The 53,978-nt window shown below is 68.2% G+C and carries 55 protein-coding genes, 2 tRNA genes and 3 pseudogenes (2 of these 60 running past the window's edge); 35 read left to right on the top strand and 25 right to left on the bottom strand.

What is annotated here, in order from left to right; all coding sequences use genetic code 11:
* The 5 genes from ACSC1W_RS06575 to ACSC1W_RS06595 all read left to right on the top strand — a co-directional run.
* Positions 1-203 carry the 3' portion of an MTH1187 family thiamine-binding protein gene (locus ACSC1W_RS06575; RefSeq protein WP_435346138.1) on the top strand. It extends 112 nt beyond the left edge of the window, so 203 of the gene's 315 nt are visible here — the last part of the coding sequence; the start codon falls outside the window, past its left edge; it ends in the stop codon at positions 201-203.
* 40 nt (positions 204-243) lie between these two features.
* Positions 244-702, top strand: coding sequence for a hypothetical protein (locus tag ACSC1W_RS06580; RefSeq protein ID WP_435346139.1), 459 nt, complete (start codon positions 244-246; stop codon positions 700-702).
* 33 nt (positions 703-735) lie between these two features.
* Entirely contained in the window at positions 736-1,668 is a 933-nt protein-coding gene (gene mch, locus ACSC1W_RS06585; RefSeq protein WP_435346140.1) for a methenyltetrahydromethanopterin cyclohydrolase, read from the top strand.
* Positions 1,665-2,159 (top strand): double winged helix-containing putative transcriptional regulator, encoded by a 495-nt coding sequence (locus tag ACSC1W_RS06590; RefSeq protein WP_435346141.1) that lies wholly within the window; start codon positions 1,665-1,667, stop codon positions 2,157-2,159. The genes mch and ACSC1W_RS06590 overlap by 4 nt, the downstream gene beginning before the upstream one ends.
* Positions 2,160-2,241: 82 nt before the next feature.
* Positions 2,242-2,913: an HAD family hydrolase gene (locus ACSC1W_RS06595; protein WP_435346142.1), complete on the top strand. Its 672-nt coding sequence runs from the start codon at positions 2,242-2,244 to the stop codon at positions 2,911-2,913.
* A gap of 26 nt (positions 2,914-2,939) precedes the next feature.
* Here the strand turns inward: ACSC1W_RS06595 and ACSC1W_RS06600 are convergent, their stop codons facing one another.
* The 3 genes from ACSC1W_RS06600 to ACSC1W_RS06610 all read right to left on the bottom strand — a co-directional run bounded on the left by ACSC1W_RS06600 (position 2,940) and on the right by ACSC1W_RS06610 (position 6,344).
* Positions 2,940-3,890, bottom strand: a complete 951-nt coding sequence (locus ACSC1W_RS06600) for a M48 family metallopeptidase (RefSeq protein WP_435346143.1) — start codon at positions 3,888-3,890, stop codon at positions 2,940-2,942.
* 67 nt (positions 3,891-3,957) lie between these two features.
* The gene (locus ACSC1W_RS06605) at positions 3,958-5,583 is read right to left on the bottom strand and encodes a GTPBP1 family GTP-binding protein (protein WP_435346144.1); all 1,626 of its coding nucleotides are present in this window, start codon (positions 5,581-5,583) and stop codon (positions 3,958-3,960) included.
* Between the two features lie 191 nt (positions 5,584-5,774).
* Positions 5,775-6,344, bottom strand: a complete 570-nt coding sequence (locus tag ACSC1W_RS06610) for a J domain-containing protein (protein ID WP_435346145.1) — start codon at positions 6,342-6,344, stop codon at positions 5,775-5,777.
* Positions 6,345-6,445: 101 nt separating this feature from the next.
* On the opposite strand from ACSC1W_RS06610, the gene ACSC1W_RS06615 reads away from it, so the two are divergent.
* Complete coding sequence (locus ACSC1W_RS06615; RefSeq protein ID WP_435346146.1) at positions 6,446-6,619, top strand: hypothetical protein; 174 nt, start codon at positions 6,446-6,448, stop codon at positions 6,617-6,619.
* Positions 6,620-6,644: 25 nt separating this feature from the next.
* Here the strand turns inward: ACSC1W_RS06615 and pyrF are convergent, their stop codons facing one another.
* Positions 6,645-7,487: an orotidine-5'-phosphate decarboxylase gene (gene pyrF / locus ACSC1W_RS06620; RefSeq protein WP_435346147.1), complete on the bottom strand. Its 843-nt coding sequence runs from the start codon at positions 7,485-7,487 to the stop codon at positions 6,645-6,647.
* Positions 7,488-7,624: 137 nt separating this feature from the next.
* On the opposite strand from pyrF, the gene ACSC1W_RS06625 reads away from it, so the two are divergent.
* Both ACSC1W_RS06625 and ACSC1W_RS06630 read left to right on the top strand, forming a co-directional pair.
* Positions 7,625-8,104 carry a cation:proton antiporter regulatory subunit gene (locus ACSC1W_RS06625; RefSeq protein WP_435346148.1) on the top strand — a complete coding sequence of 160 codons (480 nt, stop codon included), beginning with the start codon at positions 7,625-7,627 and terminating at the stop codon, positions 8,102-8,104.
* The gene (locus tag ACSC1W_RS06630; protein WP_435346149.1) at positions 8,105-9,286 is read left to right on the top strand and encodes a cation:proton antiporter; all 1,182 of its coding nucleotides are present in this window, start codon (positions 8,105-8,107) and stop codon (positions 9,284-9,286) included.
* A 9-nt stretch (positions 9,287-9,295) separates the two neighbouring features.
* On the opposite strand, the gene ACSC1W_RS06635 is transcribed toward ACSC1W_RS06630, so the two are convergent.
* Together ACSC1W_RS06635 and ACSC1W_RS06640 are read right to left on the bottom strand one after the other, a co-directional pair.
* Entirely contained in the window at positions 9,296-9,673 is a 378-nt protein-coding gene (locus ACSC1W_RS06635; RefSeq protein ID WP_435346150.1) for a DUF7993 family protein, read from the bottom strand.
* A gap of 1 nt (position 9,674) precedes the next feature.
* The gene (locus tag ACSC1W_RS06640; protein ID WP_435346151.1) at positions 9,675-10,124 is read right to left on the bottom strand and encodes a DUF2240 family protein; all 450 of its coding nucleotides are present in this window, start codon (positions 10,122-10,124) and stop codon (positions 9,675-9,677) included.
* Positions 10,125-10,217: 93 nt separating this feature from the next.
* Here ACSC1W_RS06640 and ACSC1W_RS06645 point away from each other — a divergent pair, with 93 nt between their 5' ends.
* Positions 10,218-10,589: a 30S ribosomal protein S8e gene (locus ACSC1W_RS06645; protein ID WP_435346152.1), complete on the top strand. Its 372-nt coding sequence runs from the start codon at positions 10,218-10,220 to the stop codon at positions 10,587-10,589.
* A 40-nt stretch (positions 10,590-10,629) separates the two neighbouring features.
* On the opposite strand, the gene ACSC1W_RS06650 is transcribed toward ACSC1W_RS06645, so the two are convergent.
* Positions 10,630-11,625, bottom strand: a complete 996-nt coding sequence (locus tag ACSC1W_RS06650) for a PhoU domain-containing protein (protein ID WP_435346153.1) — start codon at positions 11,623-11,625, stop codon at positions 10,630-10,632.
* Positions 11,626-11,951: 326 nt separating this feature from the next.
* Here ACSC1W_RS06650 and ACSC1W_RS06655 point away from each other — a divergent pair, with 326 nt between their 5' ends.
* The 6 genes from ACSC1W_RS06655 (at position 11,952) to ACSC1W_RS06680 (ending at position 18,410) form a co-directional block, all read left to right on the top strand.
* Entirely contained in the window at positions 11,952-13,004 is a 1,053-nt protein-coding gene (locus ACSC1W_RS06655) for a PstS family phosphate ABC transporter substrate-binding protein (RefSeq protein ID WP_435346154.1), read from the top strand.
* A gap of 63 nt (positions 13,005-13,067) precedes the next feature.
* Positions 13,068-14,027 (top strand): phosphate ABC transporter permease subunit PstC, encoded by a 960-nt coding sequence (gene pstC / locus ACSC1W_RS06660; RefSeq protein WP_435346155.1) that lies wholly within the window; start codon positions 13,068-13,070, stop codon positions 14,025-14,027.
* Position 14,028: 1 nt separating this feature from the next.
* Positions 14,029-15,684 (top strand): phosphate ABC transporter permease PstA, encoded by a 1,656-nt coding sequence (gene pstA, locus ACSC1W_RS06665; RefSeq protein WP_435346156.1) that lies wholly within the window; start codon positions 14,029-14,031, stop codon positions 15,682-15,684.
* A 3-nt stretch (positions 15,685-15,687) separates the two neighbouring features.
* The gene (gene pstB, locus ACSC1W_RS06670; protein ID WP_435346157.1) at positions 15,688-16,572 is read left to right on the top strand and encodes a phosphate ABC transporter ATP-binding protein PstB; all 885 of its coding nucleotides are present in this window, start codon (positions 15,688-15,690) and stop codon (positions 16,570-16,572) included.
* Positions 16,573-16,614: 42 nt separating this feature from the next.
* Positions 16,615-17,286, top strand: coding sequence for a phosphate signaling complex protein PhoU (gene phoU, locus ACSC1W_RS06675; protein ID WP_435346158.1), 672 nt, complete (start codon positions 16,615-16,617; stop codon positions 17,284-17,286).
* Positions 17,287-17,510: 224 nt separating this feature from the next.
* Positions 17,511-18,410 carry a hypothetical protein gene (locus tag ACSC1W_RS06680; RefSeq protein ID WP_435346159.1) on the top strand — a complete coding sequence of 300 codons (900 nt, stop codon included), beginning with the start codon at positions 17,511-17,513 and terminating at the stop codon, positions 18,408-18,410.
* A 146-nt stretch (positions 18,411-18,556) separates the two neighbouring features.
* Here ACSC1W_RS06680 and ACSC1W_RS06685 read toward each other — a convergent pair.
* A tRNA-Met gene (locus ACSC1W_RS06685) sits at positions 18,557-18,713 on the bottom strand.
* Positions 18,714-18,846: 133 nt separating this feature from the next.
* Here ACSC1W_RS06685 and ACSC1W_RS06690 point away from each other — a divergent pair.
* Entirely contained in the window at positions 18,847-20,049 is a 1,203-nt protein-coding gene (locus tag ACSC1W_RS06690; protein ID WP_435346160.1) for a DUF7115 domain-containing protein, read from the top strand.
* On the opposite strand, the gene ACSC1W_RS06695 is transcribed toward ACSC1W_RS06690, so the two are convergent.
* The gene (locus ACSC1W_RS06695) at positions 20,033-20,389 is read right to left on the bottom strand and encodes a DUF5830 family protein (RefSeq protein ID WP_435346161.1); all 357 of its coding nucleotides are present in this window, start codon (positions 20,387-20,389) and stop codon (positions 20,033-20,035) included. The two genes, ACSC1W_RS06690 and ACSC1W_RS06695, sit on opposite strands and share 17 nt — an antisense overlap.
* Before the next feature lie 88 nt (positions 20,390-20,477).
* Between ACSC1W_RS06695 and ACSC1W_RS06700 the strand changes: the two genes are divergently transcribed.
* The gene (locus tag ACSC1W_RS06700; RefSeq protein WP_435346162.1) at positions 20,478-21,149 is read left to right on the top strand and encodes a TVP38/TMEM64 family protein; all 672 of its coding nucleotides are present in this window, start codon (positions 20,478-20,480) and stop codon (positions 21,147-21,149) included.
* Between the two features lie 15 nt (positions 21,150-21,164).
* Here ACSC1W_RS06700 and ACSC1W_RS06705 read toward each other — a convergent pair whose 3' ends face one another.
* From ACSC1W_RS06705 to ACSC1W_RS06720, 4 genes and pseudogenes are all read right to left on the bottom strand, one after another.
* Entirely contained in the window at positions 21,165-21,302 is a 138-nt protein-coding gene (locus ACSC1W_RS06705) for an HVO_2523 family zinc finger protein (RefSeq protein ID WP_435346163.1), read from the bottom strand.
* A 44-nt stretch (positions 21,303-21,346) separates the two neighbouring features.
* A pseudogene (locus ACSC1W_RS06710) lies at positions 21,347-23,851 on the bottom strand (adenosylcobalamin-dependent ribonucleoside-diphosphate reductase); the annotation flags it as partial.
* Positions 23,852-23,875: 24 nt separating this feature from the next.
* Positions 23,876-25,249: pseudogene (locus ACSC1W_RS06715) on the bottom strand (LAGLIDADG family homing endonuclease); the annotation flags it as partial.
* Positions 25,241-25,843, bottom strand: a pseudogene (locus ACSC1W_RS06720) (ribonucleotide reductase N-terminal alpha domain-containing protein); the annotation flags it as partial. The pseudogenes ACSC1W_RS06720 and ACSC1W_RS06715, both read right to left, overlap by 9 nt.
* A gap of 359 nt (positions 25,844-26,202) precedes the next feature.
* Here ACSC1W_RS06720 and ACSC1W_RS06725 point away from each other — a divergent pair.
* Positions 26,203-26,421: a hypothetical protein gene (locus tag ACSC1W_RS06725; protein ID WP_435346164.1), complete on the top strand. Its 219-nt coding sequence runs from the start codon at positions 26,203-26,205 to the stop codon at positions 26,419-26,421.
* Here the strand turns inward: ACSC1W_RS06725 and trpG are convergent.
* Genes trpG through trpD form a run of 4 tightly spaced genes read right to left on the bottom strand, consistent with a single transcriptional unit; the run spans position 26,418 to position 30,347 of the window.
* Positions 26,418-27,083 carry an anthranilate synthase component II gene (trpG, locus tag ACSC1W_RS06730; RefSeq protein ID WP_435346165.1) on the bottom strand — a complete coding sequence of 222 codons (666 nt, stop codon included), beginning with the start codon at positions 27,081-27,083 and terminating at the stop codon, positions 26,418-26,420. The genes ACSC1W_RS06725 and trpG overlap by 4 nt on opposite strands.
* The gene (gene trpE, locus ACSC1W_RS06735; protein ID WP_435346166.1) at positions 27,080-28,696 is read right to left on the bottom strand and encodes an anthranilate synthase component I; all 1,617 of its coding nucleotides are present in this window, start codon (positions 28,694-28,696) and stop codon (positions 27,080-27,082) included. Before trpE ends, trpG begins: the two co-directional genes overlap by 4 nt.
* On the bottom strand, positions 28,693-29,346 hold the full coding sequence (locus tag ACSC1W_RS06740) for a phosphoribosylanthranilate isomerase (RefSeq protein ID WP_435346167.1): 654 nt from the start codon (positions 29,344-29,346) through the stop codon (positions 28,693-28,695). Before ACSC1W_RS06740 ends, trpE begins: the two co-directional genes overlap by 4 nt.
* Positions 29,343-30,347 carry an anthranilate phosphoribosyltransferase gene (trpD, locus tag ACSC1W_RS06745; protein ID WP_435347667.1) on the bottom strand — a complete coding sequence of 335 codons (1,005 nt, stop codon included), beginning with the start codon at positions 30,345-30,347 and terminating at the stop codon, positions 29,343-29,345. Before trpD ends, ACSC1W_RS06740 begins: the two co-directional genes overlap by 4 nt.
* Before the next feature lie 288 nt (positions 30,348-30,635).
* Between trpD and ACSC1W_RS06750 the strand changes: the two genes are divergently transcribed.
* Together ACSC1W_RS06750 and ACSC1W_RS06755 are read left to right on the top strand one after the other, a co-directional pair.
* Positions 30,636-30,710, top strand: a tRNA-Val gene (locus tag ACSC1W_RS06750).
* A gap of 291 nt (positions 30,711-31,001) precedes the next feature.
* Positions 31,002-31,721, top strand: a complete 720-nt coding sequence (locus ACSC1W_RS06755) for a profilin-fold protein (RefSeq protein ID WP_435346168.1) — start codon at positions 31,002-31,004, stop codon at positions 31,719-31,721.
* 9 nt (positions 31,722-31,730) lie between these two features.
* Here ACSC1W_RS06755 and ACSC1W_RS06760 read toward each other — a convergent pair whose 3' ends face one another.
* On the bottom strand, positions 31,731-31,988 hold the full coding sequence (locus ACSC1W_RS06760) for a hypothetical protein (RefSeq protein WP_435346169.1): 258 nt from the start codon (positions 31,986-31,988) through the stop codon (positions 31,731-31,733).
* Positions 31,989-32,091: 103 nt separating this feature from the next.
* Here ACSC1W_RS06760 and ACSC1W_RS06765 point away from each other — a divergent pair, with 103 nt between their 5' ends.
* Positions 32,092-33,348, top strand: a complete 1,257-nt coding sequence (locus ACSC1W_RS06765) for a DNA double-strand break repair nuclease NurA (RefSeq protein WP_435346170.1) — start codon at positions 32,092-32,094, stop codon at positions 33,346-33,348.
* 12 nt (positions 33,349-33,360) lie between these two features.
* Here ACSC1W_RS06765 and ACSC1W_RS06770 read toward each other — a convergent pair whose 3' ends face one another.
* Positions 33,361-33,696 (bottom strand): DUF7113 family protein, encoded by a 336-nt coding sequence (locus ACSC1W_RS06770; protein ID WP_435346171.1) that lies wholly within the window; start codon positions 33,694-33,696, stop codon positions 33,361-33,363.
* 108 nt (positions 33,697-33,804) lie between these two features.
* Here ACSC1W_RS06770 and ACSC1W_RS06775 point away from each other — a divergent pair, with 108 nt between their 5' ends.
* The 5 genes from ACSC1W_RS06775 (at position 33,805) to hmgA (ending at position 39,291) form a co-directional block, all read left to right on the top strand.
* Entirely contained in the window at positions 33,805-35,616 is a 1,812-nt protein-coding gene (locus tag ACSC1W_RS06775) for an ATP-binding protein (protein WP_435346172.1), read from the top strand.
* A 46-nt stretch (positions 35,617-35,662) separates the two neighbouring features.
* Positions 35,663-36,091, top strand: a complete 429-nt coding sequence (locus ACSC1W_RS06780) for a universal stress protein (protein WP_435346173.1) — start codon at positions 35,663-35,665, stop codon at positions 36,089-36,091.
* A gap of 97 nt (positions 36,092-36,188) precedes the next feature.
* Positions 36,189-37,013 (top strand): NAD(+)/NADH kinase, encoded by an 825-nt coding sequence (locus ACSC1W_RS06785; RefSeq protein WP_435346174.1) that lies wholly within the window; start codon positions 36,189-36,191, stop codon positions 37,011-37,013.
* 68 nt (positions 37,014-37,081) lie between these two features.
* On the top strand, positions 37,082-38,014 hold the full coding sequence (gene mptA / locus ACSC1W_RS06790; RefSeq protein ID WP_435346175.1) for a GTP cyclohydrolase MptA: 933 nt from the start codon (positions 37,082-37,084) through the stop codon (positions 38,012-38,014).
* Between the two features lie 65 nt (positions 38,015-38,079).
* On the top strand, positions 38,080-39,291 hold the full coding sequence (hmgA, locus tag ACSC1W_RS06795; RefSeq protein WP_435346176.1) for a hydroxymethylglutaryl-CoA reductase (NADPH): 1,212 nt from the start codon (positions 38,080-38,082) through the stop codon (positions 39,289-39,291).
* Positions 39,292-39,348: 57 nt separating this feature from the next.
* On the opposite strand, the gene ACSC1W_RS06800 is transcribed toward hmgA, so the two are convergent.
* Positions 39,349-39,870, bottom strand: a complete 522-nt coding sequence (locus ACSC1W_RS06800; protein WP_435346177.1) for a DUF5817 family protein — start codon at positions 39,868-39,870, stop codon at positions 39,349-39,351.
* A 148-nt stretch (positions 39,871-40,018) separates the two neighbouring features.
* Positions 40,019-41,293 carry an isocitrate dehydrogenase (NADP(+)) gene (icd, locus tag ACSC1W_RS06805; RefSeq protein WP_435346178.1) on the bottom strand — a complete coding sequence of 425 codons (1,275 nt, stop codon included), beginning with the start codon at positions 41,291-41,293 and terminating at the stop codon, positions 40,019-40,021.
* Between the two features lie 176 nt (positions 41,294-41,469).
* Here icd and ACSC1W_RS06810 point away from each other — a divergent pair, with 176 nt between their 5' ends.
* Together ACSC1W_RS06810 and map are read left to right on the top strand one after the other, a co-directional pair.
* Complete coding sequence (locus ACSC1W_RS06810) at positions 41,470-42,351, top strand: isoaspartyl peptidase/L-asparaginase (RefSeq protein WP_435346179.1); 882 nt, start codon at positions 41,470-41,472, stop codon at positions 42,349-42,351.
* Between the two features lie 463 nt (positions 42,352-42,814).
* Complete coding sequence (gene map / locus ACSC1W_RS06815) at positions 42,815-43,717, top strand: type II methionyl aminopeptidase (RefSeq protein ID WP_435346180.1); 903 nt, start codon at positions 42,815-42,817, stop codon at positions 43,715-43,717.
* A 49-nt stretch (positions 43,718-43,766) separates the two neighbouring features.
* Here map and ACSC1W_RS06820 read toward each other — a convergent pair whose 3' ends face one another.
* Complete coding sequence (locus tag ACSC1W_RS06820; RefSeq protein ID WP_435346181.1) at positions 43,767-43,967, bottom strand: DUF7835 family putative zinc beta-ribbon protein; 201 nt, start codon at positions 43,965-43,967, stop codon at positions 43,767-43,769.
* A 253-nt stretch (positions 43,968-44,220) separates the two neighbouring features.
* Here ACSC1W_RS06820 and ACSC1W_RS06825 point away from each other — a divergent pair, with 253 nt between their 5' ends.
* Both ACSC1W_RS06825 and ACSC1W_RS06830 read left to right on the top strand, forming a co-directional pair.
* Positions 44,221-44,757 (top strand): HIT family protein, encoded by a 537-nt coding sequence (locus ACSC1W_RS06825; RefSeq protein WP_435346182.1) that lies wholly within the window; start codon positions 44,221-44,223, stop codon positions 44,755-44,757.
* A 70-nt stretch (positions 44,758-44,827) separates the two neighbouring features.
* On the top strand, positions 44,828-45,745 hold the full coding sequence (locus ACSC1W_RS06830; protein WP_435346183.1) for a cation diffusion facilitator family transporter: 918 nt from the start codon (positions 44,828-44,830) through the stop codon (positions 45,743-45,745).
* A 51-nt stretch (positions 45,746-45,796) separates the two neighbouring features.
* Here ACSC1W_RS06830 and ACSC1W_RS06835 read toward each other — a convergent pair whose 3' ends face one another.
* Complete coding sequence (locus ACSC1W_RS06835; RefSeq protein WP_435346184.1) at positions 45,797-47,050, bottom strand: tRNA (N(6)-L-threonylcarbamoyladenosine(37)-C(2))-methylthiotransferase; 1,254 nt, start codon at positions 47,048-47,050, stop codon at positions 45,797-45,799.
* 146 nt (positions 47,051-47,196) lie between these two features.
* On the opposite strand from ACSC1W_RS06835, the gene ACSC1W_RS06840 reads away from it, so the two are divergent.
* Entirely contained in the window at positions 47,197-49,125 is a 1,929-nt protein-coding gene (locus tag ACSC1W_RS06840; RefSeq protein WP_435346185.1) for a PGF-CTERM sorting domain-containing protein, read from the top strand.
* Positions 49,126-49,164: 39 nt separating this feature from the next.
* On the opposite strand, the gene deoC is transcribed toward ACSC1W_RS06840, so the two are convergent.
* Positions 49,165-49,806, bottom strand: a complete 642-nt coding sequence (gene deoC / locus ACSC1W_RS06845) for a deoxyribose-phosphate aldolase (RefSeq protein ID WP_435346186.1) — start codon at positions 49,804-49,806, stop codon at positions 49,165-49,167.
* 113 nt (positions 49,807-49,919) lie between these two features.
* Between deoC and ACSC1W_RS06850 the strand changes: the two genes are divergently transcribed.
* The 4 genes from ACSC1W_RS06850 (at position 49,920) to ACSC1W_RS06865 (ending at position 53,616) form a co-directional block, all read left to right on the top strand.
* Complete coding sequence (locus ACSC1W_RS06850; RefSeq protein ID WP_435346187.1) at positions 49,920-50,885, top strand: ribose 1,5-bisphosphate isomerase; 966 nt, start codon at positions 49,920-49,922, stop codon at positions 50,883-50,885.
* A gap of 76 nt (positions 50,886-50,961) precedes the next feature.
* Complete coding sequence (locus tag ACSC1W_RS06855) at positions 50,962-51,837, top strand: DUF63 family protein (RefSeq protein ID WP_435346188.1); 876 nt, start codon at positions 50,962-50,964, stop codon at positions 51,835-51,837.
* Positions 51,837-52,718: an ATP-dependent ribose-1-phosphate kinase gene (locus ACSC1W_RS06860; protein WP_435346189.1), complete on the top strand. Its 882-nt coding sequence runs from the start codon at positions 51,837-51,839 to the stop codon at positions 52,716-52,718. The genes ACSC1W_RS06855 and ACSC1W_RS06860 overlap by 1 nt, the downstream gene beginning before the upstream one ends.
* Positions 52,719-52,884: 166 nt before the next feature.
* Positions 52,885-53,616: a guanosine phosphorylase gene (locus tag ACSC1W_RS06865; RefSeq protein WP_435346190.1), complete on the top strand. Its 732-nt coding sequence runs from the start codon at positions 52,885-52,887 to the stop codon at positions 53,614-53,616.
* 53 nt (positions 53,617-53,669) lie between these two features.
* Here the strand turns inward: ACSC1W_RS06865 and ACSC1W_RS06870 are convergent, their stop codons facing one another.
* Positions 53,670-53,978: the 3' portion of an SH3 domain-containing protein gene (locus tag ACSC1W_RS06870; RefSeq protein WP_435346191.1), read on the bottom strand. 60 nt of this gene lie beyond the right edge of the window; only the last 309 of its 369 coding nucleotides appear in the window; the start codon falls outside the window, past its right edge — the gene reads right to left on this strand; the stop codon is at positions 53,670-53,672.

Genomic DNA, 53,978 nt, shown 5'->3' on the forward strand with positions numbered 1-53,978 from the left:
CGCCGATGGGGACGACCATCGAGGCCGAGGACGCCGCGACGGTGTTCGCAGCGGCGCAGGCGGCCCACGAGGCCGTCGACGGCGACCGCGTCTCGACGTTCCTCAAGATCGACGACAAGCGTACCGTCGATACGACGGCGGACGCGAAGGTCGACGCCGTCGAGGAGCACCTCGGGCGCGAGGCCCGGTCGGACGAAGAGTGAACACTCTGGTTTTATTTCCAGTCGACCTCTTCCGTCCGGTATGCGACGACGCCGCCTGCTCGCTCTCCTCGGTACCGCCTCGACCATCGGAGCGACGTCGCTCTCCGGGTGTCTCGGTAGCGGTGCGAGCACCGACGACGGCGCGACGTTCTGTTCGACCAGTCCGACCGCCCAGGGTACCGGTGACGTGCTCGACGTCGGCGCGGGGACCGACGTCGAGGACGGCGGTATCGACCTGCTCGTGCCGCTCCCGCGCGACGCGCTCGACACGGTCGCGTACCTGACGGTGGACACGGAGTCGGGGGTGACCGCCACCCTCCCGGTCGACGCGGGCGACGAATCGGCGGCCGACCCCGACCGGTTCCTCGGGGACGTCACCGTCTACCGACAGCGCGTCGCGGACGGCCTCGGTACCGGTCGCGTCTCGATCACCGCCTTCGGACCGGACGACGAGGAACTGGACTCGGTATCGCTCCGGTACGACTGCCACGAGAACTGAAACCCTTTACCCCGGGCCGAACAACCCAGTTCCATGGAGAGTCTCAACCGGATGGCCATCGAACTGGTGGACGAGGCCATCGACTTCGCGGAACTGCTCGACGTCGGCGCGTACGAGCTGGAGAACGAGGCGACGGTCCTCGACTTCGGCGTCGACTTCGACGGCGGCATCGAGGCCGGGACGTTGCTCGCCGAGATACAGACCGCCGGGATGGCGACGGTCCAGACCCGGATGGACGAGGTCGGCGGTGCGCCGATGCGTTACGTCGACGTGGTGACCGACCACCCGGACCTCGCGTTGCTCTGCTCGCAGAAGGCCGGGTGGGAGGTCGGCGTCGAGGACTTCCAGGGACTCGGGAGCGGTCCCGCCCGGGCACTCGTCGGGACCGAGGACGTGTTCCGGCAGGTCGGCTACCACGACGCCTTCGACCTGACTGTCCTCACCGTCGAGTCCGACGCGCTCCCCGGTGAGGCCGTCGCCGAGCACGTCGCGGAGATGACCGAGACTGCGCCGTCGAGCGTCTTCCTCGTCGGGTTCCGGACCGCCAGCCTCGCCGGGAGCGTGAGCATCGCGGCACGGGCCGCCGAACTGGCGGTGTTCCGTCTGACCGAACTCGGCTACGACCCCCGGGACGTCGTCTCGGCGTCGGGGACCGCCCCAGTCGCCCCCGTCGCCGAGTCCGAGGAGGCGGCGATGGCACGGACGAACGACGCACTGGCCTACGGCGGCCAGGTCCACCTGACCGTCCGGGAGGACTTCGACCGGTTCGACGAGGTGCCCTCGACCGCCGCCGACTCCTACGGCAAGCCCTTCGACGAACTGTTCGACGAGGTCGACTGGGACTTCTACGACGTGGACGAGGGGGTGTTCGCGCCGGCGAAGGTCACCGTCGACGTCGTCGGCGGCCCGACCGAGGTGTACGGCGAGACGAGCGAGGCGCTTCTCACCTCCGCGTTCGGACTGTGAAGGTCAAACACGTCCCGGCCGCACCCGACTCGCTCGACTTCGTCGCGGTCGCACAGCGCGCCGTCCCGCTCGTCCCCGGCAGTCAGGACGACTGCTGTGCACGCCTGCTCGACAGGACCGACCTCGTGTCCCGCGACCAGGCGGCGACGTGGCTCACGTTCCTCAGGGGCCTCGGTCTGGTCGAGCGTGGCGAACTCGGCTACACGCGCGTTCGCCGTGACCCCGACCCGGCGTACCTCCGGACGGCGTTCCTCGACGGCGTCTTCGGGGCCGACGACGTCCTCGACCTGCTCCGGTCTGCCGACGAACCCCTGCCCGTCGACGCGGTGTTCGAACGCTACCGCGACAACGTCCCCCAGTGGGAGCGCCACAAGAACCCGAACACCTGGGTCGACGTCTGGGCCGAGACGGTCGAACACGAACTCGACTGGCTGGTCCGCCTCGGACTGGCCGAGGAGACGGACGGCGGCTACCGGGCCGTCTCCCGGTGAGGGCCCACGTCGACCCGTCCGCCTGCCTCTCCCGACGTATCTCGTCGCCTGATTTATACTCGACGCCGACCGAAGTCAGCGTATGACCGGTTCCATCGACGCGGTGCTGTTCGACCTCGACGACACGCTGTGTCGCTACCGACAGAGCATCGGCGAGGTGCTGTCGGTCGCCTTCGAGCGGACCGGGGTCGACCCGGTCTTCGATGCAGCAGACTACGTCTCGCGGTACGACGACTACTCGGAGGCGGCCGACGGCATCGACGACCTTCGTCGCGCCTGCTTCGCCGACCTCGTCTCCGAGCGTGGACTCGACCCGGCCCACGGTCACGCGCTCGCCGACGCCTACGCCGAGGAGCGCGACCCGACCGGCGTCGACCCGTTACCGGGTGCAGTCGACGCCGTCGAGGCGCTCGCGACGGACCATCGTCTCGCCATCGTGACCAACGGCGCACTGGGGATGCAGGCCGACAAACTGAGCGCGCTCCCGTTCGAGGACCACTTCGAGCACGTCGTCCACGCGGGCTACGACGCGCCGGCGAAGCCCGACCCCGAACCGTTCCACGACGTGCTGGACCACCTGGATACGACGCCGGACCGGGCGGTCCACGTCGGGAACTCGCTGGAGACGGACGTCCGGGGTGCCCACGCCGCCGGGGTCCGGTCCGTCTGGCTCGCAGACGGGTCGACGCCTGACCCCACGCCGACGTACACCGTCGAGGAACTGTCGGAACTGACCGCACCGCCGTGGCGGTGACCCCGGCGTCTCCGAAGGGGTCGCGGCTACTGCACCTCGATGCGCGTCCAGGCGTCGTCGGCGCGTTCGAGCAGGCGGTCGATGCGGTCGCTCATCGGGGGGTGCGTCGCGAGCAGTCTCGTGAGCGTGCCCTCCTCCTCGCCGTGGATGTAGAGGGACGAGAGCAACCCGGAGGCCGGGTCCGACGCGCGCTCGATGTGTGCGAGCGCCCGTGCGAGGTCGGCGGGACGGCCGGTCACGTCGGCCGCCCGGTCGTCGGCCGCGAACTCGCGTCGCCGGGAGTGCGCACGGAGCAGGAGCGTGGCCGCGAAGGTCACGACGACCACCGTGCCGGCCACCGCGACGTAGGTCTGGCGCAGGTGCGTGGTGAACGGGTCGGGGCGCTCCCCCCGGAGCCACGTGAACGCGCGCCTGAGGCCGGCGACGAGCAGGCCGACCGGGAGGAGGAGGACGAACAGCAGGCCGCTCAGGGTCTGAGCCACGCTGAAGCCGAGCGTCTGTATCAGGCTGTCGCGGCTCTCGAGGTGGGCGAGTTCGTGGGCCACGATGGTCTCCAGCTGGTCGAGCGTGAGCAGACGGAACAGCGAGGCGTCGAGGACGACCACGCCGCCGTCGCGCCCGCCGAGCGCCAGCGCGTTCGGCGCGGCCATCCGGGCGACGAGCAGTCGCGGGGCCCTGATGCCCATCTCCTCGCCGATGCGGTCCACCCGGGCGTACAGCTGCGGGGCGCGCTCCTGCGGGAGTTCGCTCGCGTGGAGCGAGGCGAGGATGCGGGCGGTGGCGCCGCGGTAGCTCAGGTAGCCGAACACGAGCGAGGAGGCCAGGAGCGCCCCCGAGAACAGGACCGGACTCGGCCGGCGCTCCCAGAGCAGGGCGAGCGCACCGGTGACCAGCCCACCGAGTGCGAGGTAGAGGACGACCAGCACGAGACCGGTGACCACCATCAGGAGGCGAGAGACGTGAGACCGAACGGGCATCCTGTGTAGACGAACGGTCGCGTCGAGGGAACCGTTACCGGGCCAGGGCACGACGGTCGGCCCGGGGCTACTCGCGGTGGACCGCCGTCACCGTCCCGACACCCTTCGACTGGCCCTCGCGGAAGACGAACCGCTGGCCCTCCTCGACGAGGTAGGGTCGGAACTTGAACCGGACGCGGGCGTGGCCGGTGTCGCCGGGGAGCAACTGCCCGTCGGTCGGGTGGAACACGGCGGCTTCGCTGACGGTCTCGACGTGGACGACGGGTTCGTAGCCGTCGCCGATTCGCGTCGGGTGGTTCAGCACCATCACGTCGGCCTCGAACTCGCGGACGGTGGCGGGGTCGCTCTCCCGGGGGACGAGCGCCATCCCGCGGGAAATCTCGGACTCGTTGACGCCCTTGAGCGCGATGCCGACGATGCGGCCGGCGGTCGCCTCGTCGACCCGGTGGTAGTGCATCTCGATGGAGCGGACCTCCACCTCGCGCCAGTCCCCGCCGGGCATCGGCCCGAGCAGGAGTTCGTCGCCGGCCTCGACCTCGCCGGACATGATGGTGCCCGAGGCGACCGCACCGACGCCGGTGACGGAGTAGGTCCGGTCGACGTACATCCGGAAGTCGCCGTCGGCGCCGGCGGTCTTGGGGAGGCGCTCGAACAGTTCGTCGAGGGTGTCGAGGCCGTCCATCGTGACCGCGCTGGTGGTGACGATGGGAACGACGGTGTCGCTTATCTCCTCGACGGCGGCGTCGACGCCGTGCCGGTCGACCCGCAGCGGCGTCTTGTCGACCTCGCGGAGGAGGCGCTCGACATCGCGTTCGACCTCGATCAGGCGCTCGTCGTCGACGAGGTCCTGTTTCGTGATGGCGACCATCGTCGGCAACTCGGTGGCGAGCAACACGCCGAGGTGCTCCCGGGTCGTCTTCGTCGGCCCGTCGTCGGCCGCGACGGTCAACAGGCCGTAGTCGAGTTTCTGCCCGACGAGCCCCCGGATGGTCGTCCGAAGCCAGGGTTCGTGCCCCACGGTGTCGACGAACGACACCAGGCGGTCGGCCTCCTCGACGACGCGGGCACGGTCCTGCTTGCGGTGCGGGTTGTCCATGTGGACCGCCGTCCCGTCGTCGTCGAACCCGTACACCGCGTAGGAGAGGTCGGCAGAGAGGCCGCGTTCGACCTCGTGGGGCTTCACGTCGAGGTATCCCCGGGTACCCCCGTCGCCGTCGTCGGACTGCCCCGTGACGAGGGACCCGACGAGCGTCGACTTGCCGTGGTCGACGTGTCCGGCCGTGCCGACGACGATGTGACCGTCGTCCGTCTCGAGGACGCCACCCTCCCGGATGGAGGCGACGCCGACGATGCCGCGGTCACCCCTGCCGTCCGAGTCGCCACCGACGCCCCACGTCTGGACGTCCTCGATGTGTGCCCCGGCCTCCTCGGCCAGCAGGCTCAGCACGTCCATGGACTCGGAGAACACGTCGGGTTCGATGCCGGCGAGGCCCCCGTCGTCGGTGACGCCGACGACGTACATCGCCTCGCCGTCGCCCGAGAGGACGCGGTGACGGAGCTGGGCCGCGAGACTCTCCCGTCGACCGTCGACGAGGTGGACGTCCTTCGTGAGCCGTTCCTTGAACTCGACGTTCTCGCCCTCCTGCTCGCCGCGTTCGAGGGCGCGCTCCAGCACGGCCCTGTCGGGGCTCATGGTGTCGGGTTAGCATACCGAAGGCAAAAGGCTTCCCGGTTGTGCGAAGGGTTACCACGATAACACTCGGAACTCCGAAATCGTGCTCGGGCACGCCCGCGACGGCCGAGGACCACCCGCCCGGTGGCGGTCGACCGGAACCACGCGAGCAGCCAGACTCCCCTATCGTCTCCCGGTCACCACCGCGAGGCCTAGTCCTCCGAGAGCCGGTCGTAGGCCGCCGTGACGCGCTTGAACGCCTCCTCGTCGCCGTCAGCCGTGTCCGGGTGGACCTCCTTGACCTTCTCGCGGTAGGCCTCGCGGATGGTCGCCTGGTCCGACCCCTCGTCGAGTCCCAGTCGGTTCAGGGCCTCCCGTCGGGTCGGACCGTCCCGCGGCCGGGCAGTCCGGCGTCCTCGTCGGCTCCCCGCCGTCCGGCCACCGGTGGCGGAGCGCCCCGCCCCGGCAGCGGCCCTGGCCCGCCGTCGTCGCTCCTCGGCCGCCTGCCTGGCCTCGCGGGCGAACCGACTCTGTGGCCCGTTCGGACCCTCCCCGTCCGCCGCCCGGCGCTGGGACCGGAAGGCGTCCCGGTAGGTGCCCGCCTCGACGCGCTCGCGCAACTTGCCGCTGGCCTGGAACCAGAACAGGTACGTCGCCAGTCCGAGCGGCATGGCGACGCCGAGTACGAACAGCTCGTGGGTGACGAAGGCGACGACGGCGAGTACCGTCGTCAACCCGGCGAACACCGCCGCCAGACCGAACAACAGCGGGGAGTCTCGCACGTGCGCGGATACGGACCAGTCCGGCAAATATCTCTCGGTGGCCTGCAGGTGCCGAGTGCCATCGGCTACACACTGAAGGGCCGCGGCGTGCTAGTTCGACCATGAGCGTCGAAACCCTGTGCCAGATCTGTGAGGCCGAACCGGCGACCGAGCAGTGTCGTCGGTGTGGCGCGCTCGTCTGTTCCCGGCACTACGACGAGGACGACGGCCTCTGTCTGGACTGTGCCAGTCAGGTCGACTCGCCGGGCGACGAGAGCGACGCCTACGAGTTCTGACCCGTGCGGTCCGACGGCGACGGCGTCACCGGTACCGGTTCAGCCGTTCCCTGAGTCGCTTCGCGGCCTGTCCGGCCGCCCCGAAGAACTCCTCCTCGGTCCGGGCGTTCTCGCCGGCGAAGATGATGCCCCGCGAGGAGTTGACCAGGCCGACGCCGACGCCCGCCCGGGGACCGTCCGTCTCGTCCTCGTCGAGCGTCGACAGGCCGTACTCGACGGCGGCCTCGGCGTCCCCGCCCTGTGCGCCCACACCGGGGACGAGGAACGGGAGGGACGGCACCTGCTCGCGCACCTCGGCCAGTTCGTCGGGCGTCGTCGCGCCGACGACGAGGCCGACGTTGCCGTGTTCGTTCCACAGGTCGGCCATCGCGGCCACGCGCTCGTACAGCGTCTCGCCCGAGGCGAGTTCGAGGTCCTGGAAGTCCTGGCCACCGGGGTTGGAGGTCCGACAGAGCACGAACACGCCCTTGTCGGCCCGTGAGAGGAACGGGTCCAGCGAGTCCCGGCCCATGTACGGGTTGACGGTGATGGCGTCGACGTGGTCGAGCAACGTCGCGTACTGTCGCGTCGTGTTGCCGATGTCGGCACGCTTTGCGTCCAGCAGGACCGGTACGTCCTTTCCGTGGGCGTAAGCGACGGTCTCCCGGAGCGCCCGCCAGCCGTCCCCGTCCTCGTAGAACGCCGCGTTCGGCTTGTAACAGGCCGCGTGTTCGTGTGTCGCGTCGATGATGCGTCGGTTGAACGCCCACCGGGGCAGGTCGTGGTCCGCGAGGAACTCGGGGATGCGGTCCGGGTCGGGGTCCAGCCCGACCGAGACGACCGTGTCCTGCTCGGCGATCCGAACGGCGAGTCGGTCGAAGAAGTTCATAGCAACCCGTCCGGGGGCGGCTACTAACAAGCTTCCTCATCGCGGTCGTGACGTGACTCGGTCGGCCGGGCGACGGGCGAGCACCAGCGACCGTCTCGCCATCTCTCTTTAAGTCTCGTCCGACCGACGGTTGGCACATGACGGTGTACGAGACCGACGTCCCCGGCGTCGGCCGGAAGTTCGAGGTCGAACTCGACGACGACGAGCGACTCGTCGTGCTCATCCACCACGACGGACGCCGGGAGCTGTTCCACCGGCCGAAGCCCGAGGCCGACAGCAGGCGCATCGCCGACATGGACGGGTCGAGTGCCCGCCAGCTGGGCGCCATCCTGGCCGGAGCGTACTTCCAGCCCCTGGAACTCGACCAGACGCAGGTCCCGCTGGGGGAGGCCATCCTCGAGTGGGTCTCCATCGACGAGACGTCGCCCATCGCGGGGCAGACGCTCGCCGAGAGCGACGTCCGGAACCAGACGGGCGTCTCGGTCATCGCGGTCCAGCGCGACGACGAGACGGTCCCGAACCCGCCGCCCGGGTTCGATATCGAGGCCGACGACGTCCTCGTCGCGCTCGGGACGCGCGAGCAACAGCGAGCACTCCGCGAGTTCGTCGCCGGATAGATGGCGTCCGGACTGCTGTTCCAGGCCGGTCTCGCGATAACCGTCCTCGCCGTCGCGGGGACGCTTGCGTACCGCCTCGGCCAGTCGGTCATCCCGGCGTACATCGTCATCGGCCTGGTCGTCGGCCCGAACGCCCCCGAGGTGGCTGGCCTCTCGTTCTCGGTGCTGGAGCGCCACGAGTTCGTGGACCTCCTGGCCGAACTCGGGGTGGTCCTCCTCCTCTTCTTCATCGGCGTGGAGTTCAGCATCGACCAGTTGCTGGCGAACCGCGACCGACTGGTGGTCGTCGGGGGCATCGACCTCGTGGTCAACGCGGCCGTCGGCGTCGCCATCGGGACCGCGTTCGGGTTCTCGCCGGTCGAGATAGCGTTCGTCACCGGCATCGTCTACATCTCCTCCAGCGCCATCGTCACCAAGTCGCTCATCGACCTCGGGTGGGTGGCCGACCCCGAGGCGGAGGTGGTCCTCGGGACGCTCGTCGTCGAGGACCTCGTCATCGCGGTGTACCTGGCGGTACTCTCGGCGCTCGTCCTCGGAGGCGGCGGCGGCGCGGCCCTCGTCTCGGTCGCCGTCGCGCTGGGGTTCATCGCGCTCCTCGTCGTCGTCGCCCGTGGCGGCACGCCGGTCATCCAGCGCATCCTGTCGGTGGACTCGGAGGAACTGTTCGTGCTCACCACGCTCGGCGCGGTGGCGCTGGTCGGCGGCGTCGCGCTCGAACTCGGCGTCAGCGAGGCGGTCGCGGCCTTCTTCGTCGGGACAGCGGTGAGCGCGACCGACGAGGTCGACCGCGTCGAGCGCCTGCTCTCGCCGGCCCGCGACCTGTTCGCGGCCATCTTCTTCCTCGCCATCGGCTTCCAGACGGACCTGTCCGCACTCGGCGGGACGGCGGTCGCGCTGCTCGCCGTCGCCGTCGTCCTGACCACGGCGAGCAAACTCGCCAGCGGGTACTGGAGTGGGCTCCGATACGGGTTGAGCACGCGACGCGCCCGCCGGGCCGGCATCGCGCTCGTGGCCCGCGGGGAGTTCTCGCTGGTGCTCGCCGCGCTAGCCACCGACGTCGGGACGGGTGACCTGGCCGACGTGATTCCCGCGTTCGCCGTCGGCTACGTGCTGGTGATGAGCGTCCTCGGGACGGTGCTGATGAAGTCGGTCCCGCGGGTCGAAGCGTTCTTCTCGCACTGACCGTGGCGGCTACTCGGCCGCTGCCGCGGCGACCAGCACGTCGCCGGCGCGCTTGACGGCCGCGCCGGACTCGACGAACAGGACGAGTCGGGGCGGTTCGACGGCCTTCGGTCTGGCGGGCAGGTCGGCGGCCGCGGCGGCCTCGGCCCCGGCGTCGAGGCCGCGCCGGAGTTCGACGCGCACGCGGTCCGGGTGAACGAACGCCCGGGCGAACGCCTCGCCGTCGAGGGTCACGTCGTAGGCCCGCGCACCGTCGACGGTCGGTTCCACGTCCCGGTCGGCGTCGACGACCGCGAACCGGGCGTAGTGTCCGTCCTCGCGGCCGTCGAGTTCCGAAGCGAGCAACTGGGCGATGCGGACGCCGTCGGTGGTGCGTCGCTCGACCATCTCACTCCCCCACGGTCTCCTCGACGGCCTTCGCGCGCACCTCGCTCACGTCGAGTCCCTCCCGTCGCGCGTACACCAGCGCGGCGGCCTCGATGCTCACGCCGAGTCGGCCCTGCAACTGGTTGATGTCGCCGACGGCCTCGTGCTTCTCGTAGCCCGCCGCGACGAGGTCGTCGAGGACCTGCTCGAACGCGGAGCGCGTCGTCAGCACGTCGTCGCCGGGGACGAAGTCCTCCGGGACCGTCACGTCGCCGGGGTCGAACGTCGGCCGGAGCGTGGACTCCTCGCGCTCGAGCAGTCCCTCGCCCGTCGCCACGTCGACCAGCCGTTTGGCCTGGTCCGGCGAGAACCAGTCCCGGTCGAGCGAGAGGGCGACGACGAACTCGTTCTCGGCGAGTTCCCCCTTGCCGCGCTGACGGAACGGTGCGGCGACGGTGACGCGCAGACTCATTGTCTCGTCGCTCGGGAGACGACGGCCTAAACCCTGCGATTCGGGCCGTACCAAGTCGAGCGATTCAAGTAGCTCCTTGGACTCTTCCCGGGTATGCAAGACCAGGGACGCTCCATCCGGAAGCGAACCGGTGGCCGACTCCGACCGATCAAAAAGCGCAAGAAGCACCAGCTCGGTCGCCTGCCCACCGAGACGCAGGTCGGCGAGGGCCGGTTCCGCGTCATCGAGACGCGCGGGAACACGTCCAAGACCCGTGCGCTCGCGACCGACGTCGCCAACGTGAACCAGGGCGGCGAGACGGTCCAGGCGACCATCGAGGACGTCGTCGAGAACGACGCCAACCCCAACTACGTCCGCCGGAACATCATCACGAAGGGCGCCGTCATCGAGACGGACGCTGGCACTGCCCGCGTGACGTCCCGCCCCGGCCAGACCGGACAGGTCAACGCGGTCGCACTCGAGTAACGCGGTCTTCTCCCCGTTCTCAGACCCGGTAGCGACGGGTTCAGGGACGCGGTGCGGCCTTCTGCAGAGCGGTCTCGGCGATGTTGCCGGCGTAGTCGGCGGACCGGGAGAGCGAGTCGACGACCAGGCCGAGCGACTGGGCCGCGTGCGGGTCGCGCTCGCGGAGGAGTTCGTCTATCGCCCGGGTGTGTTCGTCGATGTCCAGTATCTCGCTCCGGGCCGAGTTGGCGAGTCGCGTCGCCTCGTCGCTGTCGTCGGCGAACAGGGCGTCCATCGCGCGTTCGAGGACGGTCGCCGAGTCCTCGTGGAGTTCGCGCAGGGCCTCGGCGACCTCCTCGTCAATCGTCTCCAGGTTCATCGCGAGCGTCGCGATCTTCGCCGCGTGGTCGCCGATGCGTTCGAGCTGGCGGGCCGAGGAGTGGTAGTCGAAGCAGGTCTCGCGCGGGAGGCCGAGTTCCTCGGCGGCGTGTGGCGAGCGAAGCGTCGCACGGAAGATGCGCGAGACGACGAACCAGAGGCGGTCCACGTCGTCGTCGCGTTCGCGAACGTCGCGTGCCATGTCGTCGTCGTTCTCGACGAGGGCGACGACGGCGTCGTTGAGCATGGACTCGGCGATGAGGCGCATCCGGGTGACGGCGTTGTGGATGCTGAGCTCCGAGGAGTCGAGCAGGTCCTGGATGACCACGCTGTCGCTCGTCTCCTCCAGCACCTCGACGCCGACGAGGCTCTGGGTGGCCTGCCGGATGGCGCGTCTCTGGTCGGTCGTGATGCGGTTTGCCTCCAGCGAGATGATGTCGAAGCCGGAGACGTACATCGTCATGACCGCCCTGGTCAGTTGCTCGCCCTCGAGGTCGGAGACGTCGAGCGTGCCCTCGGTCCGACCGGTCTCGCTCTGTGGCGTCAGCAACAGGGAGTCGTCCTCGGGGTAGAACTCGACGGTGGTCCCGGCCGAGACGCCGTTGTCGGTCGCCCACGACTTCGGGAGCGAGACGGTGAACGTCGAACCGCCGGTGACCTGGACCTTCCGGGTTTCCATGGCGGTGTGTCGGGGACGGGAGAAAATAAAAGTGCCCATCTCTATATATTCGACCCGGCGGCGAAGGAACGTCGTACCAGCGTTGGAGCCGTGACTGCGTCCGTCCGGGGTGCCGAGGCCGCCACGTCGACGGAACACCTGGACCGGCGTCCTCGTGTACGCCTCGCCCCGTCGAGAAACGTCGCATTGCAACCTGGACCCTCGGGTATGGCCGGATTATTCCGACACCGTCGGGTGACTAACTTAGGGACCGTTCGGTTGGCGTACGTATCTCTATATATTTATCATAGCAGGGTATTTATTCGGGACGTTCCCTTTCTCAGGTGATGTCAAGCGACTCCGACGGTAGCTTCACCCGGCGGCGGTTCGTCACAGCAGCGTCTGGCACGATTAGCGCGCTCGCACTCGCGGGCTGTACCGAGAACCCGAGCGGTGGGGGCGACGGGAACGGTGGTGGCGGCGGGACCGACGGTGGCGACGGCACCGACGGTGGCAACGGCGGAACGCTCTCCGGCGACATCGACATCGCCGGCTCTTCGACCGTCTTCCCACTCGCCACCGCGATGGGCGAACTCTTCAGGGATGAGCACCCGAACGTCAACATCAACCTCCAGTCCACGGGGTCCGGTGGCGGCTTCGCGAACCACTTCTGTCCGGGCCGGACCGACTTCAACAACGCCTCGCGTCCCATCAAGCCCGAGGAGGAGTCCTCCTGCCAGGAGAACGGCGTCGAACCCGTCGAACTCACGGTCGCGACCGACGCGCTGACCGTCGTCGTCAACAACGACGCGGACTGGGTCGACTGTATCACCACGGAGGACCTCGCGACCATCTGGTCGGCCGAGGAACAGCCCCAGACCTGGGCCGACGTCAACTCCGACTGGCCCGACGAACCGCTCGAACTGTTCGGTCCGTCCGACGCGTCCGGTACCTACGACTACTTCATCGAGGCCATCATCGGCGAGGAAGGCCCGGGTCACCGCCAGGACTACTCCGCGACCGAGCAGGACCGCACCATCATCCAGGGCGTCGAAGGGTCCCAGAACGCGATGGGCTACCTCGGGTTCGCCTACTACAGCGAGAACACCGACCGCGTGAAGGCACTCGGTATCGACGACGGCGACGGCTGCGTCCAGCCCTCCCTCGAGAACGCCAAGTCCGGCGCGTACACGCCGCTCGCCCGCCCGCTGTTCACCTACCCGAAGAAGTCCTCGCTGGCCGAGGAACACGTCGCCGAGTTCGCCCGCTTCTGGATCGAGAACTCGACGAGCAGGGACATCGTCGCCGACCGTGTCGGCTACGTCCCCCTCGACGACAGCCAGCAGCAAGCCCAGCTCGACAAACTCGAGACGGCTATCGAGGAGGCAAATTCGAACTGATAGGTCTCTGAGCGCCCGAACGAAGCGCTTTTTCACCCCCGATTGAAAACGACAGTCAACGCAATGAGCACGGACGACCTGACGAACGACCTTACAAAGAACACCGCGAACGCGCCCCAGGAGTTGCTGACACGAGCGTTCTTCCTCCTGTGTGCGGCCGTCTCGATCTTCACCACGATAGCCATCATCGTGTTGCTGGTGTCCGAGGCGGCGAAGTTCTTCAGCTTCACCGCACCGTTCACGGGCGTCGAGGGCCCGACGGCGTCGGTCGTGGAGTTCTTGACCGGCACCGAGTGGATAATCAACAACGAGCAGTTCGGCGTCCTCGCACTCGTCACCTCGACGCTGATGATAACGTTCGGGTCGGCCCTCATCGCCATCCCGCTCGGCGTCGGGACCGCCATCTACCTCAGCGAGTACGCAGACCCGCAACTCCAGTCCGTGCTGAAGCCGGCCCTCGAGATACTGGCCGGCATCCCGACGGTCGTCTACGGGTTCTTCGCACTCATCTACATCACGCCCGCGCTGCGGATTCCGTTCCCCAGCATCGGGACGTTCAACCTGCTCTCGGCGAGCATCGTCGTCGGCATCATGATCATCCCAATGGTCGCGTCCATCAGCGAGGACGCGATGTCGGCCGTGCCCGACGACCTCCGACAGGCCGGCTACGGGATGGGCGCGACGAAGTTCGAGGTGTCGACGGGCATCGTCGTCCCGGCGGCGCTCTCGGGCATCCTCTCGTCGTTCATCCTCGCGCTCTCGCGGGCCATCGGCGAGACGATGGCGGTCACCATCGCGGCGGGCACACAGGCCAAGTTCCACAACCCGTTCAACCCCGCCGCCTACCTCGACGGCGGGTCGCCCATGACGGCGACGATGGTCAACCTGCTGACCGGCGACATCACGGGTGGCGGCCTCGCGTACCGGAGCCTGTTCGCCATCGGCCTGACGCTGTTCGTGATAACCTTCGCGATGAACGTACTCAGTGAGCTAATCGCACGGCGGTACAGGGAGGAGTACTGAGATGGCGACGGACCAGAAACCGTCTTACGCGGGCGGATTCGGGCAGGTAAGCCGGACGGTCGGGACGGCCTTCCGGTACCTGCTCCTCGCCGCGACGCTGTTCGGACTCGTCGTCCTCGGCATCCTGCTCGTCTACGTCGCCAACGACGCGATTCAGCCTCTCACGGCCGACCCCGGGTGGCACCTCACCTTCTTCCTGACGTTCGTCGTCCCGACGCTGGCGACGGCCGGGTACCTCTACGCCCGCAACGTCGAGGCGCTCAAACTCGGTTCGATGACCATCGGCCTGTTGCTCGTCAGTCTGATGTTCAGCGGCGGACTCGCCATCCTGTTCATCGAGATACTCCCGCCGCTGGTCTGGTTCGCGTACCTCGTCGCACTCGCCGTGCCGACGCTCTTCGCGGTCGGCCTCCGGCGATACAGGAGCGAGGTGCCGTTCCTCACCCGGCTGGCTGCCATCACCGCCGTGTTCTACCTCTCGCTGTTCGGTCTCCCCGGTCCCGTCGGCGGTCTACTCGGACTCCGGCAGGTCGTCCCGAGTCTCGCCAGTTTCATCCAGTCGGTCCCGTTCGTGCCGCTGGACTGGGTCCTGCTGACCGTGACGCTCGGCCTCCCCGTCGCGGCCGTCGTGGGCTTTCACTTCGACCGGGTACTCGACCGGCGGAGCGGTGAGATAGCCGGGCTGGCCGCACTCGGCGCCGTCGCCGCCTCGGCGTTCGTCGGCCCGACCATCGGCGTCGGACCGGTTCCGGCCACCATCCTCGCGTCCATCGCGGTCGTCCCGACCGCGGCGTACGTCGCGAACGGCTACGTCACCCGGCCGGCGGACCGAATCGGCTTCCTCCTCGCATTCGTCGTCGTCGCCGGCGCACTCGCGGGCGGGGTCCTCGTCGACGCGCTCGGGTTCGCCGGGCCGCAGTCCTGGGTCGACTGGCAGTTCCTCACGAGCAGCCACAGCAACAACGCCGAGGACGCCGGTCTCTACCCGGCCATCGCCGGGTCCATCCTGCTGATGCTCACCGTCGCCGGCCTCTCGTTCCCCGTCGGCGTCGGCGCGGCGCTGTACCTCGAGGAGTACGCACCCGACAACCGGTTCACCCGGTTCATCGACGTCAACATCTCGAACCTCGCGGGCGTCCCGTCCGTCGTCTACGGCCTGCTCGGTCTCGGCCTGTTCGTGACGTACCTCGGACGGAACGCGGGGACCATCTTCGTCGGCGGTGCGACGCTCGCGCTGCTCATCCTCCCAATCGTCATCATCTCGTCGCGGGAGGCCATCCGCAGCGTCCCCGACGAGATGCGACAGGCGTCCTACGGGATGGGCGCGACGAAGTGGCAGACGGTGAAGAACGTCGTGCTCCCGCGGGCGTTCCCGGGAATCCTGACCGGGACGATACTGGCGCTCGGTCGCGCCATCGGCGAGACGGCACCGCTCATCATGATCGGGGCGCCGAACGTCCTGTTCTCGTTCCCGTCGGAACTCTCCTCGAAGGTGAGTGCGATGCCCCTGCAGGTGTACAGCTGGGCGAGTTACTTCGCCACCGACGCCTTCTACGAGAAGGCGGTCCCGGCGGGCGTCGTCGTGATGGTGACCGTGCTCCTCGCGATGAACTCCGTCGCAATCGTGTTGCGCAACAGGTATCAGCGTGAAACGTGACCAATGAGCCAAGAGAACATGAGTAACGACAAGGTGGAATCGACGACTACAGACCCGACGGACGACGACATGCTCGTCGAGACTGACGTCGCCGCCGGACTCGACGAAGGGTCTGACGGCCACGCCACGACGCACGAACGGACCATCGTCGAGGCGAAGGACATCAACGTCTGGTACGACGACGCCCAGGCGTTGCAGAACATCTCGATGTCCGTGCCGGAGAACCAGGTCACGGCGATGATCGGACCCTCGGGCTGTGGCAAGTCGACGTTCCTCCGCTGTATCAACCGGATGAACGACCTCATCGACGCCGCCCGCGTCGAGGGCGAACTGTACCTCGGCGACAAGAACGTCTACGACGACGACGTCGACCCGGTCGCCCTCCGCCGGCGCGTCGGCATGGTCTTCCAGAAACCAAACCCGTTCCCGAAGAGCATCTACGACAACGTCGCCTACGGCCTGCGAATCCAGGACGTCGACGGCGACTACGACCAGATCGTCGAGGAGTCGCTCAAGCGGGCCGCGCTCTGGGACGAGGTCAAAGACCAACTCGACGAGTCCGGACTGGACCTCTCCGGCGGGCAACAGCAGCGCCTCTGCATCGCGCGTGCCATCGCCCCCGACCCGGAGGTCATCCTGATGGACGAACCCGCGAGCGCGCTCGACCCCGTCGCGACGTCGAAGATAGAGGACCTCATCGACGAACTCGCCGAGGATTACACCGTCATCATCGTCACGCACAACATGCAGCAGGCGGCCCGCATCTCCGACAAGACGGCCGTCTTCCTCACCGGCGGCGAACTCGTCGAGTTCGACGACACGAAGAAGATATTCGAGAACCCCGAGAACGAACGCGTCGAAGATTACATCACCGGCAAGTTCGGCTGACCGAACACAACTTACATCACCGCTACCTATTCCGTACCAGACATGGCCAGACAAAACTATCAGGACAAGCTCGTAGCGCTCGAAGAGGACGTCCTCTACATGAGCGAGGTGGTCCTCGACCGCCTCCGGACCGCGCTCGCCGCGCTGGAGAACAAGGACGAGGACGCCGCCTGGGACGTCATCGAAGGGGACGACGAGGTGAACGCGCTGTACCTCGACGTCGAACAGCAGTGCGTCGACCTCCTCGCCCTCCAGCAACCGGTCGCGAGCGACCTCCGGTTCATCGCCGCCTCGTTCAAGATAATCACGGACCTGGAACGAATCGGCGACCTCGCGACGAACCTCGGCGAGTACACGCTCGACGCACGCCGGGACGTCTACCCGGAGGTCGACGTGCAGGCCATCGGTAACCAGACCACCGCCATGGTCGAGGACGCGATGGACGCCTACAGCGCCGAGGACACCGACGCCTGCTTCGAGATAGCCGAGCGCGACGACGAACTCGACGCGCTCTGTGAACACGCCAGTCACACCGTCGTGCGCGAACTCATCGAGACGGAGATAGACGACGGCGTCGAGATAGAGACCGTCCTCGAGGACGTCTCGCGGTTGCTGCTCACGATCCGTGACCTCGAACGCGTCGGCGACCACGCGGTCAACATCGCCGCACGGACGCTCTACATGGTCGAGAACGACGACGAACTCATCTACTGACTCGACCGTCGTCCTCCCCCGACGGCCGGTACCGGCCCGTCGGTGGTCTCTCGTGAAGGGGTGCGACGGTTGCGACGCACCTAACTTTCGACCCCGATTGCACTGAACTAAAACGCCTGCCGGGGCGACCGGGCCTAAGTTTTAGATAGTCCGCCTTCGTGATTTACTCTGATGACAGACGCGACAGACGGTCGATGGGTGAAGACTGGACGGGGTGTTCCGCAGTGAGTTCGCTGACGATCGAGACCGAGGACCCGCACGACGCCTACGAGAACCTCCAGGCGATGCTCGACGCCGTGCCGGTCGACCTCTCGCAGGTCACGTCGGTCCGTCTCGAACTCGAGTACGAACCGACTGCGACTTCGGACGGCCGACCCGCCGACGCGACGGCCAGCGATGCGTCGGACGAGCCGGTCGAACCGTCCATCACCGACGCCGAGGGTGGCACCGTCGACCAGTCGGGGACGCAGTCCGGCGCCGACGAACTCACCGAGGCCGCCGAGCAGATATCGTTCCGACAACCCGACCAGGTGGAGACGCAGGACGACCCCGAGTCGATATTCGGCGACCCCGACGACGCCGACGAGAACGACTCCGTCTTCTCCGTCACCGACGGGAACGGCGACGCCGTCACCTTCGAGGAACCCGACCCCGCTGCCGACGCGGGACCGTCCGGGAGCGCCCAGCAGTCCGGTTCCGGGAGCGCCCAGCGGTCGGGGTCCGGGAGCGCCCAGCAGTCGGGGTCCGGGAACCCCCAGCGGTCGGCCACCGACGGACCGACGCCCGGCGAGTCGGGCGACCCCGGGACGGCGAGCCGACAAGCGGACGCGAGGCGCGGCCGCGAGGACGCGGCACCGAACGGTGAGCAGACGCCGAACCAGGGCGCGAGGCCCGGGAGCAGTGGCGGCCCCGCCGGGACGGACGGGCCCTCGGCGCAGACGTACAACAAGGTCATGCGTCTGCTTCAGAACCGCGACTTCCCCATCCAGCGGAGCGAGATAGAGGACGTGGCCGTCGGCGCGTACAACGTCGACCCGGACGAGTGCCGGGCCATCGTCGACACCGCCATCGAGAAGGGCCTCGTCGCAGAGCGAGGGTCGAAACTCGTCGACCCGACCGAGTGAACCACCTGCCGACTCCAGCGTTCCGTTCTCGGGTCGAAACTCGTCGACGGTTCCGTGAGAGACGCGACGGTTCGGAAGGGGTCCGACCGCCGCGTCGGCGGCTTCCGACGGCGTCGTGACTCCTGTGTGGTCAGTTACCGTCGCAGTGGCCGGGGCGGGCTCCGAACCCGCGATCTCCGCATGGCCCAGGTTCGAGGCTCGGCGGGCCTCCAGGGGGCATGCGAGAGCCTTCCAAGGCGGTTACCGCACCGAATCTCAGAAACCCTATGAGTGCGGCGCTATGTCCAGCTAAGCCACCCGGCCTCACCACCTGCTTGCCCGGTGTGAAACTTAAACCTTCTCAACCGGGCGTCGGACTGAGTCGGGGTGACACGACCGATTGCTTGCGAGCACACAGCCCCACGGATTTAAGCCATGGGGTGGTAAACGGGTGTGCATGGACGTTCCGGGTATCGTGGAATCGGCGCTCGAGGACGAGGACGAGGACGTCGCGGCTGAGGTCTCCCTCGGCGGCGAGAACGAACTCTACGTGACGCCGACGCGTACGCTCATCTACCAGTCCGAAGGCTTCCTGAGCGACGAATCGGTCGACGAGTATCCCCACGACGCGAGTCGGATGACGATCACGGAAGGACGACGAAAGACGCGGGTCAGTCTGGAGTACTCCCTCGACGGGACGAAGGAGTTCACCGTCCCGTCGAACGCGACCGAGCAGGTGCTCCATCCCGTCCTCGCGGGCGTGTTGAACGGGAGCGGTGTCACCGACGCCGGCGAGACGGTCACACAGACGTTCCGACTGGACGAGTTGACCCTCGTCGTCACGTCGGAACGCCTCGTCAAGCACGTCGGCGGCGCGGTCTGGGACGAGGACTACGAGGAGTACCACTTCGGCGACGTCACCGGCCTCGACTTCGAGGACGGGAGCGTCGCCACGCAACTGGTCCTCGAGGTGGACGGTCGACCCGAGCGCGTGAAGATATCGAACGACCGGGCGGCCGAGGTCAAGGAGTTCCTCCAGCGTGCGCTCTTCTCGTACTACGGCGTCCGCTCGTTGCAGGAACTCAACGACGCCGTGCGACCGGAGGACGTCGACGAGGAGGAGCGCCCGTCGCCGGTCGACTTCGGCGAAGGCGTCGACCCACTCGACGCGGGTACCACGGTCCAGCCGGACGAGGGCGGGGCCGCCGCCGCGCCGCCGGACGGCCACGAGGGCCAGCAGCCGGGTGCGACGGGCCAGTCCTCCGACCCGCGGACGGAGGCCGTCGGCCAGCGGGACGACGGCGGCCGCGGGCGAGTGGAGGGCGGCCAGAGCGCGTCGGGGGCCACCGGACGGAGCAGGTCCGAACCCCAGTCGAACGCTGCCGACGAGGGGGACGCACAGCGAACCCGAACCGGGCAGGCCGAGACGACGGCCGGGAACACGTCCGCGGACGCGGCCGTCGACGCGGCGGAGGTAGACGAACTCGCCGACGCGGCGTTCGAGGAGGCCGGCTTCGAACCCATGACGGAGACCGACGAGGATGCACTGGTCGCCCGTCTCGACTCGCTCGAACAGCGCGTCGACCGCCAGAACGAACTCCTCGAACGCCAGCACGACGTCATCCAGCAACTCGTCGACGAACTCAGTCGCGGCCGGTGACCTTCCGGACGCACTGGGACCCGAACGGGCCGAGTTCGCCCGCCTCCAGCTGGACGAAGTGACCGGTCGTTATCGACGCACCACAGCGGCGGCACTCGAACTCGCCCTCGCGTCTGACCACGTCGCTCGTCTGGCTGACGAAGCCGCCGCTCCCCGTCGTCTGCACCACGCCGTCCTCGCGCTCGATGACGCCGCGCACGACCGCCGTGTCGAGAATCTCGCGCACGGTCGCCGGGTCGCGCGTGACGGTCTCGATGCGGTCCATCGCCTCGGCGAGTGCGAGTTCGTCGTCCTCCAGTTTCGAGAGGAGTTCGACGCCGAGTTCGACCCGCTCGTCCATCGTCTCGACGTGTTCTCCCGATGCGATTAAGCCTTGCGCGCCGAGGGGACCGAAACACGGTTGGGCCTCGACGTTCGACTGTGGGGCGATGCGATTCGACGTCCGCCGTCGCGCCGCCGTCGGGACACTGCTCGCCGCCACCGTCGTGGCCGCGAGTCTCCTCGTCTCGCCCGACGTGGCGGTCGAGCACGCCTCCGCGGTGGCGACGGACCCTCTCCTGTTCGGCGTCGCGGTCTGCCTGCTCTATCTCCTGCGCCCGCTCGTGGCGTGGCCGGCGACGCTCCTCGCCGTCGTCGTGGGCTACGGCTACGGTGTGGCGCTCGGACTCCCGGTCGCGCTCGCGGGTGCAGTGGTGACCTCCCTCCCGCCGTTCTACGCGACGCGCTGGCTCGGCGGCGGTCGGGACGCGTCGGGCGAGTTCACCGACTACGGCCGGGTCAGGCGCGGGGCCACCGACTACTTCGACGCGGCCGGCGACGTGCGTGGCGTGACTGCGGCCAGACTCGTGCCCATCCCGGCCGACGTCGTCTCCTGTACGGCCGGCGTCAGCGGCATCTCCCTCCGGGCGTTCGTCGCCGGAACGCTCCTCGGCGAACTCCCGTGGACCGTCGCGGCCGTCCTCGTCGGCAGTTCCGCGAACCGGCTGACGACCGACGGACTCGGCTCGGTCGGACTCTCGCTCTCCGTCGCGATGGTCGTCGTCGCGGGCACGTTGCTCGCCCGTCCGGCCTACCGGGCGTACGCCCGGTCCACGGACTAGCGGCCGGCGGGACGGCTACAGGAAGAACGGGTCGGAACAGTCGACGACGACGCCGTGCTGTGGGCAGACGTACTTGCAGTGCCTGTCGAACAGCGGTTCGTCGCACAGCGGACACGTCGGGCCGGCGCGGGCGGGTGCGTCGTCGTCGGTCACGCGCCCGGATTCGGCCGACTAGATGCTAAAGCTATCGCGTCGACTCAACACTCCGACCAGCCACAGGACTCGCAGGTCTTGCAGCCCTCGGAGTAGTACAGCGTCATCGACCCGCAGTCGGGACACTCGGGGCTCTCCCCGGCGTCGATGAGCGACTGCGTGTCGTCGCTCGTCTCGTCGGCGACGGCGCCGCCGTCGGTCTCGCGATCGTCGTCGACGACCTCGGTCGCCACCTCGCTCTCTGCGGTCTCTTCGAGCGTCGCCTGTTGCGGGTAGGCCTTCTCGATGTCGCCGTCGAGGTACCGGCGCATCGCGGTGCCGATGGCGTCCGGGATGGACTGTATCTGCTCGCCCTTGTCCCAGGCGACCTTCGGACTGCGGATGCCCTCCAGTTCGTTGGCTATCTCCTCGGGGTCGACGCCCGAACGGAGCGCCGTCGAGATGGTCTTCGCCAGCGCCTCGGTGAACGAGGCGGTGAAGCCGCCGGAGTTGCCGATGTTGGCGAACAGTTCGAACGGCCGGCCCTGCTCGTCCTCGTTGATGTTGACGTAGAGTTTGCCGTAGCCGGTGTCGATGCGCTGGGTCACGCCGTGGAGCACGTCCGGGCGCGGGCGCTTGTCGGCGTAGGCGGCCCTCTCGTCGACAGTTTCGAACAGTCCTCCGACCTCGCGGTCGAGTGCGGCCTGCACGTCGCCGTTCTCCAGGAAGCCCTCGATGCCGCCGAATATCTCCTCGATCTGGGCGACGAGTTGCTCGGCCGCCTCGTCCTCGTCGGCGAAGTCGGCGTTGTCGGCGCGGGTGGTCAGCACCTGCTTCGAGCGCGTGCCGTCTCGGTAGACGGTGACGCCCTTGCCGCCGTTCTCGTAGATGTACCGGTACACCTCGTCCATGTCGGAGACAGTGGCGTCGTTCGGGAAGTTGCAGGTCTTCGAGATGGCGGAGTCGACGCCGTTCTGGCAGGCACACTGCACGGCAGCGTGTTCCTTGCCGGTGAGGTCCTGGGTCGTCACGAACAGTTCGGTGATGCTGTTCGGCACCGACGAGAGGCTCTCGACGCCGTCGAACTCGTTCGCGGCCATCTGCTCCTCGGCCTCGGCCTTGACTGCGTCGACGTCGATGTCGTTGGCCTCCAGCACGCGCAGGAAGTAGTCGTCGAACTCGACGAGCATCTCGTCGCCCTGCACGTCGTCGGAGACGTTCTTGTAGTAGGCGACGTTGTAGATGGGTTCGCAACCGCCTGTCGTGTTGCCGACCATCGAGGTGGTGCCCGTCGGTGCGATGGTCGTCGTGTTGTGGTTGCGGATGGTGAAGCCGTCTTCCCACTCCTCGGGGTCGAGGCCGGTGTGGTGCTCGAACCACTCGGGGTACTCGGTCGGGGTCGCGTACTTCGAGTCGCCCCAGTCCTCGAACGCCCCGCGCTCCTCGGCGAGTTCGTGCGAGGCCCACTTCGACCCGTGGTTGATGTGGGTCATCAGCTGGTTCGCGACCTCGTTGCCCTCCTCGGAGCCGTACTCGATGCCGAGCTGGACGTAGAGCTGTGCCAGCCCCATGATGCCGAGTCCGATCTTGCGCATGTCCCGGACCTTCTCCTCGATCTTGGCGACCGGGAAGTCGGACATCGTGACGACGTTCTCCAGGAAGCGCGTGCCGTACTCGATGCGGTGGTCGAACTCCTCGTAGTCGATGGACCGGTCGAGGAACGCCTCGACGGCCGATTCGAGGTCGTCGTACTCGTCGGCGTGTCGCTCGCTCCAGACGCGCCAGTCCGGCGCGTCGAGGTCGGCCAGCGTCGAGAGGTTGATGTGGCCGAGGTTGCACGCCTCGTACTCCTCGAGCGGCTGTTCCCCACAGGGATTTGTTGCCAGAATCCTGTGTTCCGGGTGCTCCTCGACGTCGAACGAGTGCATCTTGTTCACCCGTTCGAGGTAGATGACGCCGGGTTCGCCGTTCTCGTGTGCGCCCTCGACGATGTCCTCCCAGATGACCTCCGCGGGCATCGACAGGACCTCGCCGACCTCGACGTACTCGCCGAGACCGAACATCTCGTACAGTTCCTTCGTCTCGGGCGTGGCGACGTGGGGGTCCCCGGTGCGCGGGTTGGTGAAGGTGAACTCGTCGTCGTTCTGGAGCGCCTCCATGAAGCCGTCGGTGACGCCGACGGAGATGTTGAAGTTGGAGAGATGGCCCTCGACGGCGTTCCGGAGGTGCTTCGGGACGCGGCCGTCCTCGTCGATGAGGTCTCGTGCCTCCTCCAGCGCGTCGGCGAAGGAGGTGTGCGTGTAGTCGTCGGGGTCGTTCAGTCGCAGGGTCTGTGCGAGCGAGACGTCCTTGTTCTTGGCGTGGATGAACTGGATGACGTCGGGGTGGGAGACCCGCATGACGCCCATCTGTGCGCCGCGTCGGGCCCCGCCCTGGGCGATGGTCTCGCACATCTGGTCGAACGTGCGCATGAACGTGATGGGGCCGGAGGCGATGCCGCCGGTCGACCCCACGGCGTCACCGTAGGGCCGAAGCCGCCAGAAGGCGTAGCCCATGCCGCCGCCGCTGTTGTGTGAGACTATGCCGTCCGTGACGTACTCGTGATTGTCCGCCACGGTGATGTCGTAGACGGTTTCGGGCTCGGACTCGACAACGGAGTCGACCTCGACGGTGTACTCGTCGCCGATGGTGTACGAGTCCCGCGGCGTCACCGACTCGATGCTCGACAGGCCGGTCTCACGACGTTCGTCGATGAAGCCGATGTCGTGGAAGAACGCGCGACGAGCGTCACCAGTCGTCGGGACGAGACCGTAGTAGGGGTGTGCGTCCTCGTCGCGGAGGACGGACTTCTTGACCGGGTAGCCGAGTCCCATCAGCAGGGTTGCGACATCGTCGATAGCTCGTTCGGACGAACTGTACAGCTTCGGATATGTGTCGTCGAGGAGGGTGCCGTCGGCGGTGAAGTAGCCCCGGAGGAACGCCTCGATGACGCTCGCGGGCGAACGCATGATTGCGTCGGGCACCTGTGCGGATCGGGCACCCGCTGGCTTGCAGTCGAAGTTAGCCTCCCACCACCGTCTGATCTCGTGACTGTTGATGCCGACCTCGTAACAGCCATCGGCGAACGACGTTGCCGTCGCAGTCCCGAACAGCTGTCGGGAGAGCTGGTCGATGTACTCGGCGACGCTCTCGCGTCCGACGTGGAAGCGGACTCCGTCCTGGTGCCATGAGCCATCACCGACCCACAGACCGACGAGTTCGGCGAGGTCTTCGGTCAGCGATTCGGGCTGGGTGACGGATTTGACGGGCGTTCCGTTGACATCCAGCCCTTCGCGGGCACGGAACTGACCAACCGTCGCGGCCGAGACATCGAGGTCGTCGGATATTTCGCCGTCGGTGTGTCCTTCCCGATATAGTTCGAATGCGGTGGAATCGTCGAACGACGTGGAACCGGGCTTTCTGCCACCGTTTCCGTTCGGTGGAAGATCCAGTTCGTTGGACCGGCGTCGCTGAACGGTCGATTTCCCACAGTCCAGTCGTTCCGCGATCTGATAGTCGCTGAATCCCTGCTGGTGCAACTCGACAATAGCATCGTTCGAAACCGTCCGCTGTCTGTCCCACTGCGCACCGCTGTCGACGACGGTGAGTTCGGGGACATCTCGGTCCATCTGTCGAAGCCAACCAAGCGCGTAATGGACCGATTGGCCGGGGTCGATCTCGTCGAGTCGGACCCACTCACCGTCGACCTCGATACGATGGTTCGGTGTCCCGCGGATGGAACGGCCGTTCGAGAGGGTAACCGTAAGCGTCGGTGCGTCCTCGTACTCGTGGGTCTCCTCGACGGGCTTGTACTGGAATCCGGATTCGGTTCGCTGAAGCACACGGTCTCCGGCTTCGACGGCGGAAACGCTGACGGTCCCCTTGTCTTCGACCGTGATGGTCGACTCTGCTGTAAGACACTGGAACACCTGGGCGGCCTCCTTGGCGGTCTGGTGGATGTCGTCGATGTCGTCGTCGGGCGAGTCGACGAAACACGCGGAGAGTTGCTGGAGTTCGTCGCCGGCGTTCATGAGCGTCGGCGAGTTCGGCATGAAGTCGAGGTGCTCCATCATGCCCTGGAACTCGTCGGCGACGGCCTCGACGTGCGCCCGGACGTCGTCGGAGAGTTCGGGGACGACGGTCTCGTAGGCGAACTTGTTGACGTTGTAGATGCTGAGCTCGGTCTCGGCGTCGTCGTCGGGGGTGACGCCTGCCCCGAAGACCTCCGCGGCCAGTTCGTCCCGGCGCGGGTGGTCGGGTTTCAACTGGTCGGGGGTCACCGTGATGGTCTCCTCGCGGTTCCGTGCCTCGTAGACCGCCTCGGCGAGCGCGATGTTCTTGCCCACCCGGTCGAAGAGGTCCTCCTGCTCCTCGACGAGTTCGCCGTCGGCGTCCTTCCGGAGGTATCTGGCCGGAAGGATGTTGTGGTACGCGTTCGAGGTCAGGCGCTCTTCCAGCGTCTCCCCCGCCGTGCGCTTGACCGGTAGTTCGAGTTCGTCGGCGGAAAGTTCCGGCCGACTCATGCGTGCTCCTCCCCGCCGACAGCCGCCCGCTGTCGGCAGAATTCTTCCCCAAAGTGTTGTGTCGTTTGCATTGTTCGTGACGAAGATTGGTTACGCGATGGCCCATCATAAATGGGCGGGATACGACTTTCCTTGCACTAGCGCAAGTGTGCTTGCTCTCCGTCGTTACCACTCGTCCGGTTACTCGTGACGCCGGAACTTGTAGCAACGACAGTCAGTATAGTATAACCGGCCACGTGGTAATAACCCCACGGAAACCAGAGTGAAAGTGACCGGCAGCTGAACGCATCGACTAGTGCCGGTTGGTCGTCGTTTAGTTTCGCCCTCATCGTTATGTGTGTACGCTCCAACTAGCGAATATGGGAGGACCGTTCGCCCTGCTACCGCTGCTGACTGGCGTCGAAGTCGCCGGTGCAGTCGTGCTACTGGTCGTGGTACTGGCCGTCGTCACCAAACTGCTCAGTCTGCTGTACCGCATCGCCGTCAAGGTCGTCGTCATCGCCATCGCGGCCGCCATCGTGCTGTACGCCCTCTCGTTCGTCGGCTACGACCCGATGGGTGTCCCGCCAGTCTTCTAGAGTCCGTCGAGGAAGTTCTCGACCACGTCGTGTCCCCGCCCGGTGAGCACCGACTCCGGGTGGAACTGCACGCACTCGATGGGGTACTCGCGGTGGCGGACCCCCATGACGAGCGTCCCGGTGGGGTCGACGTCCGCCTCCCGCACCCCGCCGTCGGGGGCCGCCGAGGACCCGTCCGTCGGTGACGCCTCGTGGTCGGTCGTCGCCGACACCTCGAAGCAGTCCGGCACCTCGGTCGCCACCAGCGAGTGATAGCGTCCGGCAGAGAAGCCCTGCTCGATGCCGGCGAAGACGCCGCGCCCGTCGTGGTCGACGGGCCAGGCCTTCCCGTGGACCGGTTCGGGTGCGCGTCCGACGGTCCCGCCGTAGGCGTAGACCGCGGCCTCGAGGCCGAGGCAGACGCCGAACGTCGGTACCTCGGGACTCACCTCGCGGAACACGTCGGGCGTGACGCCGACGTCGCGGTCGTTCTCCGGGTGGCCCGGTCCCGGGGAGACGACGACGGCGTCGGGGTCGAACGCCCGGACCTCGTCGACGCTCGCCGTGTTCCGCAGGACCGCCGTCTCGGGGTCGGCACCGGCCTCCAGCAGCGACGACTCGACGTACTCGACGAGGTTGTACGTGAACGAGTCGAAGTTGTCGACGAAGAGGACCCGTGTCACCGCGACACCTCCGGCGCGGCCTCCCCTCGTTCGCGTTCGATACGCCGGAGCGACGCGAGGACCCCGTCCATCTTCGCCTCGGTCTCCTCGAACTCGGCGCTCGGGACGCTGTCGGAGACGATTCCCGCGCCCGCCCTGACGGTGACGCGGTCCAGGCCGTCGGGCGTCGCGTGGCGGTCGACCGTGGCGGTCCGGATGACGATGGCGACGTCGGCGTCGCCCGTCCAGGAGTAGTAGCCGACGCCGCCGCCGTAGACCCCCCGGGCGTCCGGTTCGAGGGCGTCGAGGACCTCCATGGCCCGGATCTTCGGCGCGCCGGTCAGCGTCCCCGCGGGGAAGGCGGCCCGGGTCGCGTCGAAGGCGTCGTACTCACCGCCGAGTTCGCCGGTCACCGTCGACTCGATGTGCTGGACGTGGCTGTACTTGAGGACGTTCATGAACTCCTCGACGCGGACGCTCCCGGGCGATGCGACCCGGCGGACGTCGTTGCGGGCGAGGTCGACGAGCATCGTGTGTTCGGCGCGTTCCTTCTCGTCGGCGAGCATCTCGCCGGCCAGTCGGCGGTCCTCGACCGGACTGTCGCCACGTGGACACGTGCCGGCGATGGGGTTCGAGACGACGCGCCCGCCGCCGACGGAGACGAGCGTCTCGGGACTCGCGCCGACGACGTGTCTGTCGCCGTGGGCGAGCAGGTACATGTACGGCGACGGGTTCACCTCCCGCAACGCGGCGTAGAGGCCGAGGGGGTCGCACTCCCCGACGAGTTCGCGCGTCCGGGAGACGACGCCCTGGTACACGTCGCCGTCGAGGACGTGTTCCTTCGCCCGTTCGACGGCCTGCTCGTACTCCGACTTCGGCCCGGCGGACTCGTCGTGGCGGACGAAGCCGCCGGGGTCGGGCGCGTCGGCGTCGGCCAGCACGCCCGCGACGTAGTCCGTCTCGGCGACGTGGGCGTCGTGGACGGCACCGGCGTCCTCGTCGGCGCGGACGACCGGCGTGACGACCAGCGACACCTCGTCGGCGTGGTGGTCGAAGACGAGCGTCTTCGTCGTCAGAACGAACTCGGCGTCGGGTACGTCGGTCTCGGGCCGGTCCAGGCCGACCTCCTCCAGGAACAGGTCGTAGACCGCCTCGTACGCCAGGAAGCCGACCAGACCGCCGTCGAGTTGCTGGCGGTCGGTGTCGGGGAAGCCGACCGGTTCGGCCGCCGGCATCGCCGTCCTGAGCGCGTCGAGCACGTCGTCGCCGTCGGGGTCGACGAGGCCCTCGTAGCGCTCGTCGCGCACCTCGACGGCGGCCTCGTCGCCGACGACCCGGACGACGGCGGCGGGGTCGTAGCCCACGAAGGAGTACCGGGCGTGTCGGTCGCCGTCGCCGGGCGGCCGGAAGGCGCCGTCGGGGTCGCTCGAGGCGGTCTTGCCCGCACTCTCGAGCAGGAATGCGTGCTCCGCGTCGGCCGACAGCGCGGCGTAGGCGCCCAGCGGCGTGGTGTCCACGTCGAGTGTCGTCTCTGCGCGCACGACCGCCGGTCGGTCGTCGGTCGCGGCGTCGGCGACGAGGTCGACGAACGTCTCGCGGTCGGGTACCAGTCCGCCGAAACCGCCGTCCTTCATGGCGTCACCGTCGGGCGTCGATACCGCCGGACCGCCGCGACGAACGCCTCGACGGCGTCGTGGTCCTTCACGCCCCCGGCCGACTCGACGCCGCTGGCGACGTCCACCGCGAACGGGTCGACGGTGGCGACGGCCCGGGTGACGTTCTCCGGCGTGAGTCCGCCGGCGAGGACGACCGGGACGTCGAGGTCGGCGGTCGCCGCCCGGGTGCGACTCCAGTCGTGCGTCTCGCCGGTCCCGCCAGCGCCCTCGGCGTCGACGGAATCGACGAGCAGTCCGTCGGCGACGTCGGCGTACCGGTCGGCGGTCCCGGGGTCGGTCGCGTCGACCTGCTTCAGCAGGCGGGCGTCGACCTTGGACCGCAGGTACGCCACGTCGCCGGGGGTGAGGTCGCCGTGGACCTGCACCACGTCGGGGTCGACCGAGTCGACGAGTTCGACGGCGCGCTCCGGGGCGTCCGGCATCGTCACGAGGACGGTCGTCACGAACGGCGGGACGCTGTCGACGAGTTCGACGGCACGCGCTTCGGACACCTCGCGCGGCGTATCGACCGGCACGTCGACGACGAAGCCGACGGCGTCCGCCCCGGCGTCGACGGCCGCCTGGACGTCCTCTTCGCGCGTCAGGCCGCAGATCTTGACGCGGGTCATCGTGCGACCGCCGTCTGCAGGTCGGCGAGGCGGTCGGCCGCGCTGCCGGACTCGATGGCCTCGCGGGCCCGTTCGACGCCCGACGCGAGCGTGTCGGCCTCGCCGGAGACGTAGATGGCCGCGCCCGCGTTGGCGAGGACGACGTCGCGCTTCGCCCCGGTCACGTCGCCCCGGAGGATGCCGGTCATGTCGGCGGCGTTCTCCTGCGGGCTCCCGCCGGCGACGGCCGAGACCGGCGCACGTTCCAGTCCGAGGTCGGCGGGCGAGAGGGTGTACTCCTCGATGGAGTCGCCGGTGACCTCTGCGACGACCGTCTCGTCGTGGAGCGCGATCTCGTCCATGCCCGACCCGTGGACGACCAGCGCGCGTTCGACGTCCATGCGTGCGAGTGCCCGCCCGAGGACTGGCACGAGGTCCGGGTCGTACACCCCGACGACCTGCGCGTCGGCGCCCGCGGGGTTCGTCAGCGGACCGAGGACGTTGAACACCGTCCGGATTCCGAGTTCCTTCCGCGGGCCGATGACGGCCTTCATCGCCGGGTGGAACACCGTCGCCAGCATGAACCCGATGCCGTCGTCCTCTATCTGGGTCTCGACGGCCGACGGTTCGGCCTCGACGTCCACGCCCGCGACCTCCAGCACGTCCGCGCTCCCCGACGACGAGGAGACGGAGTAGTTGCCGTGCTTGGCGACGGGGACGCCGGCACCACTCGCGACGAGGGCGCTCGTCGTGGAGACGTTGATGGTGTCGTAGTCGTCACCGCCGGTCCCGCAGGTGTCGACCAGCGGCGCGCGGTTCGGCGAGATGGTCCGCGCCGCCGCGCGCATCCCCTCGGCGAACCCGGCTATCTCTGCCTCGGTCTCGCCTTTCGCCCTGAGCGCCGACAGCAACGCGCCGATCTGTGCGTCGGACGCGTCCTCGAACACCTGTCCTGCCGCCTCGCGTGCCTCGGCCTGCGTCAGGTCCCGACCGTCGGCGACGCGTTCGATGTAGGTCTGCATCATGAGTCACTGATGTATGATTCAGTCTTACGATGCACAAATCCGTACATCGACTTAAGGGTATCGTCGGCGTCACGACGGCCGGGTTCGAGCAGGTGGTGCGTCCACCGGCCACGGTCGTCCGACGGAACCGGTGCGATGGAACCGACGGTCGCGCTCGCCCCCGTCACGCGTCGGACGCGCCGCCGTCTCCGTGTCTGACTCCCCCACGGAGCACCCCAATCGAAACCCTTTTTTATACCAGCGGTAAACGAAGAACTGCACGCGACGGAGGACCAGTGCGCCACCGGGTTGGTGGTCTAGTCTGGTTATGACACCTCCTTGACATGGAGGAGGCCGGCAGTTCAAATCTGCCCCAACCCACTGCTTTTGCGACGAACTACCCGCGAGGCACAAGTTTATGTCGCCGGGCAGTTCGAACTCGGGAGCGGAACGAACGGAGTGAGTGGAGTGACCAAAGTTCAAATCTGCCCCAACCCACTTCTCGTACCACGATTCGACGAGTGACGAGTCCGGGTTCTGGACTGTCGTTGCGCAGGTCTATCTATCATCGTACCCCGGTCGGACCGTCACAGCTGTGGTTGCGACGAGCAGCGTCGGTCGACCGACCGGGACACAGCACGGTTTTACGCGCGTCGGACCTACCCCGACCGGATGACCGACGAGGTACCCGGTACCGGAGACGTGGCGGCGAACCGAGACGAGGTGGTCGCGCAGGTGCGGGACCACGCGGGCGACATCGCCCGGGAACTCGCGCTGTTGCAGGGCGGCGACTACGGCCGCGAGACGTTCTCGACCGAGGGGGGTGAGTGGACGGTCAAGTACGAGGGCGGCGCGCTGGAGTACCTCCTGTTCGACCCGTCGTCGGGGTCGCCGGTCTACGTCGTCTCGACCAAACAGCCCGCAGAACCGACGGCCCTCGCCCGGGCGATGGACGACTACGACGCCTTCGTCGCAGCCTACGGCGAACACGTCCGGTCGCTCGACGGCGTCCTCGACGACGTCTCGACCGACTTCCCCGAGGTCGAATCGACCGCCGACGTCGTCGCACAGCGGGACCGCATCGTCGACCGGATCCGGGGCGTGGCGGACGAGATAGCCGGCCAGCTCCACCGGTACGACGGCACGGACTACGCGACGTTCTCCGTCCGGGCGGCCCGGACGCGCTGGGAACTGAAGCGTGAGGAGAGTCGCGTCTCGTACCTCCGCGTCGGCGGCGAGGGCGGCGTCTACCTCGTCTCGCAGTACGGGCCGCCGTCGCCGGACGAGGTGCGGGAGTACGCGCCGAAGTTCTCGGCGTTCGTCGAGGCGTACAACGACCACGTCGACGACCTGGAGTCGGCACTCGACGGCGTGACCCTGGAGGAAGCGTAGTCGTCGCGGTTACTGCCGGTCGAACTCGGTACCGCAGTCGCCACAGATGGCGCAGTTGCCGGGCGTGGTTCGCTGGGGGGCGACGGCGCCGCACTCGTCGCACAGCATGAACAGGCGCTTCTCCGGCGGGACGCCCGCTTCGAAGGTCATCTCGACCCAGGCGTCGGGTTCGTCGGGGTCGAAGATGCGGACCCCGTCGTCGGTGCGCGTCCAGTCGTATGCCGGCTCGTCGGTGTCTGGTGCGGCGCTCGCCGCGCGCTCTGACATCGTCACCACGTTCGACGCGACGAACTATAACGCTGCTGATAAATTTGAACACGGAACCGAGTTAACCGTCGGTTTTTAGCCGGGGCGGATGGACCGGTGGGGTATGACGCTCGACCCGGTGCACTTCGAGGGCATCGCGGAGCTGGCACGGCGCATCCGCTACGACGTGGACGAGTCCGACCACCGGGAGTTCGCCGAGACGGTGTGGGAGGACTTCCTCGACCCGCTGGTCGACGGCGGCCGGACCGTCCTCGAACCGGTCGGCGAGCCGACACGCCACGTCGCACCGGTCGAGGACGTGGCGCTGACGGCGTCGCCGTTCGACACCGTCCACGGCCTCGACTCGGGGACCATCAACCCGACCACGTTCACGAACGGACTCGTCCTCGACATCGCCCAGGCCGCGATGTCGGCGTCGCCGTCTGACCTCGACCTGCACCGGGCGCGGACCATCGTCATGACCGTCCACACGAACGACGCGACGGTCGACGTGAACGAGGACGACTGGTCGAAGGGCGACGAGGGCTACATCCGGTCCCAGATCCGTCACGTCCCCTACGTCAACCGGTTCGTGGAGGGCGTGGTCCACGCGCTGGCGCTCTACCTCGCCGAGTCGTGTCACGCGCTCGCGCAGGCGGGGAAGGTCGACGACCTGCTCGTCCTCGACGGGCCGCTGTACCCGAAGGGTCTGCTCCGGTGGGCCGACCGACACCCCGAACTCGCCGCCCTGCTGGAGGAGGAGGACCAGCCGCGGGAGGTGGTCTCGAACTACGTGGAACTCGTCGAGACGTTCGTCGAGCGCGACGTGCCCCTCGTCGGATTCGTGAAGAACCCCGGTTCGAAGGTGATAACGCGAACCGTCCGGGCGAAGGGCGGCCACGCGCCGTGGGTCGACGACGCGGCGTTCTTCGGGCGCATCCTCGAACGCGGCGAGGTCGACGGCGAGGGCGGGTACGACCGCGACACGGGCGTGCTCACCTGTACGAACTGGTTCCGGTCCCGCGGCGGCGTCGACCGGGTGCTCTCGACCGACGGGGACGCCCTCGGCGTCGACCGCAAGCTGGACGCCGCGGCCTACGAGGTGACCTTCTGTGCCATCTACGACCCCCGCGATGACATCGTCTACCGGCTGGAGGCACCCTACGCCTTCACGAAGGACGAGGAGACGCGCGAGGAGCTGCGCCTGTTCGCCATGCGCGAGGTCGCCGGGGAGTCCGGCCCGCCGCGGGCCGTCGCCAGGGCCGACGAAATGGCACGCATCAGCCGCGACGAGAAGGCTGCACTCAGGGAGACGCTGGAGGAGAGCTTCGACGCCCGGCGCGACGGCGAGTACGACGAGTTGCGCTGGGGCGAGACGTAGTCGACGAACGGGTCAGGCCAGTTCGGCCTTCTTGACGGTGACCTCGACGTCGTCGGGGTCGACGCCGATGCGGGCGAACTGCGTGCGGACGTGCTCCTCGGCGGCCGTGACGGCCTGGTCCTTCGTGTCGAACCCGCGTGGCATAGGCGTCTCGAACGCGATGTGGACGTCCTCGCCGTCTATCTGCTGGACGGTCCCGCCGCTCTCGACGGCGTAGAACTCGTCGCAGACCCAGACGTACGGGGCGTCCTCGTCGGGGGCACCCTGGAACTGCGGGGCCTCCTCGCCGCGTTCGTAGATGGTCCCCGTCAGGTCCGTGCCGCCCGCACTGCCGCGTACAAGTAACATGAGTCGTGGTACGCAGGCCGCCCGGATAAGCGCGCCGGGAGGACGGCGGCCACGAGTCCGCGGCCGCGGGGCGGGGATTTATCTCGCTCCCTCGCACGAGAGTCGTGTATGACAGACCTCGGTGACTTCGGTGACTTCGAGGCGAGCGACGACGACGCCTCGTCGGACGCGGGTGACGACGCTGCCGGGGTGGCAGCAGGCGACGACGGCGACGACGACGGGTTCGAATCGCTCGACGTGTCGCCACGAGGGAGCGACAGGGGCATCGGGACCGTCGCCGTCTCGGAGGGCCTGCGCATCGGCGAACGCGAGGACGACACCCGCCTCCGTGCCTACGTCACGACTGGGAACCGGCCCCAGGTCCGCATCGGGTCGTACCTGCTCGTCCCCTACCCCGACGGCGAGCGCCTGTTCTGTCGCATCACCGGCCTGGAGTACGCACAGGCCTTCCACGCGGACGACGCCACCGAGATTCACGCCCGGCGTGCGATGCGACGGGACGGCATCGACGAGGCGGACTACAAGTTCATGGCGACGCTGGAACCGATGGCCGTGCTGTTCGAGCAGGACGGCGAGCTGACCCGCCGGATGGTCGACCGGGTGCCCAAACCAGAGACGGTGGTCCGCGAGGCGTCGGACACGACCGAGATAAAGACGGGGCTGAAGATGCCCGAGGAGGGCGTCTTCGTCGGCCACCTCTCGGTCGGCGGCGAGACGGTGACGACCAGCGCCGAACCGCCGACCATCGACTACCGGTTGAAGGACGACTACGAGTCGGGCGACCCACTCGTCTTCCGCCACACGCTCGTCGCCGGGGGGACCGGGTCGGGCAAGACCCACGGCGCGAAGAACCTCCTCCGGCAGTACCTCGCCGAGGGTCGCGCCTACCCGATGGAGGACGGACGGACCGTCCGGCCGTCGCTCGTCGTCTTCGACCCGCAAGACGAGTACGCCCAGATGCACGACGACAACCCGGCGATGACCGACGAGTTCGCCCGCCGCCTCGACCGGGAGGGCGTCGCCCACGGGGGTATCGACGACACCGTCGCGTTCGTGCCGAAGGTCGGGGACGCGACCTACGCCGCCGACCACCACCGGGCCGAGCAGGTCGAGTTCACCGTGCCGTTCTCGATGGTCCGGGGGAACCCCTGGCTGGTCGCCGGGGGCGGCCTCAACGACAACCAGTACAACGCGCTCCGCCTCCTGCTCGACCGCTTCTTCCAGCAGTACGGGGACGAGGGAACCTACGACCAGTTCACCTCGTTCCTCGACGACCCCGCGTTGCGCGAGGAACTCGACGACACCGGCCGGGTGCACGAGGCGACGTTCGACGCCGTCGGCCGTCGCGTCCGTGGGTTCGGCCACGTCTTCGACCAGGCCGCCCGCCCCATCACCGACCTCGTGCGGGAGTTCGTCAGGCCCGGGGGCGTCACCGTCGTCCCGACGTACCACGTCTCGGACTCGCGGGCGACCGAGGTCGTCGTCCTCGCCGTGTCCAGCCTGCTCATCGACCAGAAGCTATCGAACGACCCGCGCTACGACCGCATCAAGGAGACGCCGGTCGTCCTTGGGATGGACGAGGCACACAACTTCCTCACCGACGCCGAGACGACGCAGGCCCGGCGAGTCATCCGCAAGTTCACGGAGGCCGCAAAGCAGGGCCGGAAGGAGCGCCTCGGCCTGTTCCTCATCACGCAGGACCCCCAGGACATCGCGGACTCGGTGTTCAAGCAGGTGAACACGAAGGTGGTCCTCAACCTCGGTGACGAGGACGCGATCAAGTCCGTGAACATCCCCCCGGCGCTGGAGGACAAGGTGCCGTACATGGAGAAGGGACAGATGGTCGTCTACTCGCCCGACAACTCCGAACCCGTCGAGTGCATCGGCCTGTCGACGTGCGTGACCGAACACGGTCGCTGACCGGGTTCGGCGAGGCTTTTACTCGGCGGGCGTGCTACGTTACGGCATGCCGCGTCACGTCCTGGTCGCGTACGACGAGTCCCCGCAGGCCAAGAAGGCGCTGGACCTCGCGATACGGGAGTTCGGCGACGCGAAACTGTCGGTCCTGCACATCATCGACCCGGCCGAGGCCGGGTCCGGTCGGCGCTTCTCGCTTCCCACGTTCCCCCAGGAGTGGTACGAGAACGCCCGCGAGGACGCCAACCGACAGCTCGCGGAGGCGAGCGACCTCGCGACCGAGGCGGGTCTGGAGGTCGAGACGGCCGTGGTCGTCGGTCGAACGGCCCGGAGCATCGTGGAGTACGCCGAGGAGAACGACTGCGACCACATCGTGACCGGGAGCCACGGGCGCTCGGGCGTGTCGCGCATCCTCCTCGGGAGCGTCGCCGAGACGGTCATCCGCCGGTCGCCGGTCCCCGTGACGGTCGTCCGCTGAGGCCGGTCCCGGGAGCCGTCCGGCGGAGGCCGCCCACCGGTCGGTCCCCCCGTCGCTATCCGGGGGGTTTTAGCCCCCGTGCCGGGTACCCCCGGGTATGAAGGTCGGTCTCGTCGCCCAGAAGGACAACGCGCGGGCGGCCCATCTCGCGGACCGGCTCCGACAGATGCTGCGCGAGCGAGACGTGACGGTCGTGGTCGACACGGCCACGGCCGAGTCGCTGGGCGTGCCCGGCGTCGACCCGTCCAGCATGCGGGACGCGACGCTCGCGGTCAGCATCGGTGGCGACGGCACGTTCCTGTTCACCGCCCGTCGCGTCGGGACCGTCCCCATCGTGGGCGTGAACCTCGGGGAGGTCGGGTTCCTGAACGCCGTCTCGCCCGACGACGCACTCGACGCCGTGCGGACCGAGATAGAGCACTATCGCGAGACCGGCGAGGTCCACGCCAGGGAACTGCAACGCCTGCACGCACGCGGGGACGGCTGGGACCTCGACCCGGCGGTCAACGAGATCGTCGTGCAGGGCCCCCAGCGCGGGCACGGTAACGGCGGGTCGTTCGAGGTCCGGGTCGACGGCGAACTCTACACCGGAAGCGACGCCGACGGCGTGCTGGTCGCCTCGTCTGCCGGGAGCACGGCGTACAACATGAGCGAGGGCGGCCCGCTCATCCGACCCGAGGTTGACGCGGTGGTCGTCACCGAGATGTGCGCGGGCGACCCGATGCCGTCGCTCGTCTCGGCCGCGGACAGCACGGTCGCCATCAGGGTCGACGACGCGCCGTTCGCCTACGTCATCAGCGACGGCCGCGCCCAGCAGCGCATCGACCCGCCGACCACCGTGACCGTCGAGCGAGCCGCCGCCCCGGTTCGACTGGCCGGCCCCCCGAGCGAGTTCTTCAAAGCGCTGAACAAGTTGGATTGAACCCCAGATACGGGCAATCGCTCCGACTTTCGAAAGCACTAATCGACTCAGTGCCCAGGCTACTGGTAATGAGCGAGCAACTTCCCGACGTGCAAGCGTCGAGCCCCGACGTGACCGTCGGGTTGAGCCAGGTCGGCGTCACGGGCGTCGAGAAGCTGGTGAAGCTGGCCCGTCCGGACAAGCGACCGATAGTCCTGATGGCGGAGTTCGAGGTGTTCGTCGACCTCCCGTCGTGGCGCAAGGGCGCCGACATGTCCCGCAACATGGAGGTCATCGACGAGACGCTCGAAGCCGCCACCAGGGACGAGGCGTACCGTCCCGAGGACGTCTGTGGAGACGCCGCAGAACGCTTGCTCGAGAAACACGACTACACGACCAGGGCGGAGGTCCGCATGGAGGCCGAACTCATGACGCGCGAGCAGACGCCCGTCTCCGACAGGGAGACCCAGTCGACGGTCGACATCATCGCCGCCGCGACGGCGACCGAGGAGGGCACCCGCGAGGAGATCGGTGCCCGCGTGGTCGGCATGACGGTCTGTCCGTGTTCACAGGGCATGTCCGCCGCACGCGCACGGAACGTCCTCGACGACCTGGGCGTCGACGACGAGACCACCGAGGCGTTCCTCGACCAGGTACCCCAGCCGGGTCACTCCCAGCGCGGGCACGCGACGCTCACCGTCGAGAGCGAGGGCGCGCCGGAGGTCGACCTCGAGGACATCATCGAGGTCGCACGGGACGCGATGTCGGCGCGCATCTACAACCTGGCCAAGCGACCGGACGAGGACCACATGACCTACCACTCGCACGCCAACGCGAAGTTCGTCGAGGACTGCGTGCGGTCGATGGCCGAGGACGTGGCGGCGAAGTTCCAGGACCTGCCGGACGACGCCGTCGTGACGATGAAGCAGTCGAACGACGAGTCCATCCACCAGCACAACGCCCACGCCGAACGTGTCGTCGAGATGGCGACGCTCCGGGCCGAACTCGACGCGGAGCACTGATTCTCTCGCCGGCCCCCACCACCCGAAAAGACAACCGTTACGGGCGGGGGTGTTCGAGTGCTCGTATGGCAGACCCGGCGACGCTCGCGGAACGTGTCCGCGAGGGTGAACTCAGGCTACACGAACTCGAAGCACACGCCGACCACGAGGACGCTGCGGCGGCGCGACGACTCCTTCTCGAATCGGAGACCGACGCGGAGTTGGCCGTGACGGGCGAGTACGCGTTCGACGCGGCGGACGCGGAGTCCAACGTCGAGAACATGTACGGGGCGACCCAGTTGCCCCTCGGCGTGGCCGGCCCGGTGACCGTCGACGGCGGTGCGGCCGACGGCGACTACTACCTTCCCCTGGCGACGGCCGAGGGCGCCCTCGTCGCGTCCGTGAACCGCGGCCTGTCGGTCCTCCAGTCGGCCGGCGGCGCGAACGCTCGCGTCACCAAGACGGGGATGACGCGAGCGCCGGTGTTCCGCGTCGACGGCGTCGTCGAGGCCGCGACGGTCGTCGAGTGGGTGCGCGAGAACGAGGCCGACCTGGCGGCGGCCGCCGAGGAGACGACGAGCCACGGCGAGTTGCTCGACGTGACGCCCTACGTCGTCGGCGACTCGGTCTACCTGCGGTTTCGCTACGACACCAAGGACGCGATGGGGATGAACATGGCGACCATCGCCACCAGGGCGGCCTGCGAGGTGGTCGAGGCGGAGACGCCGGCGACGCTCGTCGCCCTGTCGGGGAACCTCTGTACCGACAAGAAACCGGCGGCCATCAACGCCGTGGAGGGGCGCGGTCGGTCGGTGACCGCGGACGTCCTCGTCCCGACCGACGTGGTCGAGGAGCGCCTGCACACGACGCCGGCGGCCATCGTCGAGGCGAACACGCGGAAGAACCTCGTCGGGAGCGCCAAGGCGGGCTCGCTGGGGTTCAACGCACACGCCGCGAACGTCGTCGCGGCGATGTTCCTCGCGACGGGGCAGGACGCCGCCCAGGTCGTCGAGGGAGCGAACGCCATCACCACGGCCGAGGAGCGCGAGGACGGCCTGTACGTCTCGGTCTCGCTGGCGTCGCTAGAGGTCGGCACCGTCGGGGGCGGGACGTCACTCGCGACGCAGTCGGAGGCGCTCGACGTGCTCGGCCTGGCCGGTGGTGGCGACCCCGCCGGGTCGAACGCCGACGCGCTGGCCGAGGTCATCGCCGCCGGGGCGCTGGCCGGCGAACTCTCCTTGCTCGCCGCGCTGGCGTCGCGACACCTCTCGTCGGCCCACGAGGAACTCGGTCGGTGAGGTGACGGTCGGTCGAGGACGCTGGCCCCGGTCGGCGTCCGCACCGTCGGCGTGTCCTCACAGCAGGCGGTAGCGGCCCCTGTTCTCCGAGACCGCTCCGCGACGGGTGAGCGTCTGCAGGGCGCGTTCGACGTAGTCGGCGGGGACGCCGCGTTCGCGGGCGTAGTCGACCACCTCGTCCTCGGTCGGTCGGTCGAGTTCGCGCAACGCCTCCCGGACCGTCTCCTCGCGACTGGTCGACCCGCCCGTCGCCGTCGCTCGCTCGCCGGCCTCGGCGATGGACTCGGCGTCGAGTCCCGACCCGTCGAGGTACGTCTCGTCGTCCACCACCCCGTCGGCGACCTGGTCCTCCAGGTCCGCGAAGGAGTCGACGCTGGCGAACGCCTCGCCCTCGTCCTGTCGGTTCGCGAGCATCGACGCCCGGACCTCGCGGGCGTGGTCGAGGTCCTCGGTCGAGAGGAACGAGCGGACCTTCGAGAACGTCCGTCGCGTCCCACAGGTGCCACACCGGGTGGTCTCCGGTCGCCCCTCGACGATGCGCAACGCGCTGCACTCGCTACACCCGACGACGTGGTACATACCAGGGATTCGGGCCGCATCGGGTTTGAATCTTCGTCCCGGTCCGGGGGAACGCAGAAGCAGACGGCGTGAGACCAGACTCCGGTCGGGGCGAGGTCGCGGTGTCGCCCATCTCGGTCGCGTGGAACGCGCCGTCGACGTCGTTGGCTTACGCCAGGTCTTCGATGTTCGAGACGACCTCGTCGGTGTACTCCGTGGTCGAGAGCTTCTCGCCGCCCTCGATCTGCCGTTCGAGGTCGTAGGTGACCTTGCCGGCGGAGATGGTCTTCTCGACGGCGTCGCGGATGAGCGTCCCGGTGTCCTCCCAGCCCATGTACTCGAACATGAGACGGCCCGAGAGAATCATCGCGGTCGGGTTGGCCTTGTCCTGGCCGGCGCGCTTGGGCGCACTGCCGTGGACCGGCTCTGCGAGACAGCGACCCTCGCCGAAGTTCGCGCCGGGCGCGATGCCGAGGCCGCCGATCTGGGCGCCCGCGGCGTCGGAGAGGTAGTCACCGTTGAGGTTCGGCATCGCGAGGACGTCGAACTCGTCGGTGCGCAGTTGCATCCACTGGAGCATCGCGTCGGCGAGGCGCTCCTCGACCATGACGGCGTCCTCCGGGATGTCGACCTCGTCCTGCTCCTCCCAGAGCGAGTCGGGTGCGGCGAAGACGACGTCGTCGGGGTACTCCTCGTCGGCGACCTCCATGCCCCAGGTGCCGAACTGCCCCTCGGTGAACTTCATGATGTTGCCCTTGTGGACGAGGGTGACCTTGTCGCGGTCGTTCTCGATGGCGTAGTCGATGGCCTCGCGGACGAGGCGCTTGGAGCCCTTCTCGGAGATGGGTTTGAGGCCGAGGCCGATGGGGCCCTCGTGCATGATGCCGTCCATGCCCATCTCGTCCTCGACGAATTCGCGGACCTTCTCGACGTCCTCGGTGCCCTGCTCCCACTCGATGCCGGCGTAGACGTCCTCGGTGTTCTCCCGGAAGGTGACCATGTCCATCTGCTCGGGTGCCTTCATCGGGGACGGGACGCCGTCGAGGTAGTAGGTCGGGCGGACGTTCGCGTAGAGGTCGAGCGTCTGTCGGAGCGCGACGTTCAGCGAGCGAAAGCCCGCGCCGACTGGCGTCGTGAGTGGTCCCTTGATGGCGACGCGGTGCTCTCGGATGGCGTCGACCGTCTCGTCCGGGAGGTTGACGTCCTCGCCGTACCTGTCGCGGGCCGACTGTCCGGCGTAGACGCGCATCCAGTGGACCGTCCGTCCGGTGGCCTCCGCTGCGGCGTCGAGGACCTTCTGGGCGGCGGGACCGACGTCCTGCCCGATGCCGTCGCCGTGGAGGATCGGGATGATAGGCTCGTCCGGGACGGAGAGGGTTTCGCCGTCGGCCGTGATCTTCTCGCCTTCCTCGGGTAGCTCGATATGCTCGTACTCGGAGCTCATTGTCGTATGAATCGACGAACAGTGCGCCTAAAAGGTCTATCATTCGCCGTTCCCGGCAATACTCGCACGTCCGGTTCGACGGTCGTCACGTTCGACCGGTGGACCCGGTGCTGGAGTCGCGCATCGCCGCCGGGAGACCGGGGCGATTATACCGACGCTCCGCCCACCCGTGGGACGTGCAGGTGATCGTCCACGGCGGGGCGGGGTCGCCCCCCGACGCGCCCGCCGACCGGCAGGCAGTGCTCGACGAGGCGGCGGCGACCGGGGCCGAGGCCCGGACGCCGGTCGACGCGGTCGAACGCGCCGTCCACGTCCTCGAATCGTCGCCGCGATTCAACGCCGGGGTCGGTGGCGCCGTCCAGTCCGACGGCGTCGTCCGCACCGACGCCGGCGTCATGACCGACGACCGGTCGGCCGGCGCGGCGTGTTCCATGCCCGGCGTCGAACACGCCGTGAGCGTCGCCCGCGTCGTCATGGAGGAGACGCCCCACGTCTGCGTCTCCGGCGAGCACGCCGTCTCGCTGGCCGAGGCCTTCGACGTGGAGACCGGCGTCGACCTCTGGAGCGACCGGACCCGCGACCGATGGGCCGACGAGGACGTCCCGGAGGGCGGGCCGCGCGAGCACCTCGACTACCTCCAGTCCCGGTTCGGACGGACCGACCCCGACGGCAACGCGTCGGAACACGACCACGACACGGTCGGCGCCGTGGCGAGCGACGGCGACCACGTCGCCGCCGCCACCTCGACGGGCGGGCGCTGGCTGGCGCTCGCGGGGCGAGTCGGCGACGTGCCGCAGGTCGGCAACGGCTTCTACTGCGCGCCCGCCGGCGGCGCGTCCGCCACCGGCGCCGGCGAGGACATCGCCCGGGTCACGCTCTCCCGCCGCGCGGTCCGCCACCTCGAATCGGGCTGTGACGCACAGGCCGCCGCGGACCGCGCCATCGAGGCGTTCGGCGAACTGACCGGGTCATCAGCGGGCGTCATCGTCCTCGGGCGCGACGGGTCTCTCGGGAGCGCGTACAACTCCGACGCCATGCAGACGGCCGTCTCGCGGTAGCCGGGGGGTCGGTCGTCGCCGTCCACGTCGTGCTGGTTTCGACGCACGCCGACATCGACAGGGGAGCGGTGGTCCGGACGGGTACCCACTGCGCCTGGTTCCAGCTCCATCCCCCGTCGTCCCTCTGTGCAACCACGTCGCACGCGTGATTCGCTAGCTTTCGACGGGCGTCGTAGAGGGGCTTTATGACCGTCGAAGTAGTCCGTCTATACATGCTCGAACAGGTTCAGCACAGCCGGAGGCGCGAGTGTCCGAACTGTGGGACGACGACGGTGAACGTCCAGGGCGTCGACGCGTGCCCGCGTTGCACCTGGTGCGACCGGTGACCGACAGTCGTCCGCTTCGGGCGACCAGTCGGTCCAGTCGGTCGACGTAACCAGTCTTCCACCCACGCAGGCTCACCTCTGTCTCACGGAACTGCGAGGCGCAACCTCTTTCTCCGGCCTGCGCGAAGGACCGACGTATGAGCGAGACCGAGGTCGACCTCGACGCCGAGAAGTACGAGAAACACCGTGAGGCCGGGCGCATCCTCGCGGAGGTGCGCGACGAGGCCGCCGAGATGGTCGAGGTCGGCGTGAGTCACCTCGAAGTCGCGGAGTGGGCCGAGAACGAGATACGGGACCGGGGGGCGCAACCGGCGTTCCCGGTCAACATCTCCATCGACGAGGAGGCCGCCCACGCGACGCCGGGCATCGACGACGACGCCACCTTCGGCGAGGAGATGGTGAACCTGGACATCGGCGTCTGCATCGACGGCTGGCTCGCCGACACCGCCATCACCGTCGACCTCTCGGGCAACCCGGAACTCGTCGAAGCCTCCGAGGAGGCCCTCGACGCGGCGCTGGAACTCGTCGAAGCCGGCGTCGACACCGGGACCATCGGTGCCGAGATAGAGGACGTCATCACGAGCTACGGCTTCAACCCGGTCGTGAACCTCACCGGCCACGGACTCGGCCACTGGGAGCAGCACACCCCGCCGAACATCCCGAACCGGGCCGTCTCCCAGGGCACGACGCTCGAAGTGGGCGACGTGGTCGCCATCGAACCGTTCGCCACCGACGGGTCCGGGAAGGTAAGCGAGGGGTCGAAAGAGGAGATATTCGCGCTCGAACGCGACCGGTCGGTCCGCGACCGGAACGCCCGGCAGGCCCTCGAACAGATCACCGAGGAGTTCCGGACCCTGCCGTTCGCGACCCGGTGGCTGGACGTCTCCCGGCCGAAGATGGCGCTGCGGCGGCTGAAGTCACAGAACGTCGTCCACGGCTATCCGGTGCTCAAGGAGGCAGCCGGCAAATTGGTAAGTCAGAAAGAACACACCGTCATCGTCACCGAAGATGGGTGTGAAGTGACGACCGAGTCGCTGTAATCGCCCTGCCGGACCCCACCCGTCGTTGCACCCCGTCGTTCGAACACCGTCAGGCGTTGTTCATCCGCTGACTGGCCCGTTCCCCGCACTGCTGACACTCCGTGACCCGGTACGGTTCGCGCGAGAACTCGGCGTTCTCCCGCTTGCTGCTCTCCGTGACCAGCTGCACGGACACGTGGTGGACCGTCTCGGTGGCACAGTAGTCACAGCGTTCGGTTCGCCCGTCGATCGCGTTGTCAGTCGTCGCCATCCATTGCCCACAAGGTATACACGGGGTATAAAAAGAGCCGACCGTTCAGCCCCCGACGTTCTGCCGAAATGATAACTGTTGAAATCCAAGTAATCGGTACGTAATTTTGGAGTAACGAAACGTTTCCCGGCCGAATTGCCCCTGCTTGTAGATTCGAAGCGCACACTTGAACCCCGTATAGCACCGCCTTCACGGCGGTAGTCGGAGCGAAACCGGGCGCTGGATTCAAACCGTCGCCGGCCGGACTCGAACCATGGACCAGGTCTTCGCACCGTGGCGCATCGAGTGGGTGGAACGCGAGGGGGACGACGACGTCGACGGGTGTCCCTTCTGCGAACTGCCGGCGCGCGACGCCGACCGACAGTACCGCATCGTCGCCCGCAACGACGGTGCCTTCGTCATGCTGAACAACTACCCGTACAACCCGGGGCACGCGATGGTCATCCCGGACCGCCACACGGGGGAGTACACCGCCCTCGACGACGAGGCGTTGCTCGCACACGCCCGACTGAAACAGCGCACCCTCGACGCCCTGTCGACGGCGATGGACCCCCACGGCTTCAACGCCGGACTGAACCTCGGGGGCAGCGCGGCAGGGGGGTCCATCGACGACCACCTCCACACCCACGTCGTGCCGCGATGGTCGGGCGACACCAACTTCATGCCCGTCGTCTCGGACACGAAGGTCATCGTCGAGGCACTCGAAGACACCTACGGGCGCCTGCACGATGCGTTCGCCGAGCAGGACGGCGCGACGGTCGAGGACGAGGACAGTGCGGTCCGGTTCTGAGTGCCCCGACCGCGCCGCCCGCCCGCAATACCGGCCTTCTAAATACGTCTGGTTCCTCTACCGAGCACGAATGGACCGCCGCAAAACCGTCCGACGCGTCGGGGCCGTCGTCCTCGCCGCCAACGTCGTGCTCGCGCTGGCGAAGGGCGCGGTGTACGTCGAGAGCGGGAGCCTCGCCGTGGGGTCCGAGGCGGTCAACAGCGTCGCCGACTCGGTCTACAGTCTCGTCGTGCTCGTCGGACTCTACCTGACCACTCAACCGCCGGACTTCGAGCATCCACACGGCCACGAGCGCATCGAACCGTTCGTCTCGCTGTTCGTCGCGGCGGGGGTGTTCGCCGCCGGCGGACTGGTGTTCTGGCAGTCGGTGTCGACGCTGCTCGCCGGGGACGTGACGGTGCGGGCCAGCGCCGGCGGCGTCGCGGTCCTCGCGGCGTCGGCGGTCGTCAAACTCGGCCTCTACCGGTACTGCCGGGGCCAGGGCGAACGCGTCAACTCGCCGGCGCTGGTGGCGACGGCGCTCGACAACCGGGCCGACGTGCTCACCGCGCTGGCCGCCCTCGTCGGCGTCGTCGGGGCGGGAGCCGGCTATCCGTTCCTCGACCCGATGGCGGCGGCCGTCGTCGCCGTCGGCATCCTCTGGACCGGCGTCGAGATCGTCCGGGACAACGTGAACTACCTCGTCGGGGGCGCGCCGCCAGAGGACCTGCGGGCGGAGATAGTCGAACGGGCCCTCGACCATCCCGAGGTGCGGGGCGTCCACGACGTGGTCGCACACTACGTCGGCCCGGAGATAGACGTGAGTTTGCACGTCGAGGTGGAGGGCGACCGCACGCTGTTCGAGGCCCACGACATCGAGAGCGACGTCGTCCAGTCCATCCGGGCGATTCCGGAGGTAGACGACGTCTTCGTCCACGTCGACCCGAAAGAACTCGGGGAGTGGAAGGACGACGACCCGGACCTGCTCGTCGGCGACGGCGACGAGTGAGGCGGCCGCCCGGCCCCGCCGGTGAGGACGGTGACCCGCCGCCGACCCGCATCAGACCGGGTCGGCGAAGGCGTAGACGGTGTTGTGACCGGTGACCTCGACGTCGAGGAAGTCGCCGGGTTCGACGCCGTGGTCCGAGGCGTTCCGGACGATTAGCTGCCGGTACGCCGAGTCGCGGCACTTCACGGAGTCGCCGGTCCCCTCCTCGACGACGAGGACGTGGCGCTCGTCCCCGACCATCGACTCGTAGGCCTCGCCGACGACCGTCATCTTCAGTTCGGACAGTTCCTTCGAGCGGTCCTTCTTGACCTGGCCGCCGAGGCCCTTCATGTCGGCGGCGTCGGTCCCGGGGCGCTTCGAGAACCGCGTGACGTTGATCTTCTCCGGGCGGGTCTCGCGCAGGAGCGCAACGCTCTGTTCGTGGTCGGCCTCCGTCTCTGTCGGGAAGCCGACGATGAAGTCGGTCGAGAGCGTCCAGTAGTCGAGCGCGTCGTCGAACGCCTCGACGACCTCCAGGTACTCCGAGACCTGGTGCTGGCGACGCATGTCCCCGAGCACGTCGTTCGAACCGGACTGGACCGGGGCGTGCAGGAAGTCGTACAGTTCGTCGTGCTCGGCGAAGACCGCCGCGAGTTCGTCGCGGATGCCGTGGACGCCCTTCGGGTTCGCCATGCCGACGCGGACCCGGAAGTCGCCGTCGATATCGGTACAGATGCGGTCGAGCAGCGTGTGGAGTTTCCGTTCGCCGGTGTCCCAGCCGTAGACGCCGGTGTCCTGGCCGGTGATTCGTATCTCCTTCGCGCCCGCGTGGACGAGCGCACGCGCCTTCTCGACGTTCTCCTCGACCGGCGGCGAGTCTATCTTCCCCGTCGCCTGCTTCGTGATGCAGTACGAGCAGTCGCTCATGCAACCGCGGGCGATGGGCAGGATGCCGACGACGCCGTCGAGGACGGGTTCGACGCCCGGCCCGGGGGTCGGACACTCGCCGTTCGTGACCGCCTGGGGGACGTCGTCCCAGTGGAGGACCTGGGCGTCGACGTTCTCGGAGCGGAACGTCTCGCCCTGTGCCAGCGCCATGCACCCCGTGACGATGAGGTCCGCCGTCTCCGATTCGAGTTCTTTGGCCCGTCGGAGCATGTTACGCTCCGTCTTCTCGACCACCGTACAGGTGTTCAGTATCGCGACGTCGGCTGCGCCCGCATCCTCGACGCGGTAGTGGCCGGCGTCGCGGAGCGCCGACTCTATCTGCCGGCTCTCACCGCGGTTCGAGGTGCAGCCGTACGTTTCGATGTGATATCGGGCCATTCCTATCCATCGTAACCGGTCTGTGGTCAAAAGGGCGACGGATGCCCGTCGCTCGCACCCTGCTCACGACTGTTGTTAGCACGGTTTCACGTCCTGAAACGAAGGCGGTAGAGTTTTAACTTCTCATTTTCAACACATGATTCGCCATGCGAACACACAACCGCGCACTCCTCGCTGTCACCCTCGCCGCCCTGCTCCTGACGAGCACGGTCGGCGCGGTTGCAGTCGGGGGACAATCCGGCCAAAGCGCTCTGAACGGCGCACAGGCCGGGGATGCGCCCGATGCGGCAGACGAAATATACGTCGAAGAGGACGGCGACGCCGTCCTCGTCTATCGAAACGACGAAGGTTCGGCGAACGGACACTTCGGGGCCGACCTCTCCGAGGGACTCTTCCACGTGTTCCTCAACGACACGATGGACGAGGCCCCCGAGGACAACGTCAGCGGGAGCGCCACGCTCGAACTCGGTCCCGAGGAGCTGACCGGCGAGGGTGCGTTCTCGATGGACACGCCCGACTCGGTCGAAGAACTCACGTTCGACGCCTCGGGCGAGCAGACCCGCGAGAACGCCCAGGGGTCGATGACCCTCGACGCGACCTTCCTCGACGAGTCGAGCACGACGCCGCGGGGGACCTCCATGTTCGAGTCGCTCTCGACGGAGGGGACGATGACCTCCTCCGCGAGTTCGTTCTCGTCCGAGGGGTCGGTCAGCACGACCTTCTCGCAGAACCCCGGCGTCGGCGAGATGAGCCACTCGTTCACGCTCGAAGAGACCGACGACGCCTACGTCCTCAGCGGTGCACAGGACTACGTCGTCGGTTCGTACAGCGCCGACCACTGGAACACCGAGTCGAGCGCACAGCGCAGCCTCGAAGCCCAGTTCGGCGCCGTCGCCCGACAGCTCGACGGCGACGTCTCGGTGACCCTCGACTCGCACTCGTTCGATTCGAGCACGAACCGACTCGACATCGAGTACACCGTCGAGTTCACCGGCGTCGACCAGGCCGTCTCCGAGCAACTCGCCACGTCGCTCGCCTCGTCCCGGAACCTCGACCTCAGCCAGGCCGAGGCCGACGACCTCGCCGAGCGAATCCAGTCGGTCGAACTGACCGAACTGTCCGGCTCCGTCGACGTGGATGCAGAGCAGGCCACCGTCTCCTGGAACGTCCAGATAGACAACGCCGACGAGGCCGCCCTCGCGATGTTCGACGTCGTCGAGGCAGCCGAGACGGAGCAGTCCCAGGTGGACGTCGAGAAGATGCGGACCCGCTTCGAGGCCGGTAACGCGGCCGACCTCCGCCAGACCGTCACCTGGAACGGGTCGTTCTCCTCGTCGAGTTCGGACACCGTCGAGGTCCAGTTCGAGGCCGACTACCGGACCGAGAACTGGCAGGACTACGTCGACGAACTCGAGAGCCGCGACGTCGAGTGGTCCGGCGAGACCACCTTCGAGGCCCACGCCGAGACCGAGGACGGCGAACTGAGCGTCGACGCCTCCGCGACGGTCAGCCAGGAGGGACTCGTGAACGACGCCATCGACACCATGCTCGAGGAGGGCGCGCGGTCCGGCACGGACCAGACCGCCGCGAACGAGCAGACGACTGCGTTCCTCGAGGCCTTCCAGCGCTCGGACTTCGAGCGCGCCAAGATGGAGGTCTCGATGGAGAACCGGACCGTCACGCTCGAGGCCGGCGCGAGCTTCGACAACGTCTCCGCGTTCCGCGACGTGATGGAGGACGAGTACGGCAACATCACAGTCGCCAGCGCCTACGGCGAGATCGAAGACGGCGAGGGCGTCACCTACGTCCGCGTCTCCGGTGCCGTCGGCGAGGACGCCTCCGAGTCCGACGTGCGCGACCTCTCGGTCGTCGACGACGACACCGAGGTCAACATGCCCGGCGACTGGGACCCGGACGAACGGGACTTCCCCGAGATGGACGAAGCGGAAGCGCGGAACTTCCTCGCGGTCGACGACAGTGGCGGGACGTTCGCCGCAGTCCCCGGGTTCGGGCCGGCACTCGCGCTCGTCGCACTGGCGGCGGTCGCGCTGTTCGCCCGACGTCGCATCGAGTGAGCTAACCAGCGTCTCTAGTTTTCCCTCTTTTCGCGGCCGTCAGTCGCTCGACTCGAAGTCCTCGACGATGGCGACGCCGCTCGACGCGCCGATGCGGACCGCGCCCGCGTCGAACATCGCCTCCGCCTCGGCCCACGACCCGACGCCGCCGCTGGCCTTGACCGGGAGGTACTCGCTCATCAGTTCGACGTCGGGAACAGTCGCACCGCCGTCTGCGAACCCGGTCGACGTCTTGACCATGGCCGCGTCGGCGTCCTCGGCCGCCTTGCAGGCGGCGTGTTTCTCCTCCTGGGTCAGCAGTGCCGTCTCGATGATGACCTTCACCGGGACGGGGACGGCGGCGACCAGTTCTTCGAGTTCGTCGTGGACCGCACCGGTGTCCCCCGCCTTCAGGCGGCCGACGTTGATGACCACGTCGAGTTCGTCGGCGCCGTCGTCCCACGCCTCGACCGCCTCGTCGCGCTTGGTCCGTGGCGTGTTCTGGCCGTGGGGGAAGCCGACCACCGTCGCCAGCGTCACGTCGGGGGCGTAGTCGCCCGCTTCGGCGACGTAACACGGCGGGATGCAGGCGTTCATCCCGTACTCGGTGGCCTCGTCGAGTACCCGTTCGACGTCGTCCAGCGTCGTCTCCGGCCCGAGGACGGTGTGGTCGATGCTCGCGGCGAGTTCGTCTCGGTTCATGCCTTCCCGTTGTGGGGCCGAGGGTAAAATACGGGCCGTTCCGGTGACACGAGAGTCACGCGACTGTGACCGGGGAGGACGTCACTTTTGTGCCCACGCATCCGAGTTCCGGTATGACCGACCCCGAGGTTCACCCGGAGGTGGCCGAGACCGCAGAGGAGATAGCGACGATGGAGATACGCGGTGCGGCGACCATCGCAGCGGGTGCAGCGGGCGCGCTCGCGACCCAGGCACGGGAGTCCGACGCGGAGACGCCCGAGGCGTTCTGGGCGGAACTCCGGCAGGCGGCGAAGCGACTCTACGAGACGCGACCGACCGCGGTCAGCCTGCCGAACGCGCTGCGGTTCGTGCTGGCCGACGTACACGGCGACACCGTCGCGGAGTTGCGCGAGTCGGCCGTAGAGAGCGCCGCCGAGTTCCAGCGCGAACTCGACCAGGCGCAGGACCGCCTCGGGAAGGTCGGTGCGAACCGGCTTCGCGACGGCGACGTGGTGATGACCCACTGCCACTCGACGGACGCGCTCTCGTGCGTGAAGGCGGCGCTCGACCAGGGCAAGCACGTCGAGGCCATCGTCAAGGAGACCCGCCCGCGGAAGCAGGGTCACATCACGGCCGAGCAACTGCGCGAGTGGGGCGTCCCGGTCACGCTCGTCGTCGACAGCGCCGCCCGCCGGTACCTCAACGACGTGGACCACGTTCTGGTCGGTGCGGACTCCATCGCGGCCGACGGGAGCGTCATCAACAAGATCGGCACGTCGGGGCTCGCGGTCAACGCACGCGACCGGGGGACGCCGACGATGGTCGCCGCCCAGACCATCAAACTCCACCCGGACACGCTGACGGGTCACACGGTCGAGATAGAGATGCGCGACGAGACCGAGGTCATCGGGGCGGACGACCGCGAGCGCATCCAGGGCGACCCCGACGGCTTCACGGTCGAGAACCCGGCGTTCGACGTGACGCCGCCACGGTTCGTCGACGCTATCGTCACCGAACGCGGCCAGTTCCCACCCGAGAGCATCGTCGTGCTGATGCGTGAACTGTTCGGGCGCGACACCGCCCGACCGTGGGAGGGATGACTGCACCGCCGGACGCTAACTTTCCCCCGGGAGGCGACCGGAACCTTCTTTCCGGTCGCCGGCAGGATATGTGAGCATGGTACTTGCAGGGGCCGAGCTACCTCCGCTGCTCTACGCCGTCTCCCTCCTCCTGGCGTTCCTCGGGGTGGCCGTGATGCTCTGGGCGGTCCATCCACCGATCACCGACTGGACTGCGGTCGCCTTCGCACCGTGGATGGTGACGGGTGCGACGCTCCACGTCCTCTACCAGCTGGAGGCGTACCCCGATGCGGTCGCGCCCCTGTTCGGAACGGTGACCGTCTACGTCACCACGGCCATCGTCACCGGCGTCGTCTGGATAGCGATGACGTTCGTCGCCGCGGTCAAGAACAACTTCGACATCGACCGCGGCGTCGGCATCGTCGGCACCGGCGTCGCCGTGACGTTCGCCGGCTTCGCCATCCTCATCGCGGTCAGGAACGGCACCTTCACCCCGTTCTGGTCGGTCGTCGGCGTCATCGTCGCCGCCAACGTGGCGACCGTCGCGTGGGTGCTGTTGAGCCTCCGCTACACCGACGTCGCGGCCCACGTCGGCAAGACCGGTGCGTTCGTCGTCTTCGCACATACCCTCGACGGCATCACCACCGCCATCGGCTACGACGTCCTCGACACCGAGGAACGCGTCGCCCTCTCGAAGTACATCCTGGAGGCCGGTGAACGCCTGCCCATCTCGGACATCGTCGGTGCGGGCTGGCTGTTCGTCGTCGTCAAGGTCGTCCTCGCGCTGGTCATCGTCGCGGCGTTCGACGAGTACGTCCAGGAGCGTCCCCGCCAGGCCCGCCTCATGCTCGCGTTCGTCGCCGCAGTCGGCTTCGGGCCGGGCGCTCACAACCTGTTGCTCTTTACGGTGTCCGAAGGGGTGGCGCCCACGAACCTGCCGTTCGCACTCGCGACGTTCGCGGGGGTGGCTTGATGGCACGCGTGCTCACCGCGGGCCACGTCAACTGGGACGTGACCCTGCGCGTCGACCGCCTCCCCGAACCCGACGGGGAGTCGCGCATCCTCTCACAGCGTACCTCCGGCGGCGGGAGCGCGGCGAACGTCGCCGTCGCGCTCTCGCGACTGGACGTCGAACCGAGCCTCGTCGGGAGCGTCGGCGACGACGAGCACGGCCACCTCGCCCGCCGCGAACTCGACCAGGTCGGCGTCGACCTCCGTGGACTGCTCACGGTCCCGGACACCGAGACGACAGTGAAGTACCTCCTCGTCGACGAGACGGGCGAGGTGGCCGTACTCGGGAACGACGGCGCGAACGAGGCCGTCCGGCCCGACGACGTGGCCCCCGAACACGTCCAGTCCGTCGACCACGTCCACCTGACGAGCCAGCGACCGGACACCGCCGCCCGCATCGCGGAACTGGCCGCCGACGCGGGCATCCGCGTCAGTTTCGACCCGGGTCGACGACTCGCCGACCGTGACTTCTCGGCGGCGCTCGACAGTTCGGACGTGCTCTTTTGCAACCACCGCGAGGCCGAGACCGTCCTCGAGACGGAGTACCCCGGGTCGGAGTTCGCCGACCGTGTGCTCGTCGTCAAGCGCGGGAGCGACGGTGCGGTCGTCCACACCCCGACGGCCACGTACGAGCACCCCGGGTTCGGCGTCGAACCCGTCGATACGACCGGGGCCGGCGACGCGTTCGCTGCCGGGTTCATCGCCGCGTTGCTCGACGCCGAAGACTACGAGCGGGCGCTCGAACACGGCAACGCCTGCGGGGCCATCGTGGCCTCCAGGGAGGGTGCGCGCGCGTCGCCCAGCACGGAGGCGCTCGAATCGTTCCTCGCCGAGCAGTTCTAGTCCGGGGGAACGGCGACTCGCCGGTCACCGCCACCATCGCCACCTCGGCCGGAACCCACCAGATACCCGACAGGGTGTCGCTACCGGCGTCTCACTGGCCGGCGTCCGTCGGCCGTGGCCGGGGCGTGACGAACGTTTTTTGGCCCGGTTCCCCGAATCCCCGTCCATGACACAGCCGCACCTGCTCGTCGACGAGGGTGACGTACACGACATCGCGCTGATTCCTGGCGACCCGGGCCGCGTCGACCGCATCGCCGGGCACTGCGACGAGCACGAGGTCGTCGCCGAGAACCGCGAGTACAAGGTCGTCAACGCCAGCTACGAGGGCGTCGACCTGACCATCTGCTCGACGGGCATCGGCTGTCCCTCCGCCGCCATCGCCGTCGAGGAACTCTCGCGCGTCGGCGTCGAGACGTTCATCCGCGTCGGCACGACCGGGGCGCTCCAGCACGACGTCGAGATCGGCGACATGATAGTCGCCACCGGTGCGGCCAAGAACGAGGGAACGAGCAAGCGGTACGAGGCCGTCGAGTACCCCGCCGTCCCGGACTTCGACGTGACGACGGCGCTCGTCGAGGGCGCCGAGGCGAACGAGGAGGACGTCCACGTCGGTCCCATCGCCAGCGACGACGCCTACTACGCCGAGACGGACGCGTACGTCGCGGACTGGGAGGACGCAGGTATCCTCAGCGTCGAGATGGAGGCCGCGACGGTGTTCACGCTCGCCCGCCGGAAGGGACTGTCTGCCGGTGCCATCTGCACGGTCGACGGGAACCTCGTGAAAGGTACCCAGAAGGGCACCGACACCGAGGACGAGGAACTGCCCGAGAAGGCGAAGAACAACGTCGGGCGGGCCATCGACATCTCGCTCGAAGCCGTCCGCGCGCTGACGCGGTAAGCGGTACCGGTCGAGTGACGGGGGTGTCACGAGACCGGGCGGGGCGTCGGACGTCAGGGGTCGGGCGGCACTATCGAACGTAACGCTTCTGACGGGACCCACCCCGTCTTCCCGGTCGAGTTCTCGCACCACTCCCAGCCGGCGATGGTGACGTGAGACGTGAGCGTTTCACCGGGTTCGACGGAGAGTTCTCTCGCGACGTACTCCTCGCGGCTGACCCACCGCCCGTCTCGACGTTCGACGTACGCGTCCGGAATCCACCCCTCCTGTCCGGCGGTATCGATACACCAGAGCCAGCCGTCCCACTCCGTCTCCCGGTCTTCGACCGCGAGTTCGTCTCCCTCGCTCACCCGTATCGGCTC

The sequence above is a fragment of the Haloarchaeobius marinus genome (genome assembly GCF_051207415.1).
Classification (GTDB): Archaea; Halobacteriota; Halobacteria; order Halobacteriales; family Natrialbaceae; genus Haloarchaeobius.

Excerpts from the sequence above, each read along its gene's own strand:
- ACSC1W_RS06580 (WP_435346139.1), top strand. The coding sequence starts at position 244 with ATGCGACGACGCCGCCTGCTCGCTCTCCTCGGTACCGCCTCGACCATC.
- mch (WP_435346140.1), top strand. The coding sequence starts at position 736 with ATGGAGAGTCTCAACCGGATGGCCATCGAACTGGTGGACGAGGCCATC.
- ACSC1W_RS06595 (WP_435346142.1), top strand. The coding sequence starts at position 2,242 with ATGACCGGTTCCATCGACGCGGTGCTGTTCGACCTCGACGACACGCTG.
- ACSC1W_RS06600 (WP_435346143.1), bottom strand. The coding sequence starts at position 3,890 with ATGCCCGTTCGGTCTCACGTCTCTCGCCTCCTGATGGTGGTCACCGGT.
- ACSC1W_RS06605 (WP_435346144.1), bottom strand. The coding sequence starts at position 5,583 with ATGAGCCCCGACAGGGCCGTGCTGGAGCGCGCCCTCGAACGCGGCGAG.
- ACSC1W_RS06615 (WP_435346146.1), top strand. The coding sequence starts at position 6,446 with ATGAGCGTCGAAACCCTGTGCCAGATCTGTGAGGCCGAACCGGCGACC.
- pyrF (WP_435346147.1), bottom strand. The coding sequence starts at position 7,487 with ATGAACTTCTTCGACCGACTCGCCGTTCGGATCGCCGAGCAGGACACG.
- ACSC1W_RS06625 (WP_435346148.1), top strand. The coding sequence starts at position 7,625 with ATGACGGTGTACGAGACCGACGTCCCCGGCGTCGGCCGGAAGTTCGAG.
- ACSC1W_RS06630 (WP_435346149.1), top strand. The coding sequence starts at position 8,105 with ATGGCGTCCGGACTGCTGTTCCAGGCCGGTCTCGCGATAACCGTCCTC.
- ACSC1W_RS06635 (WP_435346150.1), bottom strand. The coding sequence starts at position 9,673 with ATGGTCGAGCGACGCACCACCGACGGCGTCCGCATCGCCCAGTTGCTC.
- ACSC1W_RS06640 (WP_435346151.1), bottom strand. The coding sequence starts at position 10,124 with ATGAGTCTGCGCGTCACCGTCGCCGCACCGTTCCGTCAGCGCGGCAAG.
- ACSC1W_RS06645 (WP_435346152.1), top strand. The coding sequence starts at position 10,218 with ATGCAAGACCAGGGACGCTCCATCCGGAAGCGAACCGGTGGCCGACTC.
- ACSC1W_RS06650 (WP_435346153.1), bottom strand. The coding sequence starts at position 11,625 with ATGGAAACCCGGAAGGTCCAGGTCACCGGCGGTTCGACGTTCACCGTC.
- ACSC1W_RS06655 (WP_435346154.1), top strand. The coding sequence starts at position 11,952 with ATGTCAAGCGACTCCGACGGTAGCTTCACCCGGCGGCGGTTCGTCACA.
- pstC (WP_435346155.1), top strand. The coding sequence starts at position 13,068 with ATGAGCACGGACGACCTGACGAACGACCTTACAAAGAACACCGCGAAC.
- pstA (WP_435346156.1), top strand. The coding sequence starts at position 14,029 with ATGGCGACGGACCAGAAACCGTCTTACGCGGGCGGATTCGGGCAGGTA.
- pstB (WP_435346157.1), top strand. The coding sequence starts at position 15,688 with ATGAGCCAAGAGAACATGAGTAACGACAAGGTGGAATCGACGACTACA.
- phoU (WP_435346158.1), top strand. The coding sequence starts at position 16,615 with ATGGCCAGACAAAACTATCAGGACAAGCTCGTAGCGCTCGAAGAGGAC.
- ACSC1W_RS06690 (WP_435346160.1), top strand. The coding sequence starts at position 18,847 with ATGGACGTTCCGGGTATCGTGGAATCGGCGCTCGAGGACGAGGACGAG.
- ACSC1W_RS06695 (WP_435346161.1), bottom strand. The coding sequence starts at position 20,389 with ATGGACGAGCGGGTCGAACTCGGCGTCGAACTCCTCTCGAAACTGGAG.
- ACSC1W_RS06700 (WP_435346162.1), top strand. The coding sequence starts at position 20,478 with ATGCGATTCGACGTCCGCCGTCGCGCCGCCGTCGGGACACTGCTCGCC.
- ACSC1W_RS06725 (WP_435346164.1), top strand. The coding sequence starts at position 26,203 with ATGGGAGGACCGTTCGCCCTGCTACCGCTGCTGACTGGCGTCGAAGTC.
- trpE (WP_435346166.1), bottom strand. The coding sequence starts at position 28,696 with ATGAAGGACGGCGGTTTCGGCGGACTGGTACCCGACCGCGAGACGTTC.
- ACSC1W_RS06740 (WP_435346167.1), bottom strand. The coding sequence starts at position 29,346 with ATGACCCGCGTCAAGATCTGCGGCCTGACGCGCGAAGAGGACGTCCAG.
- trpD (WP_435347667.1), bottom strand. The coding sequence starts at position 30,347 with ATGCAGACCTACATCGAACGCGTCGCCGACGGTCGGGACCTGACGCAG.
- ACSC1W_RS06755 (WP_435346168.1), top strand. The coding sequence starts at position 31,002 with ATGACCGACGAGGTACCCGGTACCGGAGACGTGGCGGCGAACCGAGAC.
- ACSC1W_RS06760 (WP_435346169.1), bottom strand. The coding sequence starts at position 31,988 with ATGTCAGAGCGCGCGGCGAGCGCCGCACCAGACACCGACGAGCCGGCA.
- ACSC1W_RS06765 (WP_435346170.1), top strand. The coding sequence starts at position 32,092 with ATGACGCTCGACCCGGTGCACTTCGAGGGCATCGCGGAGCTGGCACGG.
- ACSC1W_RS06770 (WP_435346171.1), bottom strand. The coding sequence starts at position 33,696 with ATGTTACTTGTACGCGGCAGTGCGGGCGGCACGGACCTGACGGGGACC.
- ACSC1W_RS06775 (WP_435346172.1), top strand. The coding sequence starts at position 33,805 with ATGACAGACCTCGGTGACTTCGGTGACTTCGAGGCGAGCGACGACGAC.
- ACSC1W_RS06780 (WP_435346173.1), top strand. The coding sequence starts at position 35,663 with ATGCCGCGTCACGTCCTGGTCGCGTACGACGAGTCCCCGCAGGCCAAG.
- ACSC1W_RS06785 (WP_435346174.1), top strand. The coding sequence starts at position 36,189 with ATGAAGGTCGGTCTCGTCGCCCAGAAGGACAACGCGCGGGCGGCCCAT.
- mptA (WP_435346175.1), top strand. The coding sequence starts at position 37,082 with ATGAGCGAGCAACTTCCCGACGTGCAAGCGTCGAGCCCCGACGTGACC.
- hmgA (WP_435346176.1), top strand. The coding sequence starts at position 38,080 with ATGGCAGACCCGGCGACGCTCGCGGAACGTGTCCGCGAGGGTGAACTC.
- ACSC1W_RS06800 (WP_435346177.1), bottom strand. The coding sequence starts at position 39,870 with ATGTACCACGTCGTCGGGTGTAGCGAGTGCAGCGCGTTGCGCATCGTC.
- icd (WP_435346178.1), bottom strand. The coding sequence starts at position 41,293 with ATGAGCTCCGAGTACGAGCATATCGAGCTACCCGAGGAAGGCGAGAAG.
- map (WP_435346180.1), top strand. The coding sequence starts at position 42,815 with ATGAGCGAGACCGAGGTCGACCTCGACGCCGAGAAGTACGAGAAACAC.
- ACSC1W_RS06820 (WP_435346181.1), bottom strand. The coding sequence starts at position 43,967 with ATGGCGACGACTGACAACGCGATCGACGGGCGAACCGAACGCTGTGAC.
- ACSC1W_RS06825 (WP_435346182.1), top strand. The coding sequence starts at position 44,221 with ATGGACCAGGTCTTCGCACCGTGGCGCATCGAGTGGGTGGAACGCGAG.
- ACSC1W_RS06830 (WP_435346183.1), top strand. The coding sequence starts at position 44,828 with ATGGACCGCCGCAAAACCGTCCGACGCGTCGGGGCCGTCGTCCTCGCC.
- ACSC1W_RS06835 (WP_435346184.1), bottom strand. The coding sequence starts at position 47,050 with ATGGCCCGATATCACATCGAAACGTACGGCTGCACCTCGAACCGCGGT.
- ACSC1W_RS06840 (WP_435346185.1), top strand. The coding sequence starts at position 47,197 with ATGCGAACACACAACCGCGCACTCCTCGCTGTCACCCTCGCCGCCCTG.
- deoC (WP_435346186.1), bottom strand. The coding sequence starts at position 49,806 with ATGAACCGAGACGAACTCGCCGCGAGCATCGACCACACCGTCCTCGGG.
- ACSC1W_RS06850 (WP_435346187.1), top strand. The coding sequence starts at position 49,920 with ATGACCGACCCCGAGGTTCACCCGGAGGTGGCCGAGACCGCAGAGGAG.
- ACSC1W_RS06855 (WP_435346188.1), top strand. The coding sequence starts at position 50,962 with ATGGTACTTGCAGGGGCCGAGCTACCTCCGCTGCTCTACGCCGTCTCC.
- ACSC1W_RS06860 (WP_435346189.1), top strand. The coding sequence starts at position 51,837 with ATGGCACGCGTGCTCACCGCGGGCCACGTCAACTGGGACGTGACCCTG.
- ACSC1W_RS06865 (WP_435346190.1), top strand. The coding sequence starts at position 52,885 with ATGACACAGCCGCACCTGCTCGTCGACGAGGGTGACGTACACGACATC.